Source organism: Paenibacillus swuensis, assembly GCF_001644605.1.
GTDB classification, from domain to species: Bacteria; Bacillota; Bacilli; order Paenibacillales; family DY6; genus Paenibacillus_N; species Paenibacillus_N swuensis.
The window spans coordinates 1472501-1529759 of record NZ_CP011388.1; the positions used below are offsets into that span (position 1 = coordinate 1472501).

At 48.8% G+C, this 57259-nt stretch carries 62 protein-coding genes, 1 rRNA gene and 1 riboswitch (1 of these 64 only partly in view); of the genes, 3 read left to right on the forward strand and 60 right to left on the reverse strand.

The window, feature by feature from the left end:
* The 35 genes from greA to pth form a co-directional block, all read right to left on the reverse strand.
* Positions 1–226: the 5' end (the start) of a transcription elongation factor GreA gene (greA, locus tag SY83_RS06320; RefSeq protein ID WP_068605271.1), read on the reverse strand. 251 nt of this gene lie to the left of the window's left edge; only the first 226 of its 477 coding nucleotides appear in the window; it begins with the start codon at positions 224–226; its stop codon lies off the left edge, out of view.
* 220 nt (positions 227–446) lie between these two features.
* Positions 447–1472, reverse strand: coding sequence for a tRNA dihydrouridine synthase DusB (dusB, locus tag SY83_RS06325; RefSeq protein ID WP_068605274.1), 1026 nt, complete (start codon positions 1470–1472; stop codon positions 447–449).
* Positions 1473–1522: 50 nt separating this feature from the next.
* Positions 1523–1726: a helix-turn-helix domain-containing protein gene (locus SY83_RS22625; protein ID WP_082882364.1), complete on the reverse strand. Its 204-nt coding sequence runs from the start codon at positions 1724–1726 to the stop codon at positions 1523–1525.
* Positions 1678–2196 carry a 2-amino-4-hydroxy-6-hydroxymethyldihydropteridine diphosphokinase gene (gene folK / locus SY83_RS06330; protein ID WP_068605276.1) on the reverse strand — a complete coding sequence of 173 codons (519 nt, stop codon included), beginning with the start codon at positions 2194–2196 and terminating at the stop codon, positions 1678–1680. Before folK ends, SY83_RS22625 begins: the two co-directional genes overlap by 49 nt.
* Positions 2193–2561, reverse strand: a complete 369-nt coding sequence (gene folB, locus SY83_RS06335; protein WP_068605279.1) for a dihydroneopterin aldolase — start codon at positions 2559–2561, stop codon at positions 2193–2195. The genes folK and folB overlap by 4 nt, the downstream gene beginning before the upstream one ends.
* Positions 2562–2579: 18 nt before the next feature.
* Positions 2580–3440: a dihydropteroate synthase gene (folP, locus tag SY83_RS06340; RefSeq protein WP_068605280.1), complete on the reverse strand. Its 861-nt coding sequence runs from the start codon at positions 3438–3440 to the stop codon at positions 2580–2582.
* 1 nt (position 3441) lies between these two features.
* Positions 3442–4341, reverse strand: a complete 900-nt coding sequence (gene pabC, locus SY83_RS06345) for an aminodeoxychorismate lyase (RefSeq protein WP_068605282.1) — start codon at positions 4339–4341, stop codon at positions 3442–3444.
* Positions 4338–4931, reverse strand: coding sequence for an aminodeoxychorismate/anthranilate synthase component II (gene pabA, locus SY83_RS06350; protein ID WP_068605284.1), 594 nt, complete (start codon positions 4929–4931; stop codon positions 4338–4340). The genes pabC and pabA overlap by 4 nt, the downstream gene beginning before the upstream one ends.
* Before the next feature lie 45 nt (positions 4932–4976).
* The gene (locus SY83_RS06355; RefSeq protein ID WP_068605286.1) at positions 4977–6506 is read right to left on the reverse strand and encodes an anthranilate synthase component I family protein; all 1530 of its coding nucleotides are present in this window, start codon (positions 6504–6506) and stop codon (positions 4977–4979) included.
* A gap of 131 nt (positions 6507–6637) precedes the next feature.
* On the reverse strand, positions 6638–7576 hold the full coding sequence (cysK, locus tag SY83_RS06360) for a cysteine synthase A (protein WP_068605289.1): 939 nt from the start codon (positions 7574–7576) through the stop codon (positions 6638–6640).
* Between the two features lie 184 nt (positions 7577–7760).
* Positions 7761–8639 carry an Hsp33 family molecular chaperone HslO gene (gene hslO, locus SY83_RS06365; RefSeq protein WP_068605291.1) on the reverse strand — a complete coding sequence of 293 codons (879 nt, stop codon included), beginning with the start codon at positions 8637–8639 and terminating at the stop codon, positions 7761–7763.
* 25 nt (positions 8640–8664) lie between these two features.
* Complete coding sequence (locus SY83_RS06370; protein WP_068605293.1) at positions 8665–9435, reverse strand: type III pantothenate kinase; 771 nt, start codon at positions 9433–9435, stop codon at positions 8665–8667.
* 3 nt (positions 9436–9438) lie between these two features.
* Entirely contained in the window at positions 9439–10302 is an 864-nt protein-coding gene (gene nadC / locus SY83_RS06375; protein WP_068605295.1) for a carboxylating nicotinate-nucleotide diphosphorylase, read from the reverse strand.
* The gene (gene nadB / locus SY83_RS06380) at positions 10286–11908 is read right to left on the reverse strand and encodes an L-aspartate oxidase (protein ID WP_068605296.1); all 1623 of its coding nucleotides are present in this window, start codon (positions 11906–11908) and stop codon (positions 10286–10288) included. The genes nadC and nadB overlap by 17 nt, the downstream gene beginning before the upstream one ends.
* 125 nt (positions 11909–12033) lie before the next feature.
* Entirely contained in the window at positions 12034–12972 is a 939-nt protein-coding gene (gene nadA, locus SY83_RS06385) for a quinolinate synthase NadA (protein WP_068605298.1), read from the reverse strand.
* A 198-nt stretch (positions 12973–13170) separates the two neighbouring features.
* Positions 13171–15135, reverse strand: coding sequence for an ATP-dependent zinc metalloprotease FtsH (gene ftsH, locus SY83_RS06390; RefSeq protein WP_068605300.1), 1965 nt, complete (start codon positions 15133–15135; stop codon positions 13171–13173).
* Positions 15136–15229: 94 nt separating this feature from the next.
* Positions 15230–15769, reverse strand: a complete 540-nt coding sequence (gene hpt, locus SY83_RS06395) for a hypoxanthine phosphoribosyltransferase (RefSeq protein ID WP_068605302.1) — start codon at positions 15767–15769, stop codon at positions 15230–15232.
* A 34-nt stretch (positions 15770–15803) separates the two neighbouring features.
* Positions 15804–17234: a tRNA lysidine(34) synthetase TilS gene (tilS, locus tag SY83_RS06400; RefSeq protein ID WP_068605304.1), complete on the reverse strand. Its 1431-nt coding sequence runs from the start codon at positions 17232–17234 to the stop codon at positions 15804–15806.
* Positions 17235–17279: 45 nt separating this feature from the next.
* The gene (locus SY83_RS06405) at positions 17280–18221 is read right to left on the reverse strand and encodes a protein kinase domain-containing protein (protein ID WP_068605306.1); all 942 of its coding nucleotides are present in this window, start codon (positions 18219–18221) and stop codon (positions 17280–17282) included.
* Positions 18205–18966, reverse strand: coding sequence for a vWA domain-containing protein (locus tag SY83_RS06410; RefSeq protein WP_068605308.1), 762 nt, complete (start codon positions 18964–18966; stop codon positions 18205–18207). The genes SY83_RS06405 and SY83_RS06410 overlap by 17 nt, the downstream gene beginning before the upstream one ends.
* A 175-nt stretch (positions 18967–19141) precedes the next feature.
* A complete protein-coding gene (gene spoIIE, locus SY83_RS06415) occupies positions 19142–21634 on the reverse strand; it encodes a stage II sporulation protein E (protein WP_068605310.1) in 2493 nt (830 codons plus the stop codon).
* A gap of 332 nt (positions 21635–21966) precedes the next feature.
* Positions 21967–22839, reverse strand: coding sequence for a CPBP family intramembrane glutamic endopeptidase (locus tag SY83_RS06420; RefSeq protein WP_068605312.1), 873 nt, complete (start codon positions 22837–22839; stop codon positions 21967–21969).
* 77 nt (positions 22840–22916) lie between these two features.
* A complete protein-coding gene (locus tag SY83_RS06425; protein ID WP_068605314.1) occupies positions 22917–23429 on the reverse strand; it encodes a S1 domain-containing RNA-binding protein in 513 nt (170 codons plus the stop codon).
* A 141-nt stretch (positions 23430–23570) separates the two neighbouring features.
* A complete protein-coding gene (locus SY83_RS06430; RefSeq protein ID WP_068605317.1) occupies positions 23571–23891 on the reverse strand; it encodes an FtsB family cell division protein in 321 nt (106 codons plus the stop codon).
* Positions 23892–23906: 15 nt separating this feature from the next.
* Positions 23907–24476: a spore cortex biosynthesis protein YabQ gene (gene yabQ, locus SY83_RS06435; protein ID WP_068605319.1), complete on the reverse strand. Its 570-nt coding sequence runs from the start codon at positions 24474–24476 to the stop codon at positions 23907–23909.
* Positions 24473–24754, reverse strand: coding sequence for a sporulation protein YabP (gene yabP / locus SY83_RS06440; protein ID WP_068610952.1), 282 nt, complete (start codon positions 24752–24754; stop codon positions 24473–24475). The genes yabQ and yabP overlap by 4 nt, the downstream gene beginning before the upstream one ends.
* A gap of 181 nt (positions 24755–24935) precedes the next feature.
* Complete coding sequence (locus SY83_RS06445) at positions 24936–25208, reverse strand: RNA-binding S4 domain-containing protein (RefSeq protein ID WP_068605321.1); 273 nt, start codon at positions 25206–25208, stop codon at positions 24936–24938.
* On the reverse strand, positions 25208–25480 hold the full coding sequence (locus tag SY83_RS06450) for an HU family DNA-binding protein (RefSeq protein ID WP_068605323.1): 273 nt from the start codon (positions 25478–25480) through the stop codon (positions 25208–25210). Before SY83_RS06450 ends, SY83_RS06445 begins: the two co-directional genes overlap by 1 nt.
* A gap of 116 nt (positions 25481–25596) precedes the next feature.
* Positions 25597–27084: a bifunctional methyltransferase/pyrophosphohydrolase YabN gene (yabN, locus tag SY83_RS06455; RefSeq protein WP_231891389.1), complete on the reverse strand. Its 1488-nt coding sequence runs from the start codon at positions 27082–27084 to the stop codon at positions 25597–25599.
* A 90-nt stretch (positions 27085–27174) separates the two neighbouring features.
* Positions 27175–28839: a putative polysaccharide biosynthesis protein gene (locus SY83_RS06460; protein WP_068605325.1), complete on the reverse strand. Its 1665-nt coding sequence runs from the start codon at positions 28837–28839 to the stop codon at positions 27175–27177.
* A gap of 130 nt (positions 28840–28969) precedes the next feature.
* On the reverse strand, positions 28970–29512 hold the full coding sequence (gene spoVT, locus SY83_RS06465; RefSeq protein ID WP_068605327.1) for a stage V sporulation protein T: 543 nt from the start codon (positions 29510–29512) through the stop codon (positions 28970–28972).
* A gap of 336 nt (positions 29513–29848) precedes the next feature.
* Positions 29849–30919 (reverse strand): peptidylprolyl isomerase, encoded by a 1071-nt coding sequence (locus SY83_RS06470; RefSeq protein ID WP_068605329.1) that lies wholly within the window; start codon positions 30917–30919, stop codon positions 29849–29851.
* Positions 30906–34427, reverse strand: coding sequence for a transcription-repair coupling factor (gene mfd / locus SY83_RS06475; RefSeq protein ID WP_068605331.1), 3522 nt, complete (start codon positions 34425–34427; stop codon positions 30906–30908). Before mfd ends, SY83_RS06470 begins: the two co-directional genes overlap by 14 nt.
* 111 nt (positions 34428–34538) lie before the next feature.
* Positions 34539–34769 carry an anti-sigma-F factor Fin gene (locus tag SY83_RS06480; protein ID WP_068605333.1) on the reverse strand — a complete coding sequence of 77 codons (231 nt, stop codon included), beginning with the start codon at positions 34767–34769 and terminating at the stop codon, positions 34539–34541.
* Between the two features lie 113 nt (positions 34770–34882).
* Complete coding sequence (gene pth, locus SY83_RS06485) at positions 34883–35443, reverse strand: aminoacyl-tRNA hydrolase (protein WP_068605335.1); 561 nt, start codon at positions 35441–35443, stop codon at positions 34883–34885.
* Positions 35444–35523: 80 nt separating this feature from the next.
* Between pth and SY83_RS06490 the strand changes: the two genes are divergently transcribed.
* Positions 35524–35724: a hypothetical protein gene (locus tag SY83_RS06490; RefSeq protein WP_068605338.1), complete on the forward strand. Its 201-nt coding sequence runs from the start codon at positions 35524–35526 to the stop codon at positions 35722–35724.
* Positions 35725–35823: 99 nt separating this feature from the next.
* On the opposite strand, the gene SY83_RS06495 is transcribed toward SY83_RS06490, so the two are convergent.
* The 14 genes from SY83_RS06495 to SY83_RS06560 form a co-directional block, all read right to left on the reverse strand.
* Positions 35824–36468: a 50S ribosomal protein L25 gene (locus SY83_RS06495; protein WP_068605339.1), complete on the reverse strand. Its 645-nt coding sequence runs from the start codon at positions 36466–36468 to the stop codon at positions 35824–35826.
* A 71-nt stretch (positions 36469–36539) separates the two neighbouring features.
* Entirely contained in the window at positions 36540–37934 is a 1395-nt protein-coding gene (gene glmU / locus SY83_RS06500; RefSeq protein WP_068605341.1) for a bifunctional UDP-N-acetylglucosamine diphosphorylase/glucosamine-1-phosphate N-acetyltransferase GlmU, read from the reverse strand.
* 96 nt (positions 37935–38030) lie between these two features.
* Positions 38031–38315: a septation regulator SpoVG gene (spoVG, locus tag SY83_RS06505; protein WP_068605342.1), complete on the reverse strand. Its 285-nt coding sequence runs from the start codon at positions 38313–38315 to the stop codon at positions 38031–38033.
* A 113-nt stretch (positions 38316–38428) separates the two neighbouring features.
* Positions 38429–38824: a RidA family protein gene (locus SY83_RS06510; RefSeq protein ID WP_068605344.1), complete on the reverse strand. Its 396-nt coding sequence runs from the start codon at positions 38822–38824 to the stop codon at positions 38429–38431.
* Entirely contained in the window at positions 38824–39669 is an 846-nt protein-coding gene (gene purR, locus SY83_RS06515; RefSeq protein WP_068610956.1) for a pur operon repressor, read from the reverse strand. Before purR ends, SY83_RS06510 begins: the two co-directional genes overlap by 1 nt.
* A 146-nt stretch (positions 39670–39815) precedes the next feature.
* Positions 39816–40670 (reverse strand): 4-(cytidine 5'-diphospho)-2-C-methyl-D-erythritol kinase, encoded by an 855-nt coding sequence (gene ispE / locus SY83_RS06520; protein ID WP_068605346.1) that lies wholly within the window; start codon positions 40668–40670, stop codon positions 39816–39818.
* Between the two features lie 130 nt (positions 40671–40800).
* Positions 40801–40980 (reverse strand): small, acid-soluble spore protein, alpha/beta type, encoded by a 180-nt coding sequence (locus SY83_RS06525; protein WP_068605348.1) that lies wholly within the window; start codon positions 40978–40980, stop codon positions 40801–40803.
* Between the two features lie 135 nt (positions 40981–41115).
* The gene (gene veg / locus SY83_RS06530) at positions 41116–41391 is read right to left on the reverse strand and encodes a biofilm formation stimulator Veg (RefSeq protein WP_068605351.1); all 276 of its coding nucleotides are present in this window, start codon (positions 41389–41391) and stop codon (positions 41116–41118) included.
* A 208-nt stretch (positions 41392–41599) separates the two neighbouring features.
* Entirely contained in the window at positions 41600–42520 is a 921-nt protein-coding gene (gene yabG, locus SY83_RS06535) for a sporulation peptidase YabG (RefSeq protein WP_068605353.1), read from the reverse strand.
* Positions 42521–42607: 87 nt separating this feature from the next.
* Positions 42608–43507, reverse strand: a complete 900-nt coding sequence (gene rsmA / locus SY83_RS06540; RefSeq protein WP_068605354.1) for a 16S rRNA (adenine(1518)-N(6)/adenine(1519)-N(6))-dimethyltransferase RsmA — start codon at positions 43505–43507, stop codon at positions 42608–42610.
* Positions 43504–44061 carry a ribonuclease M5 gene (gene rnmV, locus SY83_RS06545; protein ID WP_068610958.1) on the reverse strand — a complete coding sequence of 186 codons (558 nt, stop codon included), beginning with the start codon at positions 44059–44061 and terminating at the stop codon, positions 43504–43506. The genes rsmA and rnmV overlap by 4 nt, the downstream gene beginning before the upstream one ends.
* Positions 44062–44220: 159 nt before the next feature.
* Positions 44221–45366, reverse strand: coding sequence for a resuscitation-promoting factor (locus tag SY83_RS06550; protein WP_068605356.1), 1146 nt, complete (start codon positions 45364–45366; stop codon positions 44221–44223).
* 255 nt (positions 45367–45621) lie between these two features.
* Positions 45622–45818: riboswitch (cyclic di-AMP (ydaO/yuaA leader) on the reverse strand.
* A 179-nt stretch (positions 45819–45997) separates the two neighbouring features.
* Entirely contained in the window at positions 45998–46768 is a 771-nt protein-coding gene (locus SY83_RS06555; protein WP_068605361.1) for a TatD family hydrolase, read from the reverse strand.
* Between the two features lie 26 nt (positions 46769–46794).
* Positions 46795–48075 (reverse strand): HD domain-containing protein, encoded by a 1281-nt coding sequence (locus SY83_RS06560; protein WP_068605363.1) that lies wholly within the window; start codon positions 48073–48075, stop codon positions 46795–46797.
* Between the two features lie 285 nt (positions 48076–48360).
* Here SY83_RS06560 and SY83_RS06565 point away from each other — a divergent pair, with 285 nt between their 5' ends.
* A complete protein-coding gene (locus SY83_RS06565; RefSeq protein WP_068605365.1) occupies positions 48361–48615 on the forward strand; it encodes an AbrB/MazE/SpoVT family DNA-binding domain-containing protein in 255 nt (84 codons plus the stop codon).
* 109 nt (positions 48616–48724) lie between these two features.
* On the opposite strand, the gene rsmI is transcribed toward SY83_RS06565, so the two are convergent.
* The 10 genes from rsmI to SY83_RS06615 all read right to left on the reverse strand — a co-directional run bounded on the left by rsmI (position 48725) and on the right by SY83_RS06615 (position 56094).
* The gene (gene rsmI / locus SY83_RS06570) at positions 48725–49597 is read right to left on the reverse strand and encodes a 16S rRNA (cytidine(1402)-2'-O)-methyltransferase (protein ID WP_068605368.1); all 873 of its coding nucleotides are present in this window, start codon (positions 49595–49597) and stop codon (positions 48725–48727) included.
* Positions 49594–50352, reverse strand: a complete 759-nt coding sequence (locus SY83_RS06575; protein ID WP_068605370.1) for a tRNA1(Val) (adenine(37)-N6)-methyltransferase — start codon at positions 50350–50352, stop codon at positions 49594–49596. Before SY83_RS06575 ends, rsmI begins: the two co-directional genes overlap by 4 nt.
* 67 nt (positions 50353–50419) lie before the next feature.
* Positions 50420–50794 (reverse strand): DNA replication initiation control protein YabA, encoded by a 375-nt coding sequence (gene yabA, locus SY83_RS06580; RefSeq protein WP_068605371.1) that lies wholly within the window; start codon positions 50792–50794, stop codon positions 50420–50422.
* 64 nt (positions 50795–50858) lie between these two features.
* The gene (locus SY83_RS06585) at positions 50859–51659 is read right to left on the reverse strand and encodes a PSP1 domain-containing protein (RefSeq protein WP_068605373.1); all 801 of its coding nucleotides are present in this window, start codon (positions 51657–51659) and stop codon (positions 50859–50861) included.
* A gap of 3 nt (positions 51660–51662) precedes the next feature.
* Entirely contained in the window at positions 51663–52640 is a 978-nt protein-coding gene (gene holB / locus SY83_RS06590; protein ID WP_068605374.1) for a DNA polymerase III subunit delta', read from the reverse strand.
* A 16-nt stretch (positions 52641–52656) separates the two neighbouring features.
* Entirely contained in the window at positions 52657–53103 is a 447-nt protein-coding gene (locus SY83_RS06595; RefSeq protein ID WP_068605376.1) for a YaaR family protein, read from the reverse strand.
* A gap of 33 nt (positions 53104–53136) precedes the next feature.
* Positions 53137–53466 (reverse strand): cyclic-di-AMP receptor, encoded by a 330-nt coding sequence (locus SY83_RS06600; RefSeq protein WP_068605377.1) that lies wholly within the window; start codon positions 53464–53466, stop codon positions 53137–53139.
* Between the two features lie 115 nt (positions 53467–53581).
* Complete coding sequence (gene tmk / locus SY83_RS06605; protein WP_068605379.1) at positions 53582–54223, reverse strand: dTMP kinase; 642 nt, start codon at positions 54221–54223, stop codon at positions 53582–53584.
* 72 nt (positions 54224–54295) lie between these two features.
* Positions 54296–55780, reverse strand: a complete 1485-nt coding sequence (locus tag SY83_RS06610; protein WP_068605381.1) for an aminotransferase class I/II-fold pyridoxal phosphate-dependent enzyme — start codon at positions 55778–55780, stop codon at positions 54296–54298.
* A gap of 122 nt (positions 55781–55902) precedes the next feature.
* Positions 55903–56094 carry a sigma factor G inhibitor Gin gene (locus SY83_RS06615; protein ID WP_068605383.1) on the reverse strand — a complete coding sequence of 64 codons (192 nt, stop codon included), beginning with the start codon at positions 56092–56094 and terminating at the stop codon, positions 55903–55905.
* A 470-nt stretch (positions 56095–56564) separates the two neighbouring features.
* Here SY83_RS06615 and SY83_RS23260 point away from each other — a divergent pair, with 470 nt between their 5' ends.
* On the forward strand, positions 56565–56786 hold the full coding sequence (locus tag SY83_RS23260; protein WP_197479986.1) for a hypothetical protein: 222 nt from the start codon (positions 56565–56567) through the stop codon (positions 56784–56786).
* A 342-nt stretch (positions 56787–57128) separates the two neighbouring features.
* Here the strand turns inward: SY83_RS23260 and rrf are convergent.
* Positions 57129–57245 (reverse strand): 5S ribosomal RNA (gene rrf / locus SY83_RS06625).
* Positions 57246–57259 lie beyond the last annotated feature (14 nt).

Below are 57259 nucleotides of genomic sequence, written 5' to 3' on the forward strand. Positions count from 1 at the left end.
TTCGCGCGTTACGAAGCATCTTCTCAAGCGTAATAACTCGGCCTTCTATAAAAGCCTGTTCGTTCTTCGCATCTTCATATTCGGAGTTTTCACTGATATCCCCGTAGCCAATGGCGACTTTAATCCGCTCAGCGACCTCGCGACGCTTTACAGATTTAAGGGTCTCCAATTCTTCTTCAAGCTTCTTAAGGCCTTCCGGAGTAAGAATGACTTGTTTTTCGCTCATTTCGAAAAATCTCCCGTCGCGTGAACAATTTTCATATGGAATATGAATTCACTATCATAATATGATATCGCCTTGAGAACTTGAAAATTTCTCCAATCGGCATTTATATTGCAAGATTATATTGCACTCCTGACTAAATGTCAATGAGCATCAAGACTGAGGAAAAGGTCGAAAGCGGCGTGGGATGATACCGTTTTCTCCAGCGTCCCTGCTGCGGTCTCTAGTGAACGGATGAATGCTCTGAAACGACCGATTCAACCGGCTGATCCGCCAGTTCCTCAAGCCCAGTGATAAAGTTCTCGAAAGTCTCCACCATCTGCTCCCGCTTCGTAGCTTCCATAATCGCATCCTTGATCCGGGCCGAACCTTTCATGCCCTTGAGGTACCAGGACATATGCTTGCGCATTTCCTTTACCGCGATATTCTCGCCTTTCAGGGCAACCAGACGGTCCAGATGCAACGTGGCAATAGCCAGCTTATCTCTTGGCGTAGGCTCTGTCGGCAACTGTCCTGTTGTTAGATACTCGATTGTACGATAAAGCATCCACGGGTTACCTAGCGCTGCACGTCCGATCATGACACCGTCCACACCGGTCGTATCCAGCATACGGCGCGCGTCTTCAGGCGTCAGTACGTCCCCGTTCCCGATGACCGGAATGGATACGGCTTCCTTAACTTCTTTTATAATTTCCCAGTTGGCTGTCCCGGTATACAATTGCTCCCGGGTACGTCCGTGCACGGAAACAGCTTTCCCGCCCGCACGTTCCACTGCTTGAGCATTTCTTACCGCGTAGATGTGTTCCGAATCCCAGCCTATTCTCATTTTGACTGTAACCGGCTTTTCAACCGCATCCACAACCGCTGACACCATCTCGTAAATTTTGTCGGGATCCAATAACCATCGCGCACCCGCGTCGCACTTCGTAATTTTCGGTACGGGACAGCCCATGTTAATGTCGATAATATCCGCATTGGTCTGTTGGTCGACGACTTTCGCCGCTTCCACTAAGGAATCGCGGTCTCCGCCGAATATTTGCAAGCTTAACGGTTTCTCGCGGTCATCCACATAAAGCATCTCAATCGTCCGCTTGTTCCCGTGCAGAATCGCCTTGTCGCTAACCATCTCCGCGCATACGAGCCCAGTACCGAACTCTTTGGCAATCAGTCGAAACGCGGGGTTGCACACACCGGCCATGGGCGCAAGAACGACTTGATTCTTCATTTCTATATCACCGATCTTTAACATTTAAATTCCCTCCTTCATCAGCACTTTCCACTCTGGTTGTGTATCGGGTTCTACTCAGGTGACAGCTCTGATACTTCAATATTTAAAGCTTTCGCTATGGTGTTCAATAACTTTCCTTCGGGCCTGCGGGTACCTCGTTCCACTGAACCCAGCACGGCGACGGAGATCCCCAGGATATCGGCAAGCTCTTGCTGAGTATGACCTTTCAGTTTACGAAATGCCCGGATTCGCTGTGCCAATACGTTCGCTTCCATAACTGTATGCCTTCCCTTCCTGTTGCCTCGCTAGCCATAAGTTGCACGGTTTCTAGGCCCGGTGTCGTATCTTCCTGTATGACATCCAGCAACGGCACAAGCACGAACTGCCTTTCATGCATTCGCGGATGCGGCAAAGTCAGCTCTGAATCCTCACTGGTACCGTTATCGTAGATGAGCAGATCCAGGTCAACCGTACGCGGTCCCCACCGAACATCTCTTGTTCGGCCCAGCTGTTGTTCCACGTGGAGCATTAATCGCAATAATTCGACAGCGGATAATGACGTATTCACGCCAATAACCATATTCAGAAAAGAAGCTTGATCCACAAATCCTACAGGGTCTGTTTCATATATAGACGAACAACGGATAACTTCTAGGTTCTCCTGGAGGTGCAGGGTTACAATAGCTTGCTTTAGATAAGCTTCCCGATCGCCGATATTCGAGCCTAGTCCGATATACGCCGTCATCCGCTTGCCCGCTTTCTCTGGATTTCTACAGTGACGCCTTCAAAATGAATATCAAACGGCGGGTGCGGTTTCGTCACCCTAATCTGAATTTCATTTATAATAGTATAAGTGTCCAGCAATGAGGTTGCAATATGCTCAGCCAAGGCTTCAATGAGTTTAAACGGCTTTTCTTCAACAATCTTTCGGATCGTGTAGTAGGCTTCGGCATAGTTCACGGTTTTCTCCAGATTATCGCTAACTCCCGCAGGTTGAATGTTGAACATAAGCGTCGCATCCACATAGAATCGCTGACCCAGTTTATTTTCTTCCGGAAACACCCCGTGGTAACCGAAGAATTCCATACGTTGCAGAATGATCTTATCCATTTCCTAAATTCCTCCCCGTTATACAGTCGGTATCGAACGCACCATCGCATCCGTCATGGTTGCCGCGCGTTTGTTCGCCTTTACATCATGCACCCGGATAATCTCGCAGCCCTGCATGATTCCCAGGACCGTTGTAGCAACCGTGCCCTCCAAGGCATCATTAGCGGTTGTCTGTAAAACCCTCTGAATGAATCGCTTACGTGAAGTCCCCAGCAACACAGGAAATCCCAGGTCCGTAATTCGCTGAAGTTGGTTCAAGAGGTATAAATTTTGATCAAATGTTTTGGCAAAACCGATGCCCGGATCCAGCACAATGCTCTCCTTCGCCACACCCGCTTGCTTCGCAATCCGAACACTCTCCGACAAGTCCATTATCACATCTTCTATAAAATCAACGTAATTCATATCATTACGATTGTGCATCAGGATGACAGGACAGCCGAACTCCGCAGCCACTTTCGCCATCTCAGGATCTTTCTTGAAGCCCCATACATCATTGATGATATGAGCGCCTGCTGCTAAAGCCTGACGCGCCACCTCAGCCTTGTAGGTGTCAATAGATATGGGGATATGTGCGCCGTATGTCGCCTGAATAGCCTTGATTGCAGGAATGACGCGTTCCAGCTCCTGCTTAAGCGCCACAGGCTCGGCCCCCGGCCTTGTGGATTCGCCCCCGATATCCAGGATGTCCGCACCTTGCTCCAGCATCCGCCCCGCCTGGTCTACCGCATGCTGCACATCAACATAATGACCGCCGTCGGAGAATGAATCCGGCGTGGTGTTGAGGATGCCCATGATCAAAGTGCGGCTGCCCATCTCAAGCTTCATATCTCTATAATGTATCGTCCTATGTGCACGATGTGGTGATTGTATTTGCATCTTACACTCCTGCTTTACGTTTGTATTGTACGATCAATCGGTCTGTTAGCCGCCCGGTCCTGCCTTGGTTGATTAACACCGACTGAGACTGGGTATCGAGCAGTACGGATATCGGAACGATTTCTTGGATAGAGTTCGTTATAAATACCTCATCCGCTTGAAGCAAGTCCTCCCATCGGAATAAGCCTTCCCGGACGGAACATCCTGCTTCAGCCGCGAGCTCCTCGATGACCAACCCTCGGGTAATGCCGGGCAGAATGCCGGTTTCCAACGAGGGGGTGAACAGGATCTGATCGCGGACATAGAAGATATTGCTGACGATCCCCTCCGCCAAGTAGCCTTCAGCCGTCAACATCAATCCCTCTGAACCGTGAGCAAATTGCTGCGGGATTTGAGGTTGTGCAGGATAAGTGGATAATTCCCGCTTGGCCAGAATGTTATTCATATAGTGAAGCGACTTCAAACGAACCGGTCCCTCCGGTGTATTGCGCGGAATTCGCAAGAGCTGCAACGCCTTGCCTTCCCGGCGTAATGCCGGGTGTTCGACAGGAACCGCCTTCGTATAGATGACCACAGTAGGCTTCCTATAATCGGACGAAGGTAATCCCAGCGCTTCCTCTCCGGCCGTGACTGTATAGCGCACATAAGCGTCCCTTAGTCCGCTTGCTTGTAACATTTCCGTGATTTGATGTCTTATCGCATCCGGATCCGCATCCCACTGAATACCCAGCGAAGAGCAGCCGCTGCGCAGCCGCTCCATGTGCTGCTCCAACAGAAACGGGGTTCCGTTATAGGTTCTGAATGTCTCGAACAAACCAAGTCCATAAAGAAAACCGTGATCCAAAGCGGAGATCACGGTATCTTGTCCGTTATGCAGCTTGCCGTTTACACTGATGATCATGCTTGCTGTTCCTGCTTTATAGGTACACTACGATTCAGGAAGTTAAGCAGCAACCGTTTCCCGTGCTCCGTAATAATGGACTCCGGGTGGAACTGTACCCCTTCAATCGGGTATTCCTTATGCCGTAGAGCCATAATTTCACCGTCAGCCGTCTCCGCGCTGATTTCCAGACAATCCGGAAGCGTCTCGCGTCTCACGATTAAAGAATGGTATCGCGTCGCTGTGTACGGGGAAGGAATGCCCTCGAACAAAGTTTGGCCGTCATGGTGAATTTCAGAAGTCTTGCCGTGCATTAATTTCTCGGCCCGAATTACTTCGCCGCCAAAAGCTTGTCCGATGGACTGATGACCAAGGCACACGCCCAGAATCGGAATCCGTCCTTTGAAATGATCAATTAGTGATAAGCTGATACCCGCCTCGTTCGGGGAACAAGGACCGGGTGAAATCAGAATATGATCCGGATTTAACGCCTCAATGCCGGGCAAATCAATCTCATCATTCCGGCGGACCTCAATGTTCTCGCCAAGCTCACCTAAATACTGCACCAAGTTGTACGTGAAAGAATCATAATTATCGATTACCAGTATCATATGCCGTGCCTCCCGTCCATCGTCTGTAATTCCGCACTTCTTGCCTTACTGTTGTTCACTGTATTGAATGGCCTTCCACAGCGCTTTGGCTTTATTCAAGGATTCATAGTACTCCCGCTCCGGATCCGAATCAATGACGATCCCTGCACCGGCTTGAATATGACCGATGCCCTCGGCTACTGCCAGGGTTCTTATAATAATATTAAATTCCATATTCCCGTTATAGTCAATCCATCCCATAGAACCGGTGTAAGGACCGCGTCTTGTGGGCTCTAATTCTTCAATGATTTCCATGGTGCGAATTTTGGGCGCCCCGGTAATGGTGCCTCCGGGGAAGGAAGCCGCGATTACATCATATGCGTCTTTCCCCTCAGCCAACCGCCCTTCCACACCGGTAACCAGATGCATGACATGGGAATAATATTCAACGACCATCAAGTCTTTAACCCGGACGCTGCCGTAAGCGGCAATTCTCCCCAAGTCATTACGTTCCAGGTCCACCAACATAATATGCTCAGCCCGTTCTTTCTCGCTGGCAAGCAATTCTTCAGCCATAGCCTGATCCTCTGCTTCATTCCGCCCCCGCCTGCGTGTGCCGGCGATCGGCCTGGTGGATACGGTGTCCCCATCGGTTTCCACCAACAACTCCGGCGACGCGGACACCAGATGTAGACCGCCAAAGCGCATATATCCCATGTAAGGGGACGGGTTAAACAATCGCAGCCACTCGTAAATTTCCTCGGGACGGCTTGCGACGGGGCGGCTTTGACGAACCGAGAGATTCACCTGAAACACATCGCCTTGCGCAATGTACTCCTGGATCCGCCCGACCGCTGCCATGAACTGATCTTTGGTAAACACCTTCGTAACCTGATCTATCTGTTCCACATCAATGGCGAGACTTGTTGAAGCAAGAGCGGCTTTCCTTGCCTCCGTCCGCTCTGCTACCTCCGCGCCGACTTCCACCCAGCCGTCCCATTGATGCTTCATGGTAAGGATCCGGTCCTCCGCCTCCCGGTAAAGCCTTTCTAAGGGTATCTCGGGATGGACGCCTGTGTGAACGGCGCAATAAAGGGCGCCCTCTTGTTGATCCACGATCCACAGCTCTTCCGCCATCATGAAATAATAATCCGGGAAGGGCAGATCGTCCGCCGCTTCAACCGGCAAACGTTCCACAGAGCGAATTACATCATAGCTCCAATATCCGATGCACCCGCCGGTGAACTTTGGAGCGCCTTCCACCTTAGGTGTGCGGAACGGCTCCATCCATTCCTTAACTGCCGTCAGAGGCTTCGCCTTCTTCTCTGTCTTGAAGGCATCACCAGATGGGTCCGGAGCGGAAATTACCGCGATATCCCCATTGCCCCGAATGGTGCGTTTCGCTTGAATCGCCAAATAGGTGTACCGGCCATCCTTGCCGCTCTCCAGAACAACAGCGTCCTCACCCGCCTCCGCCCATACCTGTTCCCAAGACACGGGCAGCCGCAGATTTCGGATTTCAAATTTAGCCACATAAGGCAGGCATGTATAATTTTCGGCCCACTGTTCCCAATGAGCATATGTAGTTAATCGCAACACACGGTTCCTCCCATTTCAGCAAAAAGACAGCTCTTCCTGCTACCAAAGCAATGATAATGACCAAAGTATACTGCATTCCCGGGCAAAACAAAACTCCCGCCGAAATCGGCAGGAGTTCGTGAAGATGATTAATCTTCGAATTGGTATAAAGGCGTGCTGAGGTAACGCTCACCGTTACTCGGGATTACAGCAACGACGCGCTTGCCTTTACCCAGCTTCTTCGCTACTTGAAGAGCGGCGTGGATGGCTGCGCCAGAGGAGATGCCTCCCAGAATTCCCTCTTCTTTAGCTACGCGGCGAGCAGTTGCGAAAGCGTCCTCGTTCTCAACTTGAATAATTTCGTCGTAAATTTCGGTGTTAAGGATATCCGGCACGAAACCTGCGCCGATGCCCTGAATTTTATGCGGGCCCGGTTTGCCGCCCGATAGTACCGGGGAAGCAGCAGGTTCAACCGCGATGATCTGAATGCCAGGAAAGTTTTCTTTCAAGACGCTGCCCGCACCGGTAATGGTTCCGCCTGTACCGATTCCGGAAATGAACGCGTCTAATTGGCTGTCATGCGCTTTAATAGCTTCGACAATTTCAGGACCTGTTGTCTTAATATGAATTTCCACATTGGCCTGATTCTTGAATTGTTGAGGGATGAAATAAGAAGGATTCTCCGCTTGCAGCTCTTCCGCTTTGCGAATAGCGCCTTTCATGCCTTCAGCTCCAGGCGTCAAAACAAGCTCAGCTCCGTATGCGCGCAGCAAGTTGCGGCGTTCCATACTCATCGTTTCCGGCATAACCAGAATCGCTTTATATCCTTTAGCCGCAGCTACCATTGCAAGACCGATTCCTGTGTTACCGCTGGTAGGCTCAATAATGGTGGCGCCCGGCTTCAACGTGCCGTCCTTCTCTGCCGATTCAATCATATTGATGGCGATCCGGTCTTTAACACTCGCTCCCGGGTTCTGGAATTCCAATTTCAGATAAATTTCCGCGCTGTCCTCCGGCACCACCCGATTTAAGCGTACAAGGGGTGTATCTCCGATTAAATCCGTAATGCTTTGCACTAATTTAGCCATGAATAAAGCCTCCCAGGGAATGAATAAATTATAATCCGAGTAATTCAGTAGGTTTTGTACCTTAATGATATCAACCTGCCAAATTGTTGTCAACAGCAAAGATCAACATTCTCAGATGCCTGACAAAATAAAAACCACTCCTTATGAACAATAAGAAGCGGCTAGTTGATCTTGAACTATAGTGCTATTTTTGGATGGCTCTTTCCAAGATGACAGTTAGCTCTTCACGGTTGAACACGTAGGCTTCATTACAGAAATGGCACACGACCTCAGCCTTTCCGTCCTCTTCAATAATGCCTTCCAACTCGTCTTTGCCCAAACTCACCAACGTCTGCTCCACACGGTCTCGTGAACACTTGCAACGGAAATGAAGATCCATCCGATCCAGAATCTCTACCGGCTCAATGACCCAGTTCAGAATTTCCTCCAGGCTTTCCCCCTGATCCAACAGTGCCGTAATCGGAGGCAGCGAGGCAAGTTTGTGCTCAATCGCGTCAATCTCATCATCCGTCACACCCGGCATCAACTGAATGATAAAACCGCCGGATGCCCGCACTGATGCGTCTGCATCGACTAGTACGCCTAAGGAAACAACGGATGGCGTTTGCTCTGATTTGGCAAAATAGTACGTGAAATCTTCCGCCAACTCGCCGGAAACGATAGGTGTGCTTCCGCGGTAAGGTTCTTTCATACCTAGATCTTTAATGATATGGATAAAGCCTTCGCGACCCACAGCGCCGGCTACATCCAGCTTGCCCTGATCGTTGCTCGCCAGATGAACTTGCGGATGATCGACATAACCGCGAACCTCGCCTTTGGCGTTGGCATCCACAACAATTTGCCCGATCGGACCATCGCCTTTCACTTGAATGGTCAGCTTTTCTTCACCTTTCAGCATAGCACCCATCATGGCGCCGGCGGACAATGTGCGACCGAAAGCGGCTGTCGCCGTCGGGTAAGTTCCATGTCTGCGGCTGAGCTCTTCTACAATGTTCCTGGTATCTACGGCGAAAGCGCGAACTTTTCCATTAAGCGCTGTACCGCGAATTAAATAATCTTGCATTGCTGTACCTCCTGTTATGTCTGCCCTACTGTATGTTGCGTTCATAAATCATCTGTAAACCTTGCAGCGTTAAGAGCGGGTTCGTTAATTCAATCGTTCTCGATTCTCCGCTGATTAACTCGGCTAGGCCGCCTGTGGCGATTACCCTGGCTTCTTGGCTGAACTCCTCGCGGATTCGGTCTACAATCCCGTCCACCTGACCGGCATACCCGTAAATAATGCCCGCTTGCATGGAAGCGATAGAATTCCGGCCGACCACACTTTTGGGCTTGGTCAGCTCAATCCGGGGAAGCTTCGCGGCCCGTTGATACAGCGCCTCCGTGGAAATTCCGATGCCCGGCGCGATGGCTCCGCCTAAGTAGTTTCCTTGTTCATCTATATAATCGAACGTTGTAGCCGTTCCGAAATCCACAACAATGAGAGGGAGCGGTCCATACAACTCAATGGCAGCCACGGCGTTCACGATGCGGTCCGCACCTACTTCGCGAGGATTTTCATAACGTATATTTAATCCGGTTTTGATACCTGGACCGACGATTAGCGGTGTTTTGCCAATATATTTTTCACATAGATTCTCAAGGGTATGCATCAACGGCGGTACCACCGAGGAAATCATAATGCCTTCCACATCGGAGAAGCGAATCTTCGCATGTTGAAACAGGCCGTATATGGCCATGCCGTACTCGTCCACCGTGGTGGATCGATTGGTGCTTAGTCTCCAGTGATGCAGCAGTTCCTTGTCCTGATACACACCGAGCACTATGTTCGTATTTCCTACATCGATAACCAGAATCACGGTTTAACCCCTCTTCTTGTCATTTAAATCCAGACTGATGTCAAGCGCGTTGAAAGAATAAGTTAAACCCCCGACAGAAATCACATCTACACCGGTATCCGCGATCTCTTTGACGGTTTCGAGCGATACGCCTCCGGAAGCTTCTATTGTAATATGAGGGGCCGCTTCGCGTATATAGGTGACCGCTTGCCTCATCAGCTCATAATCCATATTATCCAGCATAATGATATCCGCTTGCGCTTCAAGGGCTTCCCGAACCTGAACCATATTTTCGGTTTCCACTTCGATCTTCATCGTATGCGGAATCACGGACCTGGCGTTCGCGACCGCTTGCGTGATCCCCCCGGAGCCCTTGATATGATTGTCCTTAATCATAACGGCATCGTACAGACCGAATCTGTGATTTGCGCCTCCGCCGACACGAACCGCGTACTTCTCAAGAATGCGATGTCCCGGCGTTGTCTTTCGGGTATCGACCAACCGAACCGGAGCTCCGTCCAATGCTTCCACAAAACGCTGTGTTTTGGTGGCGATGCCGGATAAGCGCTGCATTAAATTGAGAGCAAGCCTTTCACCTGTAAGTATACTATGTGTGGATCCGGTCACTTCCATAATGACGGTGCCTTTGGCAACACGCTCTCCGTCTTCACTTAACATGCTCACTTTCAGGTCGGCATCCACTTCAAGAAACACGGCCTGCGCAATCGGAAGTCCCGCCAGGATGCCGTCCTCTTTCACGTGGATGATCCCTTTGGACTGATGCTCACGCTGGATGGTGGCCATGGTGGTCACATCGCCCGACCCAATGTCTTCCGCCAACCAATCCCGGATCATCGTCTGCAGCTGCCGCTCATTTATATTCAACATCTTCAATTCGCTCCTCTACCGTACCCTGTTCGCGATTTAACACAATGTGCTTGCGCCATAACAAGTCGTCCCGCTCGGGGAAGTCCTCGCGGAAATGCCCTCCGCGGCTTTCTTCCCGCATCAACGCGGCATCGCTCGTCAGCAACGCGCAAGTCAATAAGTTCACGAACTCGAATTCTTCCCGTTTCGTGAGCACAGACTGATAGATCGGCATCTGGCGCTTCAGCTCCTCAATGCCTTTCTCCAGCCCTTTTAGGTTACGCCGCACGCCCACATAGCGAACCATAATCTTCTGCAGCTTCAACCGCTTCTCTACGATGGCCTGCATCGGGGGCTCAGTCCGGTCCGTGGCGGATGCGACACTCGTGACGACCGTAACCGGCGTCAGCTCGTTAATCCGCTGCACGATCCGGCGCCCGAACACGATCGCTTCCGACAGCGAGTTGCTCGCCAGTCGGTTGGCTCCGTGTACGCCGGTCGCCGAGACCTCGCCGCAGGCGAAGAGACGCTTCACGTTGGTTTCGCCGTTCAAATCCGTCTTGACGCCGCCCATCATGTAGTGGGCGGCCGGAGCTACAGGCATCCAGTCGCTCGTTAAATCCAGCCCGAACTGCATGCAGAACTCATAGATGGTCGGAAAGCGGTGCTTGACCATCTCCGAAGATTCGTGCGTAATATCCAGGTAAACGAACGTGGATCTCGTTTCCTCCATCTCGCTGACGATGGCCCGCGCCACGATGTCGCGCGGGGCAAGCTCCAGCTGGTGATGGTACTTCTCCATGAATCGTTCGCCGCGGATATTCCGCAGCACGGCCCCTTCGCCGCGTACAGCTTCGGATATCAGGAACCGCGGTGCGCCGGGATAGCACAAAGAAGTGGGGTGAAATTGAACAAATTCCACATCCTGAATGTGGGCGCCGGCGCGATAAGCCATGGCGATGCCGTCCCCGGTCGCGATGTCGGGGTTCGTTGTATACCGGTAGAGTTGACCTGTGCCCCCGCTGCACAGCACTGTCGCTTTTCCTTCAACGAAGACACGTTGTCCATCCGGACGCTCCGTCAGCACACCCCGGCACTCGCCGTCGACCGTAATCAAGTCCAGAATGAAGTGATCGTTCCACACTTCAATATTAGGGTGATTCGCTGCCTTTTCGGAGAGGGCGCGTACAATCTCATATCCCGTAGCGTCCCCGTTGGCGTGAAGAATACGACGTTGGCTGTGCGCGCCTTCCTTCGTCAGAGCCAAGACGCCGTCCTCATAGTCGAATTGGGTGCCCATCTGAATCAAATCCCGTACACCATCGGGTCCTTCATGCACCAGCACATCCACCGCATCATGCGAGCACAAGCCTGCGCCGGCGATAAGCGTGTCTTGCCGATGGAATGCGGGGGAATCATCTTCCGATATGACGGCCGCTATACCGCCCTGCGCGTAACGCGTGTTGCTGTCCATCAGGGATTTCTTCGTGATCATGATGACTTTATTCGTAGCGCTCGCCTTAATGGCAGCAAACAGACCGGCAATGCCCGCGCCGATGACAATAACGTCCGTTTCTGTTCTGGGGAGCTTGTCCAAATTGAAATCAACCAAATACCGTGGGATCATCTCGTTATAGCACCTTCCTTCGGCCCTATTACAATGGAATAGTCCCCAAAAAGTCACAGCAAAGCTCTGCAGCTTAGTCCGAACCTTTCTGGGGACTTCGATATCCATTACCTAACAAATTATTTCTATTTCACAAGAAGCATGCGCTCTAAGGAAAGTCTGGCTTTCTCCGCGATGTCTTCCGGAACGTAAATTTCAGGTTGCATCGTCTCGAGGCATTTCACAAGCTTCTTCAAATTATTAACCTTCATGTTCGGACAGACCAGGAATTTCGTTGCAAAGTGGAACTGCTTACCCGGACTATCCAACCGCAGCTGGTATCCTGTTCCGTCTTCCGTGCCAACAATGAATTCCTGACAGTCAGATTCTTTGCAGTATTTAATGATGGCGGTTGTGCTTCCCACAAAGTCACCGAGTTTGACAACTTCTGGCCGGCACTCTGGGTGAACTACGAATTGCGCGTTAGGATGCTTCGCTTTCATTTCTTCCACATCTTTAACCGTTAGCATATCGTGCGTGTTACAGTAGCCTTCCCAAATAATCATTTTCTTGTCTGTGAATTTTGACACATAGTCACCCAAATTTTTGTCCGGAACCCAGATGATCTCATCTGTATCCAACGATTGAATGACTTTCACCGCATTGGCGGATGTGCAGCAAATGTCGGTCTCGGCTTTAATATCGGCTGAAGAGTTGATATAAGTGACTACAGTGGCATTCGGATGTTCAGCTTTCAGCTTGCGTAATCCGTCAACGTTGACCATATCGGCCATCGGGCATCCCGCGCGTTCGTCAGGAATGATCACCGTCTTGTTGGGCGCCAAAATCTTCGCGCTTTCCCCCATGAAATGCACGCCGCAAAATACGATAACATCCGCATCCGTCTCGGCGGCTTTCTGAGCCAGCAAGAAAGAATCTCCCCGGAAATCGGCTACTTCCTGAATCTCATCCCTCTGATAATAGTGGGCCAAAATAATGGCATTTCGCTCTTTCTTCAACTGCAGCAGACGTTCTTTCAATTCCTTGTTCTGCTGCTCTTTGCGTTCTAAGGCCAGCGCTTCCACTGTGCACTCATCTCCCCTGTTTCTATATTAAATAAACCCCCGAAAGTTTGACCATACACTTAATGATTTACACCTAATTTACACAACCTCGCATAGCGTGTCAATGACAGATGCACTTCTCATTGTATCAAAATACGCGGTTATGTTCATAAAAAAATCCGGCGAGCACAATCGTGCTGCTGCCGGATTATCAAAGAACTATTCTTTATTGATATCGTCGTCCGCGGCTTTATCGATTTTCTTCTCGAATTTAAACCGGTTCTCGTCGTTTTCTTGATCTTGCTTCTGAATGTTTACTTTCACGTCTTCCGCCTTAGCGGCATCGGACAATGGAATGATTTCACCAGTTTCCAACAATTGAGTAATTTGATCCACATCCAACGATTCTTTCTCAAGGAGCGTATTGGCAATCAAATGCATCTTATCTTCGTGTTGTTTCAGAAGCTCGCGACAACGGTCATAACAGCCGCGAATAATGCTCTGAATTTCCTGGTCAATCTCATGCGCAATCGCGTCACTGTAGTTCTGTTCATGTCCGATATCCCGACCCAGGAAGACCTGGCCTTGCGAATTACCGAATTGAAGAGGTCCAAGACGCTCGCTCATACCGTATTCCATAACCATGGAACGGGCGATGCCTGTGGCTTTCTTAAAGTCGTCGTATGCGCCTGTACCGATCTCGCCGATAAACAGTTCCTCAGCTACACGGCCGCCTAACAAGCCGGTAATACGGTCAAGCAATTCGTTCTTGGTCATCAGCATACGGTCTTCCTTCGGCAACATCATCAGGTACCCTCCGGCACGGCCGCGCGGAATGATTGTTACCTTGTGGACACGGTCAGCATGCTCCAGATAGTACCCGGAAATGGTATGTCCCGCTTCATGATAAGCCACAATGCGCTTCTCCCGAGGACTGATGACACGGCTTTTCTTCTGTGTACCGACGATAACCCGGTCAATCGCTTCTTCAACTTCTTCCATGGAAATATCCTTACGATTGCGGCGTGCCGCAATCAAGGCGGATTCGTTCAGAAGGTTCTCGAGATCGGCTCCGGTAAAACCGGTAGTATATTTCGCGATGACATCCAACTTCACGTCGGTTGCCAACGGCTTGTTGCGCGCATGCACTTTCAGAACTTCTTCGCGGCCTTTCAAATCCGGACGGTCGACTGTAATCTGACGGTCGAAGCGTCCCGGACGAAGCAACGCCGGATCGAGGATGTCAGGACGGTTGGTTGCGGCTACGATGATGATGCCTTCGTTCGCGCCAAAACCATCCATCTCAACAAGCAACTGGTTCAGGGTTTGCTCACGCTCATCGTGACCTCCGCCCAGACCCGCGCCACGTTGGCGGCCTACAGCGTCGATTTCATCAATGAAGATGATACAAGGAGCATTCTTCTTCGCGTTCTCGAACAAGTCACGAACACGAGACGCGCCGACACCGACAAACATCTCAACGAAATCGGAACCGGAGATGGAGAAGAACGGTACGCCCGCTTCGCCAGCAACAGCGCGAGCCAGCAACGTCTTACCGGTACCCGGAGGACCCACTAACAAGACGCCTTTCGGAATTCTTGCGCCAACGGCTGCAAATTTCCGTGGATCTTTCAGGAATTCAACGACTTCGACAAGCTCTTGCTTCTCTTCGTCCGCACCCGCTACATCCTCGAATGTAACGCGTTTCTTCTCTTCGTTATACAAACGGGCTTTGCTCTTGCCAAAGTTCATCACTTTGCCGCCGCCGCCTTGCGCTTGATTCAATAAGAAGAAGAATAAGACAAACATGATCACGAAAGGAATGATTGAAGTCAGCAATGTAAGCCAACCGCTCTGACCTTCCATCTTCTTCACATTAACCGTTGCACCCGATTTGATGATCTTGTCTAGCTCGGGAGTGTCGGGAAAATCTTCAAAGGCGCGTGTATCAAAAGTTGCACTCTCTGGATTCGGGGATTTCTTGTACTCTCCTGAGATGTAGTACGTAAAACCGTCCCATTGGGCTTCTATACTCTTGATGTTGTCCGATTCAACAGCTTTCACAAATTGATCGTATTTGATCGTCTTGGTTTGGTCATTTTGATTACTGATGAAGTGAACAATTCCGACCGTTACAAGAAAAATAAGCAAATAAAATCCAGTATTCCGGATGATTCGATTCATCCCCAACCTCCTCTCGGGCGACACACTTTCATTATTTTACCACAGCATGTCTTGCCATCACAATAGAACTAAAATCAAGTAAAGCTGACTCCGACTATTCGGAATACACCTCGGGTTTGAGAACGCCGATGTAAGGAAGGTTGCGGTATTTCTCCGCGTAATCCAATCCGTATCCGACAATGAATTTGTCCGGAAGCGTGAAGCCGGTATAATCTGCTTCCATTTCCACTCTTCGGCCGGACGGTTTATCGAAAAGGGTCACGACTTTAATCGATTGCGCATTGCGTCTTTCCAATACGTCAATCAAGTAGCTTAAGGTTAAGCCGCTGTCGATGATATCCTCTACAATCAGAATGTTACGGCCTTCAATCGGTGTATCCAGATCTTTAATAATCTTGACAACGCCTGAAGACTTGGTGGATGCGCCATAGCTGGATACAGCCATAAAGTCTATTTCCAGCGGAATTTCGATGCGTTTCACTAAATCGGACATAAAAACAAACGCGCCCTTCAGCACGCAAATCACAAGCGGATTGCGCCCGCCGTATTCCTTACTCAGGAGTTCCCCGAGTTCTCTTACCTTCTCTTGCAGCTGTTCTTCACTATAAAGAACTTCTTGAATGTCATTATGCAACGATGGGTCCTCCTAAGGTGAACTATGTGTTAAGTTATGCTTCTTCCGTACCTTGGTTGTACTTCTTAAACGAGATCCGGATCGTTCTTCCGCAAGAAAAATCTTGGGCGAAAACAGACCGGCGAATACCCGGTATCCATAATATATTATGGTTTCCATCAAGTATGATGGGAATTTGATCCCGCAAGGCAGGAAAAACCTTGTCGTCAATGAAGATATCTTTCACTTTTTTGCTTCCGTTTAACCCTGCGATTTGCATTCTGTCACCGTTACGGCGATTTCTGACTATTAGGGGAAAAAGAAGCAAGTCCGCGTCAAATCGTGCTTCGTTGGCGGAATTCATGCTCGTCTCCGTTGATCCGGTCGTCCAATCTCCGCTGAGGATGCCTGAAGCTTCAGGCATATCGATAAGAAACGGAACCTCATGCACCATGTATTCGAACTTGGCGCTCGGAGCGTATTCTGCCTTCACGACGAATTGGCAGCGATCATATTCTCTTATAAACGCAATTCGCCGCTCTAAATCTAGACGGATTGAAGAAGTACGGTTGTACAAAGCCGCGTTCCTTATCGTTTCAATCTTCTGAAAGTCAAAGGCGTCGCTACCGGGAGCAAGATAACTTAATATTAGTAGAATCACTCTCCTTTGTAAAGCGACATGCACAGGCGCCAGATCGGCCCTGTTAAAATAAAAACGGTCCCCTTCAGACCGGACGATGCGTTCATAAATCAGCTTCGTTTCCTGATGCATGAAATCATCTTCCGCAGCTACGGTTTCCGCCAAACGGTTAAGTGTTTGGGGCAGGTTCTCGTTCTCACGGGCCAAATACGGCATAACTTCAAGCCGGATCCGGTTGCGTAAGTACTTCAGTTTACCGTTGCTGCTGTCTTTACAATATGGGATTCGTTCGGTATGGAGATAGGATAAGATCTCTGACTTGTATATACGGAGAAGAGGGCGTATGAGTTCCACTTTTTTTTCGCGTCTTCGAATGGAAATCCCCGATAAGCCGTGAACGCCGGTACCGCGAAGGATACGCATCAATACCGTCTCGGCCTGATCGTCCGCATGATGACCTAAAGCGATGACATTGGCTTCCGTGCGCGCGGCGCTTTCATGAAGAAATGCATAGCGCTTCTCTCTTGCCGCCGCTTGTGCATTCATTCCTGTCTCCCTTATATAGGCGGGAATATCAAGAACTCCTACCTCCAAAGGGATATTTAGCCCCTCCGCTAAACCACGGACAAACCTCTCCTCTTCATCGGATTCCTCTCCGCGAAACTGATGGTTTACATGCGCCGCCGACACCGTGAATCCGAGAGGCTCTGCCAACGCAAGCAGAAGGTTCAGCAGCGCCACGGAATCAGGACCGCCCGATAAAGCGACCAGCACCTTGTCCCCGCTTATCAGCAGCTGTTCCCGCCGGATCGTCTCCGCGATCTTTGATGTCAGGCCATCGTGCATGGTAATTCCCCTTTGTGTATATTCAAAATAATAGACGATTGTAAGCTATTGCTGCCAAACCATATAAACCGCACCGCACAAAAGCATCACCGAAACGGCAAACATGCCTTTAACCGCTGTCCCTGACATAGTCTGATTACCAGAAACAAACCTCTCATCGGGATGGTTTGCGGAACCCCGGAGCAACCGTTGCCACGCTGCGCATTCCTCCCTTGTCGAATACGCCTTGCCGTTAATCATACGAGTTAAACTTGGTTCGTAAGGAGATAATCTCCGGTTTGTCCTCAACTGTTGAATTAACCACTCGGTGGTACGGTTCTGGGGAAGAAGTTTCGATGCTTGCGCCTCAAGGGATTCCTTCTGCATCATCTGCAGCCAGAGGACCGCAAAGGAAAAGAGATCATATCCTTCATCAGCCAATCGTTCCCCGCCTCGCCAATAACCCCTGTCGTAAATTTCTGTGAACTGCTTAACTGATTTGCCTTGAAGAGTGGCTCCGCCGTAATCCACCAAATGAACTTGTCCGTATCCGGTTACGAGCACATTGTCCGCCTTAAGATCCCCGAAGATCCAACCGGACCGGTGCAACTGCCCCAGCTTGCATAACAGATTATAGGCTACCAGCGGGAACCAGTCCAATCCCTTAGCTCCTAAATACTGATGCAGCCTCTCCCCTTCCACGAATCGCATCACATAAAAAGGGAGACGGTGTCCCCCCAGCTCGGCATCATCCACATCCAGTAAGTAGCTTTCCTGTTTAGGTTCCGCAGCCGAAATGGCCTTTAAAGCATTGACTTCCGATTGAAGCTCCGCCGCGGAAAACCCGAATTTCAAGGCCCTTGCCCGACTTCCTTCATATACAAGGTAAACCTTTCCGTTAGAACCTTGTCCCAGCAGACGTTCGACCCTGTAACGCACTCCGTTCCATTTCCCGCGTATGAGATCCCCCCGGTTAAAGTTACTGGAGTTGTCAGACGATGTAATCACTCAGCATTCCGCCTTTACTTGCACCCGGTAACAACTTCCCGGCGCCCCTGTCTTCGGCAACCGTTCTGGAAGATTCGCCCTGATTGATATACTCGGCGGCTTTCAACAACGCTGGGCCGGTCGGTGTTGTTCCCCTTGCGTTGAGCTTCTGAAACAGATGCTTTATTCTATGTATTTCATGGGTCCACGGCAGATCCAGCTGATACTCAGCGCCGCTGCCCGCAGGACCCGGGAAGTGAAGCACAGCAATCTCGCTGTGTCCTTCCCGCGATTGCAAGCTGAGCGCCAGATCGCGGATCGCCTCTTCCACCGCCGGCAGCTTCGGCTTCATCGAAGCGCTGGCGTCCACCAGCAGCGCGACCTGCAGCGCTGCCGTCTCGCCCAAGTCGTCCATCGCCTGGACGACTTGTCCCCGTTGCTCAGGCGGGAGCGCCGCAATCGTGCTCTCGCCGAGAATATGTTGCAGCTGTCGATTCACCGCCTGCTGGATGGTGTGCGCCACTGTGTGGCGCGTCACCATCTGCACAGTCTGAGACAGCTGCCCGGTGCCCACGATCCGGCTCATGCCGCCGCCGGCACGGGCAATCTCTTCGATCTCAGCGGCGCCAAGCTCGCCGATCTCGCCGTGGTCAATGACGCCGATGACATTGACCGAAATGCCCTGGGTGAGCGCTTGCGCGGCCGCAACCACCGGACTTACCCCGACGTTGGAACAACCGTCTGTAATTAATATAATCTGCTTCATCATCAAGCCTCCTAGTAAAAATGATATCTATCATCCATTTTTACCAAATAAGCGAGACTTTAACCTGCAATTTACTAGATTCTGCCTTTTACGTCAGATCTTCTACCATAATAGCACATCAACGCGATAAAAGGCTGCCTGTTGATCCGGCAGCCCCGCAGGCGATTCTATAGATTCAGCTAACCGTCCTCGGCCGCTCCATACGGCTCATGCCGGGCCAACGCAGGGATGCCCATTCCGGCTTATGCTTCTGCACTTTTGCCACGACTACCGTCATATCGTCATAGATGGATCCTTCATGATAACGCACCGCGACATCTATCAGCCGATCGGCCATCTCCTGCGGATCATCCGTATTCAGCTCCAAGATCATACGCTTCATCCAAAGCTCCTTATTCACCGTATGTCCGGGCGCATCGTAAATGCCGTCGGTCATCATCACCAACACATCGCCCGGTTCCAGCTGCGCGGTAATCAGGTCTACATCAATATCCTGGATAATGCCGACCGGTAAATTGTTGGCATGCACCGGAATGACCAAATCCCCCCTTTTGATAAAGCTTGGCGTCGATCCAATTTTCACGAATGTTGTCAATGCGCTGTACTGATCAATAATGGCAACATCCACTGTGGCGTACATTTCGTCAGAGGATCGCAGCAATAGCACGGAATTCACGGACTTAACCGCTAGTTTCTCATCCATCCCCGAGTCCAGCAGTTGCTGCAAGATGCTCAGAGCCGTACTGCTCTCCGCACGGGCTCGCTCCCCATTCCCCATCCCGTCGCTGATGGCTACGGCAAACTTCCCGTTGCTCAACTCCACAATGCTGAAGCTGTCTCCCGACAGCAAGTCTCCTCCCTTGGCTGCGCAAGCGATTCCAGTTTCGACCTCATACTCCTTAGCCGACCCGAACACTACCGTGTAATACCCCGTTCCTTTGGCGGAGTATTGTTCTGATTTCACGGCAATATGCTCGCCTAAGATGTCGGTTAATAACGGCGCGATAATTTTGCGGCACTCATCAAACCCTTTCGTATATTGATGGATAATTTCAATTTCCACATTGCCCTCATCGAGAGAAATCACATCAATGCTGTGTATCGATAGCCCCAGCTCCTCCAGTGTTTGTCGTATTTGTTCTTCTTGCATGAACAGCTCCTGTCCTTCCCGGCGGATTTCTTTGGCCAAGTCCTCCATCACCTGGGATACACCGAATAACTGATCCGCCACAATCTGCCTGGAATCCTGAATCTGTTTCTTCCAATGCTGGTCATGCTGGTGCATCTGATATTGCATCCGCATCACATCCAGAACATGATCCGTTCGCTGGCAAGCATCCTTCCATTCCTTTGGAATTTTTTTGAGCGGCTTCGCTTCATGCTTGTCCACTTCCGTCATAGCATCCGTCATGAAAGAATACGTGCGTTGAAATTTATCATTCCAGCAATATCGTTGCTTATGGCATGAATCACAGGACTGTGCGGCAACCGCATTCATGAAATGACCTTTCTCATCCCTCATCTCGTCAGCCGCGCCCGCCATTGAGGTCATGGGTATAAAGCTTTTGGACAACTGACGGAATACCTCGGAGAACTGCTGCACCCTCCCCGCGGTCAGATCACGGATTCGCTTCGCGTAATCATTCTGGGAATTCAGATGCTCCTGGGTCCCCGGCACATATTTCGCAATCGTCTGAATGACGCTGCGCGGTGTGAGCAAGAACAAGGCAACCGCAACGACCGATTCCCATGTGGAGCTCATCACATCCGTTTGGTTTCCCATATACACCGAAAGAATCGAAGAACCCAGCAGCATGCCTAGGCCGACCGCCATTCGCCTCCCTTCACGCAACAATCCCGCCAACATGCCGGCAAAAGCCAGCAGACTCATCTGATAGATGGCGTCTACTCTGGCCAGACTGAGAATCAGACCCGTCACCACCCCCACCGAGGCGCCCATCGGCGATCCCCCGACCAGTGCGAACAGGAGAATCAGATAGCGGGACATGATATGGTCCAGAGACAGAGATCCCGCGCTCCATCCCACCAGTCCCGTCATCACCGAAGCCAGAAGAATGATAAGACAGATGATTTCCTCATTCTTCAGATTGTAATTTTTACGCGACAGTGTAAACACCGGTATAGCCTGGATAAAAATCAGCGTCAGCACGAAGGAGAGGATGGCCTCGACCACCGCCATGAGCATGGAATACCAGGTCAATCCGTCGGTTACGATCAGGTAGAAGGTATGGGTGAGGAACGAGGAGGTGAAGACCAGGACCGGCGCGAATGAAATTCCCGCTCGCTCGAACCTCTCCAAACCTTTGAGCATGAAGAGAAAAACAACTAGCTCCGCGATCAATATCCCTGTTTGCGCCCCTTGCGCCAGAATACTCCCCGCGATCAGCGTTGCCCCCGTTAACAGCAGCAAGTCCTTTCGCAAAAAATAGATCACGGCGAAGTATGCAATGGCAAATGGCGCGAGCTCTTCCAGAATCATGGCCCTTCCTAACAAAAAAGCCATGGCCAGCATAATAATCGACCACTTTTTGGCCACCACCGCTTGCACGACCCGATTTTCCATCAGAAGCCCTTTTCCGCTTGCTTTGAGCTTGTCCGTCGCCTTTGTCCATTTCTCATCCATCCCCGCCGTCATCATCTTTGCCATTAGAGAACACCGCCTTATCGAATTTGGTCTCTCTATTATAAAAACCCTCTATCATAAAGTTTGTCAGAATGAGGTAGCAGCGCAAAAGTTTTTTCCGACAAAAATGGACGCGAAATATCGGTGACCGTGATCCCATAGCCTGTATGAGATCATGCTAGAATAAACTCTTCCAAATCGAACCAACGGTTCCGAATGCTGTCGTAGAATTGATGAGCACCGCCTCGAAATGCAACCTCATTTTGACAACATCCGCTGTCGACTTTACTGAATCCGCTTACAAATATTCAAAAAAAATAGACCTGAATGATTCAAGTCTAGTATTTCGGGTTATACTATTTTTTCTTTTTGTAGCCGAGCCGATAAATACCTATGACCGCAATCATCAAAATTAGAGTTGTAACGTAACTTCCTTCCGCGCCGAAAGTGCCTCCCGCCGTCAAACCGGTTTGGACATCCAACTCTATAAGCGATGGGCCCTTGGTACCTGACACAGCAAAGCCATAGACATTTCCCTGAAACAGATTCCATGTGAAATGAAGCCCGATCGGCGCCCACAATCCGCCCGTCAGCTCCCGGCTTAACGCAAAGAGAACGCCTACGACAATCAGGTTAATGAACGGGAACGGCTGCTCGAACATCCCCGGATTCATACTGTGTAAGCCGGCAAAGACCAGGGATGATCCCGCGATTGCCCAGTTTGATGAGAAATGATGCTTGATAAGACCGTACACGTAACCACGGGAGAAGAGCTCCTCACTGACCGCCACAAACGCGAATAACACAAGACAAGAACCGAAATGCCCCGCTATTTTGCCAAAAGGATTCACACCCGCAACATCGACGCCGCCCTGCGCCATAATGATCAGGAATGAAGCGGTAATCAGGACGATACCCGCTGCTGAGCCCACTACGAAGTGACGCGCCGGAGAAGGGTCTTTCCACCCCAGCGGCCAACCCGCTTTCTTCTCAAAAAACTTATACATGAGGAGCGTCCCCAGGATAAAAGCCGTCGCTTGCACGATGCCGAACACAATATTGATTGGATTTAATTCATCGGAACTCACAAGCAGCTGCTCCGCATCGCCTCCGTTCAGGAACGCCAAAATTACAAAAGCCGGAATCATCAGGATGATTGCAATCACGAAGGATACAGCCAACCCTAATGCAATTTTCCCCGCCGTTAAACCTATGTTGCGTGCTGTCATTGCCAATCCTCCTGTCCCAATTCGCATAAAAAAAAGAACTGCTACGCGTAACGCGTTGCAGTTCTCTTGATGGATGATTAAACGCGCTTGGCTCCGCGTCCGCCGCGTTTACCTTCCGTGTTCTTCTTGAGCGATGAAATGCGCTCCTCGCTATCTTTCAAAAAGCGGGACACTTTATCCTCGAAGCTCGGTTTACCAAAGCTGGGCTTGCTTGCGAATCGGCCGCCACGGTCGCCGCCGCCTCTTCCTTCACGGTTGAACCCTCCGCCGCCCGGCGGTCTGTCCGGACGAGGTGCTCCGCCACCCGGTCTGTCAGGACGGGATGGCCTCTGTTGTTGCTGCTGCTCCACAGGTTTGTCTACGGCTTGTTTAATGGATAAGCCGATCTTGCCGTCCTTGTCTACGTTGATGACCTTCACTGTAACCATGTCTTCCATCTTAAGGTGATCCTTGACGTCCTTAACATAGTTATCCGCGATTTCGGAGATGTGTACCAGACCGGTTACGCCTCCGGGCAATTCAACGAATGCTCCGAAGTGGGTTATCCCCGTGACTTTGCCCTCTAACTTGGTGCCTACTTCAATTGACATAGAATAAAATGTTCCTCCCTTAAGAATATACAAACTCTATTGTGCCTCTATTATGCTAATCTAACGCAAAAAAGCCGACTATGTTGATTATACCGCACCCTTGAGGGAATATCAACCGAACGCGCCTTTAATAGCATATGCTTAAGGCTGCGGTCTGGTCACTCGAATCGACGTTTCCCCGGGAAGGGACATCCCCAAATCCTTACGCGCAATCTGGCCGATATATTCCGGATCATTCAGTCGTTTCAGTTGCAGGTTCAACTCTTCGCTCTGCACCTTAATCTCTTCTTGCTTCTTCAGCAGAGATTGAAGCTGCGAATGCGTTTCATTCACTTTGGAAGTTTGTCCGATGAGAATCGAACCCGCCCATCCCATAAAGCACACGAGAACGAACAGGTACAGGCGAAGTCGTCTGCGTACGCCCTTGTTGGATTGTTTCGAATCCTTCGTTTGTCCAGCCATTCCGGTTTAAGCCTCCTAAGACGGTCGCTTCCATATTCTTTGTAACCATTGTACGCCTTTCTGAATCCAGGAAGGGAGCACCGCGTATTTATGTAAAGGTTTCGTTAGTCGCCAAAACAATGTTCCGAAAGGTCTCAACAATTGTAGCACAATTCGGGAAATGAATATAGTGACTGCGGCCGCAAACCCGAAAAGAATGACCAACAGCCTGTACAACAACCGCAGAGGCGCCAGAATCAATATTCGAAAGGCCTTGACGGCAAAGCGAATTAACGCTCTGACAACTCCAATCAACCATAACATAATTCGTACCGTAATAGAACCGATCAGCCAAAAATAGAACAAAATCCCTAAAATCAGACCTAAAAAGACAAAGAGTCGAATCTCACCTTGATTACTGTAATACAGAACCCGGAATACAAACAATGTAGCAAACAGCCAATAGACCAAATCCATGACGGAGAGGATCCAGCGGGGCGCGCGGAGCTCGCTGCACAGTACCCGGTAGGCGTCATATACAACGCCCAGCGCCACACCGCTTAAGGACATCATGGCTAAGGTGAAAAACTGTTCTTGAAGGGTCACTTAAATAGTTTCCCCAGGAAGCCCTTGGATTTGTCTTGCGCATTGGCGTCGATGTAGCCCAGGGAGTGCACGTACCCTTCAATCGCCACAAGCCCTTGCTCCAAGCTCAGGTTCTTGATGTGCAGATTCTGCCCTTTGATGGCCATAAAGCCGCATTCCGTCTCCAGCAGGAATTCCTCGCTATCGAAGCTCTCCACATTCAGCACGCCGGAAACCTCCAGGAGCTTGCGGTTGAGCATTTTCACTTCCTGCCGTTTGTTCTTCCCGTGGTCCATCATGTTCATAGCATGTACCCCTCCTTCTATTGTAGATTATGGGGGCAAGCTGTTGTTTAGAACTTAAAAGTTTACGCAGTAAACTCGCTTCGGAAGCATACGCTTTGCGTAGCAAACTTTCTTCGAGAGCATACGAATGAAAAAAGAACCCGCAGCGGAATTCCGCTACAGGTTCTTGTTCGGATTAGAGGTCCGATTCCTCTTTATGCGATTCTTCTTTCAATAAAGTATACATATTGGCGGCCTCTTCCTTGCGGGTCGTCTCAACAAGCTGCTCCACCCGTACGGTCACACTCTTCTGACCGAAGCGAATCTTGAGCTCGTCGCCGGGTTTGACGGTGCTGCTTGCTTTCGCATCCCTGCCGTTAATCCAAACCCTGCCTTGATCGGAAACGTCCTTGGCAACGGTACGCCGTTTAATCAATCTGGATACTTTAAGAAACTTATCAAGACGCATTATTTTACGGCTTCTTTAAGTTTGTTTCCGGCTTTGAAAGCAGGAACTACAGATTCAGGGATGCTGATTTCTTTGCCTGTTTGCGGGTTGCGGCCTGTGCGTCCGGAACGCTTGCGAGTTTCGAAAGTTCCGAAACCGATCAGTTGCACTTTGTCGCCTTCAGCAAGAGCATCTGTGATTTCGCCAAGGAAACCGTTCAGTACGGCTTCTACATCTTTCTTGGTAAGACCGCTTTTTGTAGAGATATTGTTGATCAGATCTGTTTTGTTCATATTACATTCTCCTCCTAATTGCATCCATAAATATTGGTTGGTTAGAAACCTTGCACGCCTATGTATTCTTGATCCTTGTAGAAATTCCTGCTAGAAAACGAGAAATTGTAAAAATATTATGTGCGGGTCTTGGCTTCCGTCCACCAGCGATCCATCTCTAGTAAGTCAGTTTGGTCAAAAGATTTACCGGATATACGCAATTGTTCCTCAATATACTCGAATCTACGCAAAAATTTACGGTTTGTCGAGCTAAGCGCCTCTTCCGGATCCAACTTCAGGTATCGGGCCACATTAACGACAGCAAAGAGGACATCTCCCAGTTCTTCCAAGGTGTGATCGGCGTCTCCGGAACCGACAGCTTCTTTCAACTCGGTTAATTCCTCGTCGATTTTGTCATACACGTCCTCAATTTTTTCCCAGTCAAAACCGACCTTCGCTGCCTTCTTCTGTATCTTGTACGCCTTCATCAAACCTGGCAAATCACGCGGCACGCCGGAAAGAATGGATTGTTGTTCAGGCTTAATGCCCTTGCGGCGCTTTTCTTCCGCCTTCATCTGTTCCCAATTCTGCAGCGCCTCTTCCGAATTATCGGCCTGATTGGAACCAAAAACATGCGGGTGACGGAACAGTAATTTCTCGTTTAATTTCTGAATCACATCATAGACGGTGAAAGCTCCTGTTTCTTCTTCCATCTGAGAATGAAGCATGACTTGCAGCATCACATCCCCGAGCTCTTCGCACATCGCGTCGGGATCATCGTCATCAATCGTTTCCAGCACCTCGTACATTTCTTCGATGAGATTTTTGCGGATGCTTTGATGCGTCTGCTCCCGATCCCAAGGACAGCCTTCCGGACTTCGCAGGATCTGAACGATTTCATGGAGGCGGTTAAAGGTACGGTTGCGTACATCCTCACGCTCTGTCCGAGGAACCCAGATCAAGGATAAGTTGCCGAACCCTTCGGCGTGATCCAACTCATGAAGCGGAACGCTCACGATGGACTCCTGATCTCTTACCCCAAGCGCATGACCTATAACCACTTCATAATCGTCAGGATACATTTCCATCAGACTTAGCTTCACATCCGAAGCGGTATGTACGTCATAAACCTGCGCGATGATTGTGTGCATTTGCGGTTGGAGTGATGCGGTCGTCATTGAGGTTGCGTCCAACAATTGAAAACCGTCAATCGGGTCAAATCCGAACCGGGTGAACGCTTCATCCAGGAAGCTTTCGCCCCCGAGAATGGTTAGCTCTATGCCATGCGCCGGACATTGTTCCCGCAGAATTTGCACCGTCGATTCAGCGACCATGGGGTGTCCGGGCACTGCGTAAAGAACCTCCCCTTGCTCCGCCAAGGCCAGACGGATGAGATCCGCCGCAATGCCTTCGTACACTTCGGGGAAAGAAGCTTTGGCTTCATACAGATTGTCGTAGGTTGTATAGGCGATTCCGTGATCTTGAAGCATATGTACCATAGGATGATCTTCAGTACGCAGGTACAAGCGTTCTGCCCCCTGCAATCTGCGCCAGATGCCGAGAGTCAGTTGATCCGGATCGCCGGTTCCCAGTCCGATAATCGTAATGCTTGCCGTTATGGTCATGATCGAACCTCCTCGAAAGTAGTTATAGATTGCGGAGTGCGTGTAGCTCGGTCGCTGCTTTACTTGGCCCTAAGCGAAGCACGCCAGCCTCTACAGCAGTCTCAGCTTCCTCAGCAACGGAAGCAGCTTGCCGCTCAGCGCGGGGAACCGCGCCAGCTCCGCTTCCGTAACGGCGCGCGTGCCGAACACCGCCGCGCCGTAAACCAAGGCGCCCAGCGCGATGCTCAGCAGCGCAAGCGCCGTCATCTCCAGCCGCGGCGGCATCGCCAGCGCGGCGGGAAACGCGTTCCACGTGGAACGGAACGCGAACAGGGCTGCCGCCATGGCCAGCGCAGCTGCGCCCGGGCGGAGCAGGTACCGGCGCGGGGAGAACCGCGCGCCGGTGTGTTTGGCCAGCGCGCGCAGGTTCAGCGCGGCGGCCAGGGCGAAGGCGGCGACAGCCGCGATGGCAGCGCCCTCAATCCCCCACAGGGGGATGAGGACGATGTTCAGGCTGATCTTGGCCGCCGCCGCCAAGCCCAGATGCACCGCGGGCGCTTTCACATTGCCGGCGCCTTGCAGGAGCGCGCCGGATATGATGTTCAGCGAGCTGAACACCGCGGTGAAGGCCAGGATCGCCAGCGTGCGGGAGCCCGCCGCGTTCGTGTACAGCATGACGTTGATGGGCTCCGCCAAGACGGCTAGTCCTACGGAAGCCGCCAAGGTGACGAGCCACGTCAAGCGCAGAGCAGTCTCGGCGCGATCCTTCACCAGCGCCTCGTCCCGGATCAGCTTCGCTGCGGCGATGGCGGGTACCACCGCCACGGAGACGGAGCTGACCAGCATGGCGACCAGCTGGGTCAGCGGAAGGCCGCGGTTATAGACGCCGAACGCGTCCATGGCCGCCAGCTCGCTCATGCCTTGCATAGCGAATAACCGCGGCAAGGTGAATGTATCCGCGATGCTGAGAATCGGCAAAGCGATGGATCCTAGACAGATCGGGATCGCGTAAGCCAGAATCTGCTTCGCCAACGGCATCCGTCTGCCGAGCGCCCTGGCTGCCAACGGCCGCCGTCCCTCCACCGTCCAAGCGCCTATACCCTTCAACTGGTCAAGCCGCCGATGCTGGTGCCAATAATACAGCATGACCGCCAGCCCCGCCGCGCCCCCGGTTACCGAACCGAATGTTGCACCGGCCGCAATGGAGGCGTCGCCATATCCAGCATGAATAAACCAGAACATCAGAGCCACCATAGTGCCCACACGAATGAATTGTTCCGCCACTTGTGAAACGGCTGTAGGCACCATGTCGTTCAGTCCTTGGAAATATCCCCTCAGTACCGACATGAGCGGTACAAGCAGCAGCGCGAAGGATACACTGCGGATTGCCGGTGCCGTTTGACTGTTACCGATCAGGAGCGCGATCCCGTCTGCCCCGAAATATAACATACCAAACACTAGTACTCCGGTTATCGTCAATATGGCGGCCGATACTCGAATCACGTCAAGGGCACCTTCACGATCCCCGAGCGCGCGCCGCTCTGTCACCATTTTGGAAACCGCAATTGGAACGCCCGCCGTAGAAATAAACAAGAGTAGGACATAGAACGGGTAAACCGTATTATAAATCCCAAAAACGGTATCTCCGGCCACATTCTGCAGGGGAATCTTCTGAAGCGTGCCGATCAACTTGGAAATGAGAGCAGCCGCTCCTAATATAGCCGCGCCTTTAACGATATTTCCGCGCCGCAGTTCCGTAACTTTATCTGTTTTCATCCAGGTTCCTCGCTTTTAATCCCTACGCATCCCCTATAGTATACCGATTTTCCATATAAAAAGCTTCCCTCGCCGTCAGCATGCTGTGAGCGGAGGAAGCCATCCAAAATTAATTCTTATAAATTCTCTGTTATTGCTCCATTTGCTTAGCCAGAAAACCTGCTGCGGTTTCCGCCATTTTCACTTCCATCGTGCCCATATTCGTATTTTCATCCTTGTTAATCAAGATGACTGTCCCGATCGGGTCGCCGCCTGCAACAATCGGCGCAATGACGAAGGAACCGTAATTTTCTGTTCCGCCTTTAACAATTTCATATTCGCCCGCATTGGTTTCTTGCACACTTCTGCGGCCTTCCATACAGCTTTCTACGATAGAGCCGACTTGCTTCTCCAAATAATCTTTCTTTGAAGCTCCGGCTACCGCAATCATCGTATCCCGGTCGGATATCATCGTCATGTGGCCTGTGCTTTCTGCAAGAGATTCCGCATATTCCTTGGCGAAATCGCCCAGCTCTCCAATCGGGGAGTACTTCTTAAGAATAACCTCTCCGTCGCGGTCCACAAAGATTTCAAGAGGATCACCCTCACGGATCCTTAACGTTCTGCGGATTTCTTTAGGGATAACGACCCGTCCGAGGTCGTCAATCCGACGTACGATTCCAGTTGCTTTCATAACTCATGTTGCCTCACTTTCCTTGAAGGTTTGGATACGACTGGGATCCATAATAAAGTTCTATACGTAAGGAGTCAGGTGTCAGATATTGATTATCTGTCCATAGTATTCAACTGCTCCCAATGGCTTATGCACAACACCGCATTTTTCCACTTATGTACTCGGATGTTGACTTGCGGTGATGTCTTTACATTATGTCCATAATAATCAAATACAATTTATACTTTACACGACGAAGCTTAAAATAACATGAATGCTTAAATAGACCGGAAAAACCCTTGTTTCTACAGTGTCTGTTCAAAAGAAAAATGCCCCCGCAGGGGCACTCTCCAACGACTATTTAGTTTCCGCTGTATCCTTGGTAGGATTGTCTGTCTTAGCGCCTGTGTCGGCTTTATCCTTCTCGGTTCCGTTCGTAGCGCCGTCGGTTTCCGTTTTGGCTTCTTCCTTCTTAGGCAAGTTGGTTTCGGTGATGAGACCCGGAAGCTCTTTATCCATGAACTCCGTCATCTTACCGCCCGCAAGATTGTCGCGCAGCTGTTGTTTCACATCTTCGTACTTACCCTCTGTGCGTTTCTCAACTTTCATCACATGGTAACCATAAGAAGTTTCCACCGGATCGCTGACTTTGTTTAGAGGCAGCTCCAGAGCAGCTTTCTTAAACTCAGGAACCCACTGGGAAACTTGCGCGTCCGGGTAAAGACCGCCGTTTTCCTTGGAACCCGGGTCTTCGGACAATTCCTTAGCTAACGCGGCGAAGTCTCCGCCTTCATTCAACTTCTTCTGCACATCCTTGGCTTTCTTGAGTGCTTCTTCTTTCGTAATTTCCTTGCCCGTTTCATTGTTCTTGAAAGCGATCAGGATATGCCGAACCGAAGCTTTATCGTAATAGTTCTTGTCCGATTCCAGATTACGGTCGTACTCTTTCTTCATTTCGTCTTCCGTAACTTGTGTGGACATATAGGTTCTAGTTGTAATATCCAGCTTCAAGAAGTCTTCAAGGTCTTCTTTCGTCACGTTCTTGGATTTAAGCAATTCGTCAAAGGTTTGCCCTTGCGCCGCCGCTGAACCAAAGTAAGCCTCGATTTCTTTCATCTGTTCCTTGGCTTTCGTTTCGCCCGTCTCCTTGGAAGGCTTGTCCGCTCTGTCGTTCAGAACACGGTAGGCGATAAGCTGCTTCAGCAGACTCTCCTGAACCTCGGGCTGGTCAATCATTTGACCATAACTCGGATTAAAAATAGACACAACACCTTTGAATTTATCGAAGTCCTTCTGGGTTACTTGGCCGTCTTTATACTTAGCGACAACCGGGACCGCCGCCTCTTCTTTGGACTTTCCGCAGGCACTGATCAAAGCCGCGATGACCAGAAAGATCAGGGCCATGCTAAACGCTTTATTTCGCAACATTGTGTAAGACTCCCTTCGTTTTTAGCACTTCTTCATATCGTTCCAGGAACGTTTCCAGCAGCTCCAGCGATTCGTCAGGCTTCAGTCCCTTGCATTTCAAGATAATCTCGATATGCGGACCGGAAACCAGCTTGACCCGACCATCGAATTCCGTGCCGATTTCGAATAACTTCTGGCCGTCGATCTGATCGTTCATGCCGTTACTTATTCGCAATATGATGTCGTCGCCCTTGTGGGAAACGGTCTCAATGGCGTAACGGTTGCCGTATACTTTGAACCGGGCTACCGCAAGTAAACGGGTTACGGCCTTAGGCAGGTCGCCAAAGCGGTCCACCAGCTCTTCATGCAGGTCGGACGCCTCTTCCATACTGCGTATATTCGCCACTTTCTTGTAAATCTCAATCTTCTGAATACTATCATAAATATAGTCGGATGGTAAATAGGCGTCGATGGTCATGTCGATCTGGGTTGTCCATTCCTTCTTCTCTGCCGCGGCCTCTCCGTGCATTTGCGCTTTACGTTCGGCAATCTCGTCGGTCAGCATTTGCGAATACATATCGAAGCCGACGGACGCGATGAACCCGTGCTGCTCCGCGCCTAACAGATTGCCCGCGCCTCTTATGGAGAGGTCGCGCATCGCGATTTTGAACCCGGAACCCAGCTCCGTAAATTCTTTAATCGCTTGCAGACGTTTCTCAGCCACCTCGGTGAGCACTTTGTCCCGCTGATAGGTGAAATAGGCATAGGCCACTCGATTCGAACGCCCGACCCGTCCTCTCAATTGGTAGAGCTGCGAGAGTCCCATCTTATCGGCGTCGTGCACTATCAACGTATTTACGTTCGGGATATCCACACCGGTTTCAATGATGGAGGTGCTGACAAGCACATCATACTCTCCGTCCAGGAAGTCCAGAATGGTGCGCTCCAGTTCCTGCTCGGACATTTGGCCATGCCCCACGCCAACCTTCGCATCAGGCACCAGCGCCGAAATCTGGTCCGCCATCTGCTGAATGCCCTGAACCCGGTTGTAGAGGTAGTACACTTGTCCCCCTCTGGCAAGCTCGCGTTCAATAGCCTCCCGAGTCAACGCCGTACTGTGTTCGACCACATAGGTTTGCACGGGAAATCTATTTTCCGGCGGTGTCTCAATTACGGAGAGGTCGCGTACACCCAGCATGGACATGTGAAGCGTTCTCGGGATCGGTGTGGCCGTTAATGTCAGTACGTCCACGTTCGTCTTCAGACGCTTCATCTTTTCCTTATGGGTTACACCAAAGCGCTGTTCTTCATCAATAATGAGAAGCCCCAGCTCTTTAAACTGCACATCGGCCGAAAGCAATCGGTGCGTCCCGATCAGAACGTCGACGGTACCTGCTTTCACACCCTTAATGGTCTCATTCTGTTCCTTCTTCGAGCGGAACCGCGAAATGACCTGAACGTTGAACGGATAGCCCGAGAATCTCTCCCGGAACGTCTCATAATGCTGTTGCGCCAGAATCGTGGTAGGCACCAGCACAGCGACTTGTTTACCGTCAATAGCGGCTTTAAACGCTGCGCGTATGGCCACTTCCGTCTTCCCGTAACCCACGTCCCCGCATAACAAGCGATCCATCGGCCTGGATTTCTCCATGTCTTCCTTAATTTCACCGATAGCGCGGATCTGATCCCGGGTTTCATCATATGGAAACATGTCTTCGAACTCCTGCTGATAAGGCGTATCCTTGTTGAAGGCATAGCCGGGAGCGGCCTCCCGGTCGGCGTAAAGCTTGATTAGATCATCCGCAATGTCTTTAACGGATGCCCGCGCTTTACTCTTCACCCGGTTCCATTCGCTGCCCCCGAGCTTGAATACCTTCGGATCCTTATCTTCAGAGCCTACATATTTCTGCACCATATCAATTTGTTCAATCGGTACGGAAAGCTTATCCCCGCCCGCATAAACAATGTGCATATAATCTTTATGAATTCCGTTGATTTCAAGCGTGCCGATCCCAACATACTTCCCGATGCCGTGGTTTACGTGAACAACATAATCCCCAACCTTCAGTTCCGTATAACTCTTGATTCTTTCGGCATTCTCTATTTTCTTGTCCGCTTTTCTTACTTTGCGCTGTTTCTGGGAGAACATTTCGCCTTCCGTCACAACCACAAGATGAATCGAAGGAATTTCAAACCCCGACTGTAGATTTCCATTCAGGATTTCTGGCTCTTCAATATGGTAGTCGCTCAATACTCTGCGTACTCTGTCTATCCGCTCTTCGCCGTTGGCCAGCACAATAACACGGGTTCCGCTCTTCTTCCAGCGATCCATCTCGGCCTTAAACAAATTCATCTGACCGTGAAAGTCCTGCATCGCCCTAGCCATGAAGTTCACGATATTCTGGGGCTGGGTATGCGGTACTTGTCTCAAAAATAAGGAAAGGAATAAGGTCGGATGCGAACGTGTATAGAGAATACTGTCCGCATTCTTGGAGATGACATAGCCAGGCAAGGATTTTCCGTCCTGCAATAACTGCGTGAACCACTCGGCTTCGTCCTTCTCAAGCTGCTTGGCGGTCTCCAGCAACCGGGCGGGCTCATCCATCAAGACGAGGGCGTCTTTCGGCAGATAATCAATTAACGTTTGTCGTTCGGGATATAAGAGTGATGCATATTTGTAAATCCCGGGAAAATAGATGCCTTCCCGCAGCATTTCAATATCCTGCTTGATGCCTTCGTTCAGTTTCTGTTTAGCGGTCCTGTCCGTCATCTTGCCAAGTTGTTGCTCCAGGAGGTCGCCTGCATGCTGCGCCGCATTCTGAAAGCGCTTGCTATCCGCAATCAACTCTTGTGCCGGCAAAATCGTTAAAGCATCCATCTTATCAATCGAACGCTGATCGGAAATATCGAAGGAGCGGATGGAATCGATGTCTTCGTCGAACAGTTCAATGCGGAAAGGTGTCTCCGATGTGAGGGGGTAGACGTCCACGATGCCTCCGCGCACACTGAATTCTCCCTTAACTTCGACGCGCTCCGAACGCACATAGCCCATATCGGCCAGGGTTCGAATGAGTGTCTCCAATTGGATGGTCTGCCCTACTTGAAGCCGGATTCTCGCTTGAGCGAAACTCTCTTTGGCCGGAAGAAAGCGCCTTGCTCCCGCATATGGGACAATGACCACGCCGCGAAAACCCTGCGACAGAGCCGAGAGGGCGTCAATGCGCTGGGCGAGTGTTTCCGGACTGGAAATGGCGGCTTCCGTGGCCATTAATTCATTGGCCGGGTAAAGAAGCACTTGTTGCTCTTCCAGACATTCGTATAAGTCCTCCGCGATTTTCTGTGCGGAGAACATGTTGTGCGTTATGATATAGAGAGGCTGATCCATCTCCTTAAGCAAGGAGGCGATCATAATCTGTCTGGACGAGCCCACCAGCCCGGAAATGAGCTGTTCTTTCATTCCTTTGCGCACACCGGCTGCAATGGATTGGAAGTCGGCATCTTTCCTAAAGGCTTCAATTAAAGTTTTCAAATGCTTCTGCACCCCGTTCGTTATTCTCAAAAAAGTTTGAGAGTCGGTATATCCTTTATACACTAAAGAAGCCTTAGGCGCAAAGCCAAGGCCCCGTTGTAGTGTAGTGCTCTACTGCAAGGGATTGTTGATCAGCGACAGCTCCGGATGTTGATCCAAAGCTTCTTTACAGTAATCGCATGTCACATTAACCTGTACGTCGCCTTCAGAAGTATACGATATTATATCGCTGCGTTCCTCCGGGGTCAAGAAATGGAAGCCGAGTTGAAATTCACTGACTTCAGATCCCTGAATGGTACCCAAAGAGGTTTGACAATGACGACAAATATATTTTACAGCCATATCTATGCCTCCTGACTCTACTATATACCTTTCAGTATGCACCAATAATTCCTTTTTTAGCCCTTTAGGATGCACTGTATATGTAGAATCAATCCGCTTATTATGACTTTCGGTTACCGATTATATCTGGCCATCGTTTTCTCAAATGGTTCCTTAAGAAAATCTTCCGCCGCATGTACGGTTTGCTTTAAAGCGTCCTGCAACGGTTCGGCCTCCGCCTTCGCGAAATCGGATAAGACGTAATCGGCGATATTTTTCCCAGGCAGGGGTCTCGAAATTCCGATTCGAATTCGGTTGAACACTTGGGTGCCACTATGTTGTATAATGGATTTAATACCGTTGTGCCCGCCTGGGCTTCCTTGATAACGGAGCCTGATCTTTCCGAGTTCCGTATCCAGATCATCATAAATGACCAAGAGGTCCTCCAGATCTGCTTTATAGAAATCCATAAAGGCGCGCAGGGATTCTCCCGACAGATTCATATACGTCATCGGTTTAATCAATACTACTTTGCAACCGCTTACGTTGCCCTCCCCGATTTGCGCTTTGAATTTATTCTGACTCACAGGTATACCGAATCGTTCGGCAAGCATATCAATGGCCATGAAACCTACATTGTGCCTTGTATATTGGTACGGAGTGCCCGGATTGCCCAGACCGACGATCCATCTCATGCTTCTCTCTCCTTAATTCATTTCATGTAACTGCAATGCAATCTGACTTCATCATTCTACATTGTTCTGGAGGTGAATTTATGTACTTTAACGGCCAAGTGCTGAACGCGGACCGGCAATTTACCGATCACTGCGAGCATGAGGTTCCTGTACAAGTGTACTACGATAAACAGCATTATGATATCGGCTATGTCCAAAAGGTGAATCCTGCGTTTATTAAGATAAATAACATATTCTATAACCGAAATCAATTCACTTTCATTTCACGGCCAGGCTTCTGAAACACAACTAAATAACAGAATCAGCAACAAAAAGCCGGGGCTGTCTCCTTTTTGAAGGAAACAACCCCTGACCTTTGCCGTATGGTAGCAGACGATGGATTAAGCTTCGTCTTTCGTTTCTGCTGCTTCATCAGTCTCTGCAACATCTGAACCCTCTTCACCTGTCGGCTCCGCGGTCTCAGTGTCTTCCGTTTCAACGGTAGGCGCCAGAACAGTCGCCAGGATTTCACCCGGATCTGTAATCAGCTCAACGCCTTTAGGCAATTGAATGCTGTCTACATTGAGGTTTTCCCCGACAGCCAGATTGCTGATGTCCACTTCCAGCGTTTCCGGTAGAACGGAAGGCATACATTTCACATCGACTTCGTAGCGAACCACTTGAAGGACACCGCCTTCTTTAACGCCTTGCGGTTCTCCTGTCAGTTCAACACGAACTTGAGCCTTCACTTCGCTCTTCATATTAATCTGGTGGAAATCCACGTGAATAATATTGCCGCGAAGCGAATCTTTCTGCGTATCGGTTAACATCACCGAATGTTTGCCGTGTGTGGGTACTTCCAGCGTAATAATTCCGTTCGCGTTACCGCGAAGGAGTTGTTGCAACTCTTTCTCGTTGATGGCGATGGATGCCTGCACTTTCTCACCGTATAGAACGCCTGGGACCATGCCCTGTTGACGTAAACTTCTCAGTTCGGATTGTTTCTTTGTTTCGCGAAGATCTGCTTTAAGGTTGTTAGTTACCATGGTTCAAACCTCCTGAGTGGAATAAGATATCTCCTTATTTACCATTATAGTTTGAACATGAAACACCCAGTTTAATCCTTTTGCTCTTTTTTGGCCTTAAAACGCGCCTTGATCTTGTTTGCATATCCCGCTTTATTCACCTGACGCTCACGGGCGATCGCGAGATCACCTTCCGGCACTTCATGCGTGATGGTGGAGCCCGCAACGACATATGCGCCTTTACCTACCTTAACCGGCGCGATCAGGTTCACATTGCTGCCGACGAAGGCATCGTCTTCAATTTCGGTTAGCGCCTTGTTAAAACCGTCATAGTTTACGGTAATCGCGCCGCAGCCGATATTTACATTCGTACCTACTACCGCATCGCCTACATAGCTCAGGTGAGAAACTTTACTGTGATCTCCCAAAGTGGCGTTCTTGATTTCTACAAAATCACCGATTTTTACGTGGGACCCTAACTTCGCGCCAGGACGCAAGTAGGCGTAAGGTCCGATAGTACTCGCCTCACCTACTTCAGCCTCAGTCAGTACGGCGTACTTGACGCAAACTTTGTTCGCAAGGGCGGAATCTGTGATGTCGGCCCCGGGACCAATCAGGCAATTCTCGCCGATAACCGTGTTGCCCCTTAGATGGCTTCCCGGGTATATAATCGTATCCGACCCAATCGTAACATGGGCATCGATATAAGTAGAAGAAGGATCAATAAGGGTAACGCCGTTCACCATATGCTGACGTAAAATGCGCTCACGCATCATCCGCTCGGCTTCAGCTAAAGCAAGCCGGTCATTGACGCCTATAGCTTCAGCCGGATCTTCCGTGCAGAAAGCTTCAACGCCTTCTCCTTCCCCTTTCAAGATGCCTATGACATCGGTTAAGTAGTATTCGTTCTGAGCATTGTTATTGGACACCTTGCTTAGTGCGGCGAAGAGCTTCCGGTTATCAAAACAGTACGTGCCCGTATTGATCTCTCTAACCTGATTCTCTTCCGGTGTGCAGTCTTTCTGCTCCACAATCTTGCTCACAGAGCCATCTGCGGACCGGATGATGCGTCCATATCCTTGCGGAACGGCCATGTCGGCGGTAAGGATTGTTGCAGCCGCGTTCCGTTCCTGATGAAGCTCAATCATCTTCGACAACGTCGATTGTTGAACCAGAGGTGTATCACCGCATACAACAACCGTAATGCCGTCTTCTTGGCCAAGCAATGGCTGTGCTTGCAGCACGGCATGACCTGTGCCCAGTTGCTCCGCTTGCAGCGTGTATTCCGCACGGTCTCCCAGGTAGGCTTGCACCGCTTCAGCGCCATGACCTACGATGACAACATTGCGGTCCGTTTTCAATTGTTCCAGCACATCCGCCATATGCCCCACCATCGGTTTGCCGCACACCGGATGCAACACTTTATATAATTTGGATTTCATTCTTTTCCCTTGGCCTGCCGCCAAAATGAGCCCCATGACTTTCATTCTGATCTAACCCCCAACAAGTAATATTAAGTTAAAGCATATCTGATTATGGGCCAAAAGAAAAGAGAGCCCTCAGGCTCTCTTTCTATACCCTTATTAAGCTCCTTCTTCAATAACCTCTTCTTCAGTAGCCGCACGGTCGTACTCCGCTAATACCGCAGCTTGAATCTTCTCGCGGGTTGTCGAAGAAATCGGATGAGCGATGTCTCGGAACTCCCCGTCCGGAGTTCTCTTGCTTGGCATTGCGACGAACATACCGTTGTTACCGTCGATGACACGAATATCGTGAACCACGAATTCGTTGTCAATAGTTATGGAAGCGATAGCTTTCATTCTCCCCTCGGAATTGACACGGCGGAGTCTTACATCAGTAATTTGCACCTTGTGTTCACCACCTTTATCTACGAAAGACTTGGTGTATACTTCCACAAATGCGTGCAAATTCCTTCTTTATTTTGGTAAAAATTTTAAATATTCTAAAACTTTCTCACAATTTAATCTGTTTCGACAGAAAGCGCCGCAATCAGCTCTATTTCGACAAGCACGTCTTTAGGTAATCGCGCCACCTCCACAGTAGAACGCGCTGGTTTATGATCTCCGAAATAGGAGGCATAAATTTCGTTAATCGCCGCAAACTGATTCATATCTTTAATGAATACAGTAGCTTTAATCACATGGGCTAAGTTCGTGCCCGCTTCCAGAAGGACCGCTTGTAAATTGCGGAACACTTGGTGAGTCTGTTCTTCCACGCCTCCGGCCACAACAGCGCCGTTTAAGTCCAGTGGAATCTGACCTGACGTAAATAACAGGTTACCGAATTTCATCGCCTGGGAGTATGGTCCGATGGCAGCAGGTGCCCCCTGGCTAGATACAACATGAAGCGTCGTCATTAGTTATCCTCCAAGTCCTCTTCTTCAAAAAAATTACCCGGCGAGACGGTGATGTGCTTCGTTTTCTCATCCACTCCGGTAAGCTTTGCAAGAGATATGTAATCTTCGACCAAATGTTCTTCCTGATTCACTTCGCCGGATTCCACGAATACGCCGACGCCCTTAACGGTTGCTTTAAACTCTTGCAGCAAGTTCATCATCCCGTGCACGGTCCCTCCGGCGCGCATGAAATCGTCAATGATCAGCACCTTCGATTCTTCCTTTAGCGCTCTGCGCGCCAAGGACATCGTCTGAATACGCTTGCTTGAACCAGACACGTAGTTGATGCTTACAGCGGAACCTTCCGTCACTTTATTATCCCGACGCACGATAACTACAGGCAGGTTTAGAAAACTGGCTGTGGCGTAAGCCAACGGGATTCCCTTGGTTTCCACGGTCATAACAACATCGATATCCCGTCCTGCAAAATGGGTCGCGAACATCTTTCCGATTTCATTGATGATGAAAGGTTGACCCAGAATGTCCGTCATATATAGATAGCCGCCAGGCAGAACACGTTCCCGTTGCTCTAATTGCTTGCAAATGCCCCGGACAATTTCAAGTGAACTATGCTTAGGGATGCGCGGAATAAATTTCACGCCGCCTGCCGCTCCTGCTAACGTCTGTAAGTCGCCTAATCCTTCAGTTTCAAATACTTCCTTGATGATCGCCAAGTCTTCACTTATAGAGGATTTGGCGGAGCTGTATCGTTCAGCGAAAGTAGTCAACGGAATGAGTCTGTGAGGACGGAATAAAAGGTATTGTGTCATCTCTACAAGTCTGGAGCTGCGTTTTAACTTTTTCACGTACACATCTAACCCCCTTCCGTTTAAGTTTCGAACAAAAATCCGAATAATATATAGTGAATATACCATTTATATACGCTTTTTATCAAGAGAAGTCTCATGATGAAGTTAAATCAATGTTACCTTTAGCTTATATAAGTCGTATTCTATGTTAGCATTCTTACCACATACACCTCTTTACAGAACCCTCGAAGGCCATTGTAAACACGAGCTACCTTCGACTCCTTCGAAACCAATCCGAATACCGTCGGTCCGCTGCCGGACATCATGACGCCATCCGCCCCTAACCGTTGCATACTTTCCTTCAGTTGCCGCACTTCCGGATAGGCGCCGACTGTAACATCTTCAAGCATATTCCCCATACTGGAGCAGAGTCTATGAAAGTCTTGAGATTCAATCGACTCGATAACATCCTTCGAGGAGATTCGCCGTTGCCCTTTCGCCGCATTAAACCGTCCATACACATCCGCCGTTGAAACGTTAATCGGTGGCTTTGCCAAGACGACCCAACATTGAGGCGGGTTATCGATCATTTCGAGCTTCTCTCCCCGACCGCGAGCCACCGCGGTGCCTCCGGTTACACAGAAGGGTACATCCGATCCAAGCTCAGCCCCTAGCCGCTGAAGTTCCTCTGTCGGTATATTTAATTTCCATAGACGGTTCAATCCGCGCAGGGCCGCTGCCGCATCGCTGCTGCCCCCGGCCAGACCCGCCGCCACAGGAATTTTTTTGTCCAGGTGAATATAAACGCCTTGCTTGACTTGATAACGGTCCTTGATTAATCTGGCCGCCTGAAACGCAAGGTTCTTCTCGTCCAGGGGAATGTATCCCGCTTGACTTGAGATAATGATGGTGTCTCTCGGCAACTCCGACATCTCTAGTCGATCGGCTAGATCCACCATGGTCATGACCATTTCCACTTCGTGATAGCCGTCTGCTCGCTTATATAAAACATCTAAGGATAAATTAATTTTGGCTGGAGCTTTCTCATACACTTTCATAAGGAGAACACCTACTTTCAATTGCTTGGACGTGCAGAAAATCAGACAACTTAACATATTATAGCAAATGAAAAAAAGAAAAGCTAAAGCGTTATCACGCCTTAGCTTGATTCATTATTATGAGAGCTGACTATTGCTTCTTAACCGCCGCTTTCTCCGCCAGCTGAATCGCTCGCTTGACCATGTTCCCGGCATCTTTGGCTTTAATGCCGCCCCAGCCTTCGCGTTCCACCGTCTCATAAAAACCCAGATCTTTAGCCAATTCGTATTTCAATTCCTCAGACATCACACCGCGGCGCCTTCTGCTCATGTTAACACTCCTTTATTCGTTCGGATGTGCTGTTAGTATGCGATGGGCGCCGGATATTCATGCGAGATAAACAAAAAAACAACGACAGCCCGAAAGCATCCGTTGTTTGTTTAAAGCGGTTCAATGGCTAACGGGTCAGTTCTGAATGTAAGTAATTCGGACTTGACCCTCTTCGTTACACACGGTAACTTGCACGGAATCCGTCAGAATGTCCGCATAGCTATAGGAAACCCTCTTAAAAGCATGCTGCTCTTCGTCTAACTTAACAATAAAAACAGAAGGGTAGGTTTCTTCCAATACACCAGATCTTTCAATGGTCTTACGGCGACCGCCGTTTGCCTTTAACATGATCTTCCGCCCGACATGGGCTTCTAAACTGCGTTTGATTTCCAATAGCGCGTTTTTAGCCATTGTCTACCACCTCTTTCCTTGTCCAATTATAACCTAATGACAAGGGCATGTCAAATTGAGTCAATTATTATAACAGCCCCATAAACTTGTTGTCAACGGGATTTTTCCCTATTATCGCAAAATTATGTATGGCAGTAAAAACACTTTGTTCACATATTGTTCACAACCTGTTTATAACTTCTCATGCCAAAAAAATTCCGAACGTAGATTACGCGTTCGGAATTAATTTGTTCTGGTATTCCATCAGATTGGGTAATCCGATTCGGTAGCTTCCTCTGGTTTCAATTCCTCCCACACCTTCCATCCCGCTGATGGTGTGATTGATAACATCCACAATGTTAATGGTGTCTTTAATGGATGTGAAGGAAGCTTTGGCCGCGATGTACACGGGATCCAGGGCATGAATCAAGATTCTGCCGGGGGAGCTGGCGAAATTGGCCCCCGCCTGCAACAAAGCTTCGAAGTGAGATTGGCAGGCCCCCGCAATAATGGTTAATGAATCTCTGTTTTTCTCATATTGCCGCGCAATCATGACAGCACTGGCGAAATGCGCCGAGTTCTTGTAACTGCTGAGATTATACAGGTTGGAGTCCCTTTGTTGCTTGATTACACTGTCATGCCCCGTGATAACGACAATGTCGGGTTTAGCCTGAGGCAACAGAACGCGAAGGGCTTCCGGCATATTGGACTCCTGAATATAATGTCCTTCCACAGGCACACGGAGCTTTTCATAAAGTGCCATACTTTTCTGCAGATAATTCGGATCTCCATCCAGATGCAGCACTTTTCCCGGCACTTCAAAATATAACTGCTGTGAAGAATCAGCGGTTTGGACTTGCTGCTCTTGAGGTTCCGCGGTAGTATATCCGCGGTATGAGCGCACCTTGCGCACCTGCTCATATCGATGCCATTCCAATGACCGCATCGATTGTTGCACCCGCTCCTGATCTTGTTTACGCGCTTTAAAGCTGGCTACATCCGCTATTTCCTCAAGATCGCTGACTGGCGCATCCGCAATAAGGCGGAAATCGAATCCCTTGATAATGGCCATATGTGTATCCAATGCTTCTATAATAAACAGAATATCCTTGCCATACGATATCCGAACGACCAGGTCGCCTTGCTTCATGCCGTATCACCTCTCGTTATCGTATGGCTGTGATAGGCGTATGGTGTATAGATTGGGCTAATCCACAACGAAGAAAGCTTAGCTCCCCTATGCGCCTCCCAGTGCTTCTTGCAACGCGTCTGAGAGCTTCGCGTATTCTTCTAGCGATAGTGTCTCTCCGCGACGTGAAGGCTCAATGCCGCATCCTGTCAAAATACCTTCCAGAGCAGGCTTCGTCTCTTTGTTAAAGAACCGGCTGGCCAGATTATTATAAAGCGTCTTCCGGCGTTGTGCGAATGAAGATCGGATGACCTCGAAGAAGAAGGATTCGTCCTTCACCTGAACCGGCGGTTCTTTACGAACACGAAGCCGGATAACTGCGGAATCCACATTCGGTTGCGGGATAAATACGGTCTGCGGTACGATCGTCACCATCTCAGGTTCACAATAATATTGGACAGCGATACTCAGGCTTCCGTATTCCTTGCCTCCCGGCTTGGCCGCCATTCGTTCCGCCACTTCCTTCTGGATCATGATAACGATGTTATCCAGAGGCAGTTTCTCCTCCAGAAACCGCATAACAATCGGCGTTGTAATGTAATAAGGCAGATTAGCTACAACACTTACACCTTCTACTCCGGCAAAATGTTCAGCAAATAAGCCCTGCAAATCCACCTTCAGCACGTCACTATGAACAACGTCCACATTATCGTACGGTTCCAGCACTTCTTCCAGGATGGGGATTAATCGCTGATCAATTTCAACCGCGACCACTTTTCCTGCCGTTTGGGCCAATTGCTCTGTCAGCGCGCCGATCCCCGGGCCAATTTCCAGCGCACCCTTTCCCGAATCCAGTTCGGCCGCGCCGACAATTTTATTCAGGATGTTGCGATCAATCAAGAAATTCTGCCCTAAACTTTTCTTCAAAGCGAAGCCATGTTTCTGTATTATATCCTTCGTTCTTCTAGGGGAGCCGATATCGGCCAATGTAATCCCTTTATCCATCATTCTGATCCTGCCTTCTGTTCGAGTTCCATTCGGCTGAACGCCGCGACAAACTCTTCTATAGTAATTTGAAAAGCATTACACCGTTTGAAGAACTGCTTACCGTTACAATAACCGATGCCTAGCAGCTTCCCCATCTTCATACGTCGGTTCGCAGCATCGGCATGCACAATCAGTCCCGCATCCATGAGATGCTCCCAAGTAATTTGAGCCGCAACCCCGCCGAATTCCGTCTTCACATTATCCAGCGCTTTACGTATGGCTGCAGGGGATGCATTCTCAACACCAATATCTCCGCGTTTATGCGCGTCTTCTTGGGTAATGAAAGCGTGTTTACACCCTTTCACGCGCGAAGAGATGATCTTGCGTATGCGCTCTCCCGCGTGATCGGGATCCGTAAATATAATGACGCCGCGGCGTTCCTGCGCTAGCGAAATCCGTTTAATAATATCGCTGTTGATGGCGGAGCCTCCGGTTTCAATGGTTTCCGCATCAACAGCCCTTTTAATAGCCGTAGTATCATCCTTGCCTTCGACTACAATAATTTCTTTAATCATATTGGTGAAATACCCTTCCTTGGTTACGCTGCCGTTCTTAGCTTCAGGCTTGTTTCTCATTAGTATACATGAAAAAAAGAAGAGGTTCTAACACCCCTTCTTCTCCGTATAAAAATTTATTGTGTACTTGCAACTATTTAAAGGCGATATGCGTATATTTTAATAAGAAGCCGGTTTATTTGGGCCGATTACATATACGGTGTATCCGGATTTTCTTCCGAATCGGTTAGCGTAGGATTCACTGTCGAAGTAAACATCGATTTTCTTGCCTTTGACCGCTCCGCCCTTATCCTCGGCACGACGGTAACCGATGCCCTCGATATAAACCCAGTACCCGATTGGAATTACTTTCGGATCTACTGCAATGGTGCGTCCTTCCTTCACTCGAGCACCCGATGCGGTAATTCCGTATTGCGGGTGACCTTTGCTCTTGCCTGTGGAGGCGACTCCGGCAGCATAAGCAGTGAGGGTAACATTGTTCAGAACTTTCTTTGGTTTAAAGGTTGCCCCTTTGCGGGTAATAGTATTCATGGAAGAACTTGTCGTCTTAGCAGCCAATGCCACTACGGGAGCAGGTTTCTTTGTACCCACAGCTATTACCTTCGGAACAACATTCGCCCCAATCGTCTTACTTGTCAGGACCGTCGAAACTAATTTTCCGTCTTCATACGTTTTTTCGAAGTTTTTGTAGACTACGCCGTCTTTACCATTCTGTACAACGGCTGTCTTGCCCTTAAGTAAAGATGCGTCTGCCGTCTTCACGGTTGTGTATGGCAGAGAATACTTATGTTGGGTTGAAGCCTTACTTACTCGGACAATCTTAATCCCCATATATTTCTTAACAGGTGTGTTAAGCGGAGGCCAGATCCGGTCTTTAACGCCCAACTTTACTTTATTATCCGCCAGAGCGCTTTGAATCGTCTTACTGGTCGTATAGAGTGTTACAGTCTTTCCGTCCGCAATGAGCTTGAACGGCACCGCGGTTTGGATCACTACTTTATCCCCGCTCTTAATCGGAGCGCTGAGCGGCATAGAAATCTTATCGTAAGATCCGATCTGAATTGCTTGTTCATCCAACAGGTTGTGTAATACGGATTCCTTGGTTTTCACCACTTGCTCTTGTCCGTTGACCACTACCGATACACTCTTCGTCGCCGAAGCGTTTAACAACATTAAACCCATGAAAGCAGCGATTGTAACAAAGGTAATCAAGATTACCAAACGCAAGTTTTCATGCTTCCATCGCATTGCGAAACACATGCTGGATGATCGTTTAACATGGGTTTCGTTAGTACTGTTTCCCACTTATTTCGGTCCTCCTTCAAAGCCCCGCCGCCAACATTAAGCATTACAATTTGACGTGACTAATCAGTTTATTTTTTTGCATTTCTGCGATAAATCCGGTTGTTCTGATGACGAAAAAAGTCAGAATCACCCCCAATATATACCAAGCTATGAGCCTTATTCGAATTTTATTCAAATAAAAAGAAGCCTTAGGTAGAGGTCGTCTTCCAATGGGCTTCTGAATGCGCATAAATAGGGGATGGTAGGCACCAGGACGTTACCTCTCTCTGCACGCTTACGAGGTTAGCTGACGGATTCGGACGTGAGAGTCGCCCTAACAGATACTTACGCATGAAATATGCTGCAAGCCCCGTATTCACCCCATGGAACAACATAACCGGATGGATTTCTCCATTCCCGGGTACATTTGGTTCCCCCGCTCTCCATTACTGAAGACTCAGCGATACAAGAAATGTAAAACTTTATTTAATTAAGTTACATGTATAATACTCTGTTTGAAACGATGTTGTAAAGCATTAGTAAAAGTTGTTTTCAGTCTTATTTGGCCTAAATTAGGTTAAATACATGAAATTTATGGATACTTTCCACTTTTCTATCTCAATTATCTGCTATTTTCTTTAATTTACTTCAATTATCGTGTTATCGAGAATAATTTGCATGCGTTTTCCATGGTGATTCGGGCTATTTCATCCATACTTATTTCCTTAATCTGGGAAGCGGCTTCTGCGACTAAAGTCACATATCCGGTTTCATTTCGTTTACCCCGATGCGGGTGCGGCGTTAAATATGGAGCATCCGTCTCGATTAATAATCGGTCCAGCGGAACTCTTGCTAACACCTCTTTCGGTTGTTTGGCATTCTTGAACGTAACCGGGCCTCCGAATGATATATAGAAATTCATGTCCAGACAAGCTTGCGCGATCTCCCAGCTGCCCGAATAACAATGCATCACCCCGCCGACCTCTTCCGCCTTCTCCTCTCGAAGAATTTGTACAACATCTTGATGGGCATCCCGATTATGGATAACAATCGGTTTGTTGACTTTACGGGCAAGGCGAATCTGTTCGCGGAACACCCGTTGCTGAACGTCTTTAGGTGAGGTATCCCAATAGTAATCCAATCCAATTTCACCGATGGCCACAACTTTAGGGTGGTTACACAGTTCCTCGATCCAATCGAGATCTTCCGCTTTCATTGTAACTGCATCTTGAGGGTGCCAGCCAACAGCGGCGTAAATGAAATCATAGGATTCGGCCAATTTCATTGTTGTGGGTATGGTCTCGCGGTTAAAGCCCACATTTATTATTTTGGAAACACCATTAGCTCTCGCTCTTTCAATCACCTCTTCCCGATCCTCGTCGAAAGCTTTCGCATCCAGATGGGTATGTGTATCAAATAACATAGGTGCAAGTTCCTCTCTTTATCTGTTTATAGTCCAAAAAACCGCCTAACCTCCGGATCCAGCATGGAAGCTGAAGCTTTTAGCAAATCCTCCGGATAATAGATCTGGTTCTGCCCCATATGGATACCGCTGATGGAGCGAATAATCTCGGATTTCCTCGATATTTCCGTGTATTTGTCTTTTCCTTCTAATAATAAGATGGGCATCTTCTCACCCGCTTCGCCCGGACGATAAACATCATAGGGCAGATCTGAAGGAAAATCCAACTCCATATGGTAATCCGGCTGTAGTCCGACTCGAATCAAATTCGCTTTAATCTGCTCTAACAAGTTTCCGTCGACCTGTTGCAGAGGAATATATTTATATAATTTACGATATAAGAACCGGTTACACAAATCGCTTAGCAACCCGTCGGATTCTCGAGTCCATTGCATGAATATGGTCTGAATAAACGCTTCATCCAATAACAGATACTGTTCTACCGTTAGCGTGTTCTCAAACAAACCTGATAACGGATGCGGCATAAATCCAAAGTTATATTCTTGTGCGTAAAGTTCTTTGGCGCGGCGAAAGATTTGTCGAAGTATGATTTCTGAGCTACGGGTAACGGGGTGGAAATAAACCTGCCAATACATCTGATATCTGGACATCAGGTAGTCCTCAACGGCATGCATCCCGGATTCCTTAACGACAATCCTTCCATTATGCGGACGCAATACTCTTAGGATGCGGTCCAGATCAAACGTGCCATAGTTAACTCCGGTAAAGTACGCATCACGGAGCAAGTAGTCCATCCGGTCCGCGTCCAGTTGACTGGAAACTAAACTGACAACGATGGGCTTGGCATAGTTTTTGCAAATGACTGAAGCTACTTGATCCGGAAATTCAGGCGATATTCGGGATAATACGGCATGAACCTCCGTATCCCCCTGTATGATTCGACAAGACCAATCTTCATGATGCATATGGAAAGCCTGTTCAATAGAATGGGAGAAGGGTCCGTGACCGATATCATGCAGCAAAGCGGCGCACAAGCTAAGCAACTTTTCTTCCCGCGGCCAATCCGGATACCCGCTCCGCTCAAATTGGGAAATAATTTTACGTGTAACCTCGTACACCCCGAGAGAATGAGAAAATCGGCTATGTTCGGCTCCGTGAAACGTCAAATAAGAAGTACCCAGCTGGCGGATTCTCCGCAGCCGTTGAAACTCCTTGGTATTGATTAAGTCCCAGATTACAGGGTCCTGAACGTAAATGTATTTATGTATGGGATCCTTAAACACTTTCTCTTCCATCAATCCGGCCATCTGTTGCTTCACACTCCATTCTCGTATAACTTTAAATCTTTTACTATATTCGACATGTTTCCTCAGTAGATATGTTGTATTTTGTCGAATCATGTCATAAATGATTTCCAGTAAAATTTGCGCGTTTATATTTATATGTAGAGCAAAAACCGCTATTTACCTAGGATTAGCAGAGATTTTTAACAGAACGGTCGAATTTGGAAGGTTGACTGTTTTGGGAATGCTTGGTATCATTATTACTATATAAATGTCGAAACATGACGATTATGAGAGGGGAAATACATAATGATGAAATCTACCGGTATTGTAAGAAAAGTAGACGAGCTAGGACGGGTGGTTATTCCGATTGAGCTGCGTCGCACATTGGGCATTGGCGAGAAAGACGCATTGGAAATTTACGTAGACGGCGAGCGGATCATGCTGAAGAAATATGAGCCTGCCTGCATTTTCTGCGGTAACGCCGAGAACGTTACTTACTTTAAAGGCAAGATCGTTTGCAACGAATGTGTATCCGAAATGCCTACCCCTGTGACAAAATAAGAAATCTAGTATATAATACTAATAGACATAATGAAATTGTTAATTCTAACCTTTATATATCTCCTTTATTGCCCTTCTAGTCTCTTGATTAGAAGGGCCTTTTTTTTGTTTATTTGGTCAGAAGGCTGTTATATAGCTCTCTCTTTGGAATCTTTCGATCCAGTGCAGCTAATTTGATAGCGTCCTTACGGCTGTGTGACTGCCCCTCATAGTAAGTGACATGCTCCTCTTCCGTCAGTTCCGTCCACCATTTTCCTTCTTCTTGTAACGCTCCGCTGCCCTGACTGCCTTCCACAACAATGCAATACTCCCCTTGAGCCGGATGTTCTTCCAAATAAGCAATACACTCACTGATCGTACCTCTCATCGCTTCTTCGTACCGCTTGGTCAACTCTCTTACAAGAGCAATACGACGATCGCCCAGCTTGTCCTGCATGAAAGTAAGCGTCTTGTGAACCCGATGCGGGGATTCATAGAAGAGAAGCGAGCCCTTAAGCGTTTTTACCTGATCCAGCTGTTCATGAATCGTCTTGCGTTCTCTCGGCAGAAAGCCCACGAAATGAAAGGACTCTGTCGGTAACCCCGATATAATTAACGCGGAGAGCGCCGCGTTGGCGCCGGGTACGGGAACAACGGCAATCTGCTGCTCCACGGCAAGCACGACCAGATCGTAGCCTGGATCGGAGATGGCCGGCAGACCGGCATCACTCACAATAGCCACGGATTGACCTTCGAGCAGCATCCGGATGATTTCCGGTCCGCTCCCGTGTTTATTATGCTCATGGTAACTGATAAGTCGTGTAGAAATTTCGTAATGATTCATTAACTTCCGGGTTTGCCGCGTGTCCTCTGCGGCGATTAAGTCAACTTCTTTAAGCGTGCGTATCGCCCGAAAGGTCATATCCTCCAGATTGCCTATAGGGGTGGCTACCAAGTATAGTGTACCCGTGAGCTGGTTGTGAAAGCTCTTCTGCAGTTTCATCTATCTTTTAACTCCTTGCTCCGTCCATAGTATATTTCCATGATTTCCCGGCAGTATTCACCTTGCTCATTATAGACCAAGAGCGGCGGCAACAACCGAACCTCCGGCTTACTGTCGCGCACAGACTCAATTAACACCATATTGGCTTCCGAACCCGCTCGCGGATGTACAAAGCGGATGCGCTTGGGCTCCAATCGATATTTGCGCATTAAGATTAATATATCCGTTAATCTCGACGGACGATGTACCATTGCCACCTTGCCGCCTGTACGGGATTGTCTGCTGCACGAAGCGATAACATCTTCCAAGGTACAATGGATTTCATGTCTCGCGATGGCGTAATGCTCATTCTCATTAGGCACACTGGTATGCGCAGCCATGTATGGCGGATTCACCGTAACCAAATCATATTGACCGTAACCGGCAACCTCATGATAGTTACGCAAATCCCCTTGGCTGATATGAATCTGCTCCTCCAGCTTATTCATGCCCACACTTCGGGAAGCCATACCATGCAGACGCTCCTGGATTTCCAATCCCTCAATCCGGGCTTTTGTCCGGGTAGAAAGCAGTAAAGGAACCACTCCGTTCCCCGTACAGAGGTCGAGAATCCTACCCTTTATAGGTACACTGCAGAAACGCGCTAACAGAACGGCATCCATTGAGAAACTGAACACTTCGTCACTTTGAATTATTTTTAGATTTTCGGCCAACAAGTCGTCAACCCGCTCGTCAGGTAACAGAGCGATTGTCATGTTCAACACGTTCCTTTAGTTTATTAGGGTATTAAAAAAACCGTAGGTGCACGACCCCTACGGTGGATTATTTATTCAAAAAGGAAAGGCAGAATAAGCAATCACCTTCCGTGCGAAGATGACCGTAATAGACATTGCAGATGTGAAACCCTTCATTGTAGATGCGGGCCAGATTGTCATAGCCTTCTCCTACCACCGCATCCTCCACCACAAGCTCCGGAACCGCCGGTCGTTGATCTTGCGCCCGTTGCTCGGAAGGAGCGCCTTCAGGCAACTCCTCTAATCGAAGCAACTTGCGAAGATGCTGATTTTCAAGGCTTAATCGCTTGTTCTCTTCCAGCAGGTGAATAACTTGTTTCTTCAAAGAGCCTAACTCTGCATGTACATTGCCCATTTGCCCTTCGATTTCATCAATCGCAGCAAAAACGTCTCTTTTTTCCACTTTCCCACCTCAGAATCCGAAAATCGAATGCACCCGTTACGTTCGGTTGACAGGCATGTCCCCGCTATAAAATAACAACGTCATCCAGAGCCATCTCCAGAACTTTACCCAAATCGAACATTTGGACATGCACTTTACGTTGTCCGGCATTCAATGCAACCACTTTGCCGTTCCCCATGGAGGAAGCAATGAGTGAGCCTACGCTCGGCATCTCTTCTTTGGCACTTTCATAGTTATCATGCTCAAATTTAAGACAACACATGAGTCGACCGCATAAACCCGATATTTTCGTTGGATTTAGAGACAGACTCTGATCTTTGGCCATCTTGATGGATACCGGGTCAAAGTCCCCTAACCAAGAAGAACAGCATAACACACGCCCGCAGGGACCGATGCCGCCTAACATCTTAGCCTCATCCCGTACGCCGATCTGGCGCAGTTCTATACGTGTGCGGAATATACTTGCCAAATCCTTCACAAGCTCGCGGAAATCAATGCGTCCCTCCGCCGTGAAGTAGAATATGATCTTGTTACGGTCAAATGTATATTCAACATCAACCAGCTTCATCTTGAGCTGATGTTCTTTAATCTTATCGAAACAGGTTGCAAATGCGTCCTTCGCAGCCTTCTTATTCTCTTCCACGATCTTAGCATCGCTCTCGCTGGCGACCCGGATCACTTTCTTTAATGGAAGCACAACATCGGATTCACCGACGGTCTTCTTGTTAATGACAACCTTACCATATTCCACGCCTCTTGCCGTTTCTACGATAACACTTTGCTCTGTATCAACGGGAAGCTCCATAGGATCGAAATAATAAATCTTGCCGGCTTTCTTAAAACGTACGCCTACAACGCTATACAAATGCTACCCTCCCTGTATATCAATAACGAACTGCTCAAATGCTAGCTGCGGATTTACGTGGAATTTCAGTCTCTTGGTTAGCTCCAGCGCTTTCTCCATGCATCCGACCCAATAGGAAAGTTCGCGGCTGAAGGCATGCTTGGCCATCCACTCAGACTGATCCACGAATACAATGCTGTCCTGACGGCCAGATTGAATATGGACCATATCCTTAAACCACAAAACGAACAATTGGAGCAACGTATCTATATGTTCGGCCAGATTGGTCTTGAAGACCTTCTGCTGCGCCGTAATCAGTGCTGCGGCAAATCTTGTAATGCACTCTTTCACTAATTGTATCATTACATTTCTAATTTCTGCAAACCAATTTAATTGGATAATTTCCCTACAGGCGTCAATTCCTGCCGCAAGATGTACTGCGGAACGAACCAGAACTTGGGAATGACCTTCTTTCTCAAGCAGATCCGCCATCATCTGGGGAGGCAGCGGTTGGAACGGAATCCACTGTGCCCTGGACTGGATTGTAGGCAGGAGAGCGTGTCCATTCTCGGAGATTAAGATCGCAACAACCGCCGATTGCGGTTCTTCGAGAAATTTAAGTAAAGAGTTGGCGGCTTGCACCGTCATCTTCTCCGCCTCGGTAAGGATATAAATCTTACTTTGTGAAGCCGTGGCGCGATAAGCGAATTCTTTCTGCAAATTTCGAATCTGCTCAATTTTAATACTTGTGCCATCCGGTTGTACATAATGGAGATCGGGGTGATTTCCATGTTCGACTTTCCGGCATTCCAGGCAGTGTCCGCATGCATCATCCGTACGTTCGGTACAAAAAATGGCCTTTGCAAGCGCAAACGCCATCTCCCGCCGACCCGTGCCGGACGGCCCGCTGAATATATATGCGTGAGAAGTGCGTCCCAGCCGAAGCCCGTTCTGAAGCATCTTCTTCGCTCTTTCTTGTCCGATAATAGATCCAAATGACATAAATCAGTACACTCCGTTAAAAAAATAAATTAATCAGCATACCTCGAATCTCGCCGATTTTCTCCAGTAGCTCAATACGTCCCTGTTCGTGTTCCAACATATCATCGCCCAAGCTCAACAAGACACCGTCTACTTCATCAAGAAGCTTATACCGCTTCCCACGACCGCGTCGATCCCAACCTTTGGTGTCTTTAAGCCCTACACCGCGCCGGACCGTTTCTTCGAGAAACTGCTTTACCATTTGTTTATACGTTCTCAGTTCACGGACAGTCATTGATTTGGCTAAACGCTGTCCTTGTTGCTCTATTAGCTGCATCCGTTGGTTGAGTTGTTCCTGGGACACCTGTTCATGCTGTCGGTGCATCACATCTGAGAAAGTCTTCGGTTGGATTTGCTGTGATCCTGCGTTATCATTCATGCGAAGATCTTTGCCGAAAGGACGCAAACCCGGATTAATTTTCATAAGACCGATCGACCCTTTGCGTTAAATTGAATTTCAGAAATGTTCAAAGCGTTCAACCGGCATGACGAAAACCGCTGCGCCGCCCACTTGCACTTCCACAGGAAACGGGATATAAGAATCCGTTGTACCGCCCATCGGGGATACCGGTGTTACGACCTGTTCACGAATCTTGCAATTCGCCTTAATGACTTGGAGCACTTCGGTAACACGCTCGTCCTCGGTACCAATCATAAACGTGGTATTCCCGGCACGGAGAAAACCTCCTGTGCTGGCAAGCTTCGTAGCTCTAAAGCCCGTCTTGATTAACGCGTTGGATAAACGGTTGCTATCTTTATCTTGTACCACAGCTACAACTAATTTCATACAATCTCCTCCTCAGACTTCAATTACCCGAAAAAAATATATAAGGAAACGTTTACAATGTTGTAGAATTACTGTTTTCTGTGCATCTTCTATTATACACTATGAGTTCCATGGTTCATAGGTTCCTTTGCCCGACCCGATCAAGTAACGTTTTCAGACAGTCCTGATAAATGGCCTCCGGCTCCCGGTTTGCGTCAATCGTAACTATTCGTTCGGAGAACTTATGAGCCAGCATCAGGTAACCTTCCCTGACTTTCTCATGAAACGCCAGCTTTTCCAGATCAAGCCGGTTAATCTCTCTTTGTTGATTAGCATATACCCGATCCAAACCGATTTGTGGTTCCACATCCATGTACAATGTGAGCTGCGGCATGGACCCTTCCGTCGCGAATCGGTTGATCTCATATACTGCTTCCATGCCTAAACCTCTTGCATGTCCCTGATAAGCCAAGGAGCTGTCGATAAACCGGTCGCATAACACAATTTGACCTTGCTTTAAGGCTGGTAACACCTTTTCCACCAGATGCTGTCTTCTGGCCGCGGCGTATAGAAGTGCTTCCGTTCGACGATCCATTGCTGTATTAACCGGATCCAGGATCACCGAGCGAATTTGCTCCGCAATATCAATGCCTCCCGGTTCTCTTGTTAACATCACATCGTATCCCAGCGACTCCAGCTCCTGTTGCAAACGTTCCGTCAGTGTGGATTTACCGGCCCCTTCGCCGCCCTCTACTGTAACAAACCAACCATTATTCATGTTCTACCCCAATTCTGTTGGACGAATCCATTTAACTACTATAATCTATGGCACAACAATGTTCAATTCCATCTAATTTGGCTCATTCTTGACCAATATTGTTCTCAGTTCCGTGTCCGAGCTGCCTTGAAACCGTGCGCCTGCTTGTCTTAATGCAATCAACCTAGATACCGTTTCCCGAGATATCTTTTCCCCCGGATATAGCAACGGTATGCCTGGCGGGTAGGGAGTAATCATTTCCGCACTGCGTTTACCCACCGCTTCTTCAAGCGTTATGGAATTCTTACATGTATTTCTCTCATCTATTCCAAAATATACTTTATCCGAAATCCCTTCATTTAAAGGGCTTTGCGTTGTCTGATTTATTTTTTGGAGAGGCTTATGCCGTAATTCATGTTCTTCAGCAACTTGCTCTAACGCGATAAATAATCGGTTTGCATCGTCTGGAGTTGTCGCGTAAGAAAATACGAGCAACATTCTAACAGGATCTGCCATTTCAGCATAACAGTTGTGGGCTTCCAGTGCTTTAGCCAATTCGAAACCGGAGAGAGTCCCTGTTCTGTCTGACACCGTAATTTTGAATGGATCCTGTAACAACTCTCCATCGGGTTCATGAAGCTTTTCTGTTCGGGTTTCTATCTGGTAGCAAGGGAATACCCGCATTTTCTCACAAAATAAGTCACTTGCCGCCAACCCTTGATCGAATAGCTCGTGACTTCGGGTATGTACCATTCTACGAGCCATGTCCAGAGACGCCATGATCGGATAAGAGGGGCTGGAACTTTGCAACATTGCCAACCTTTCTTTCAAAATCTCACTCGGATAACGCTCACCCTGGACGTGTAGCATAGCTCCCATCGTCATCGCTCCAAGCATCTTGTGTGTGGACTGGATGACAAGGTCAGCACCGCTTGCAAGCGCACCTTGGGGCAACCGAGGATGAAATCCATAATGCGCGCCGTGTGCTTCATCTACAATAAGGGGAATACCGCGCTTATGCGCCGCCTCGGCATACGGAACCATGGACTTGCCCATACCATAATAATTCGGATTCGTTAACAACACACCTTTAGCTTCCGGAGTTTGTTCCAAGGCTGCTTCCAGTGTCAGAAGAGAGGGTATTGTCGCCAAACCTGTCCTGGCATCAATGTCAGGTTGCAGAATGACCGCATGCGCTCCTGCAAGCCTTAAACCGTTGATGACAGATTTATGCGCATTCCTTTGCACAATTAGGGTTTCCCCACGCCCGCATAGCGTTAGTATAGCGGCTATGTTCCCCACCGTGCTGCCACCGATCAGAAAGTACGTCTGCTCTGCACCGAAACAGTCAGCAGCGAGCTGTTGCGCTTCTTGAATGATACCTTCCGGATGATGCAAGTCATCCAATCCGGATATTTCGGTGGAGTCCAAGCTTAATATCTTGTTATAATAATCGGATTCACCATTGGTATAACCTTTGCCATATTTATGTCCGGGCACATGGAAGCTTATGGTGTTCTGTTCAGCATGCTGTATTAATTTTGTATATAAAGGTGCGTCGCGGGAATCTAATCTCATCTGGATCCTCTTTCTGCATTTACTTTCTTATGCACATAAACTTATTGTACCATGGAGGTTATACAGCCAACAAAAAAGCCCATCTATTTAGATATAGACGAGCCTAGTAAATTTTGTGTAATTTAAGCATTTTTCTTATACCATATTCGTTTCATCTGATGAATGAAGAAGGGATATTTCTCATCCTTTACGTCGGTACGCACCATCTCGGACTCACATGTATCGCATATAAACTCAGACACAATGTGGATGCCTTCTTCTTTTTTTAAGCCACAGATGATACAGGTGCAATCTTCCTGAAGATTCACAGCCATCGCCACCTTATTTACCGTTTTCTTTACAGTATGTCACTTTTGCTACACTCTTAAACTATAAGCTAGTCTATTTTCTCTTACTTCCGTGGGGTGAGTTGATGTCGGTTTATTGTATGGGCAGCAAGGAAATTAAGTGTCTGTACGCTTCAAAAATATTTCAGGAATGCCCTCCCTCGGCCGATATACACTATAGAAGTTGAATAAAAACATACCGGGGTGCTTATGAAGGCAGTTGCGGATTCAAAAGAAACGACAATCTACCAATACCAGCTTATCCAAAAAATACACTATTCTCCCTTATCCAAGAGCCTGCTCCATTCGATATTTGGAGTTTACTGTTTGTATATGGTTATGCTTTTGGGTTGGATGTCTTTAATATGGATTATGTTCAGTTTCATCTTCATATGGATGGTCCATGGCGCAGGATTGTTTTTGATATGCTGGAGAGGAGGCATTCCCTTTCTTGAGCATTGGAGATTCACGTGGTACCCGATGCATTATGGGTTTATCCCGAATGTGGATTTCTACCCATTGAAGAGTTACCGAATCATGATTGGCAATATGGCGCTTATCGGATTCATTGCGGCGGCGGCAGCCTATCCATGGATTCCCGTGCAGGGGCTTGGGGTACACATAATCGTCATTCACATATGGATGATATTATTCCGCCTTACAATTCTCCTTCGGTTTAGTCGATATCCGGGTCATTATTTAATCAAATTTGGGCAAAAGGATACATTCTTATACAAGCAATAACGTCTAACTGACTCCCTAGACTATTTCTAACGAATCGTAGCAATGCTTAGACACTTAATAACACTTGTATTCTTTCTAACGCATCTTCGTTGCTCTTACAGATTCAATATGGAGCTGATCAGCCCTAAATCACCCGCTAAGTTGCGTGTACGTTCGTTAGAATTCCACTATGTGCAAAAGGTCTCCTAAGCGTTGCTACGATTCGTCAGAGCATTCTTAATGCTGCAGATAGAAAAAAAACCTGATTTGTCTTAGAGACAAATCAGGTTTTTCCTGTTGCTTGGCAACGTCCTACTCTTCCAGGACCCTGCGGTCCAAGTACCATCGGCGCTGAAGGGCTTAACGGTCGTGTTCGAGATGGGTACGCGTGGTTCCCCTTCGCCATTGTTACCAAACTGAGAGTTTTGCT

What these genes read in the sequence shown, in the direction of transcription:
- SY83_RS06430 (WP_068605317.1), bottom strand. Translation starts at nt 23,891, where the DNA reads ATGGCTGGACAAACGAAGGATTCGAAACAATCCAACAAGGGCGTACGC.
- rsmA (WP_068605354.1), bottom strand. Translation starts at nt 43,507, where the DNA reads ATGATGGATAAAGGGATTACATTGGCCGATATCGGCTCCCCTAGAAGA.
- nadB (WP_068605296.1), bottom strand. Translation starts at nt 11,908, where the DNA reads ATGATCCCACGGTATTTGGTTGATTTCAATTTGGACAAGCTCCCCAGA.
- rnmV (WP_068610958.1), bottom strand. Translation starts at nt 44,061, where the DNA reads ATGATTAAAGAAATTATTGTAGTCGAAGGCAAGGATGATACTACGGCT.
- ispE (WP_068605346.1), bottom strand. Translation starts at nt 40,670, where the DNA reads ATGAAAGTGTATGAGAAAGCTCCAGCCAAAATTAATTTATCCTTAGAT.
- SY83_RS06555 (WP_068605361.1), bottom strand. Translation starts at nt 46,768, where the DNA reads ATGTTATTTGATACACATACCCATCTGGATGCGAAAGCTTTCGACGAG.
- SY83_RS06480 (WP_068605333.1), bottom strand. Translation starts at nt 34,769, where the DNA reads ATGGCTGTAAAATATATTTGTCGTCATTGTCAAACCTCTTTGGGTACC.
- SY83_RS06445 (WP_068605321.1), bottom strand. Translation starts at nt 25,208, where the DNA reads ATGCGTCTTGATAAGTTTCTTAAAGTATCCAGATTGATTAAACGGCGT.
- cysK (WP_068605289.1), bottom strand. Translation starts at nt 7,576, where the DNA reads ATGGCTAAATTAGTGCAAAGCATTACGGATTTAATCGGAGATACACCC.
- SY83_RS06525 (WP_068605348.1), bottom strand. Translation starts at nt 40,980, where the DNA reads ATGAGCAGAAGGCGCCGCGGTGTGATGTCTGAGGAATTGAAATACGAA.
- SY83_RS06495 (WP_068605339.1), bottom strand. Translation starts at nt 36,468, where the DNA reads ATGGTAACTAACAACCTTAAAGCAGATCTTCGCGAAACAAAGAAACAA.
- folP (WP_068605280.1), bottom strand. Translation starts at nt 3,440, where the DNA reads ATGCAAATACAATCACCACATCGTGCACATAGGACGATACATTATAGA.
- SY83_RS06450 (WP_068605323.1), bottom strand. Translation starts at nt 25,480, where the DNA reads ATGAACAAAACAGATCTGATCAACAATATCTCTACAAAAAGCGGTCTT.
- SY83_RS06560 (WP_068605363.1), bottom strand. Translation starts at nt 48,075, where the DNA reads ATGGCCGGATTGATGGAAGAGAAAGTGTTTAAGGATCCCATACATAAA.
- folK (WP_068605276.1), bottom strand. Translation starts at nt 2,196, where the DNA reads ATGACGGCGTATATCGGACTAGGCTCGAATATCGGCGATCGGGAAGCT.
- SY83_RS06615 (WP_068605383.1), bottom strand. Translation starts at nt 56,094, where the DNA reads ATGGCTGTGAATCTTCAGGAAGATTGCACCTGTATCATCTGTGGCTTA.
- spoVT (WP_068605327.1), bottom strand. Translation starts at nt 29,512, where the DNA reads ATGAAAGCAACTGGAATCGTACGTCGGATTGACGACCTCGGACGGGTC.
- rsmI (WP_068605368.1), bottom strand. Translation starts at nt 49,597, where the DNA reads ATGAAACTGCAGAAGAGCTTTCACAACCAGCTCACGGGTACACTATAC.
- SY83_RS06460 (WP_068605325.1), bottom strand. Translation starts at nt 28,839, where the DNA reads ATGAAAACAGATAAAGTTACGGAACTGCGGCGCGGAAATATCGTTAAA.
- spoIIE (WP_068605310.1), bottom strand. Translation starts at nt 21,634, where the DNA reads ATGGCAAAGATGATGACGGCGGGGATGGATGAGAAATGGACAAAGGCG.
- yabG (WP_068605353.1), bottom strand. Translation starts at nt 42,520, where the DNA reads ATGAAGCAAGGCGACCTGGTCGTTCGGATATCGTATGGCAAGGATATT.
- SY83_RS06420 (WP_068605312.1), bottom strand. Translation starts at nt 22,839, where the DNA reads ATGACAGCACGCAACATAGGTTTAACGGCGGGGAAAATTGCATTAGGG.
- pabA (WP_068605284.1), bottom strand. Translation starts at nt 4,931, where the DNA reads ATGATACTGGTAATCGATAATTATGATTCTTTCACGTACAACTTGGTG.
- SY83_RS06510 (WP_068605344.1), bottom strand. Translation starts at nt 38,824, where the DNA reads ATGACGACGCTTCATGTTGTATCTAGCCAGGGGGCACCTGCTGCCATC.
- tilS (WP_068605304.1), bottom strand. Translation starts at nt 17,234, where the DNA reads ATGCACGATGGCCTGACATCAAAGATCGCGGAGACGATCCGGCGGGAA.
- SY83_RS06610 (WP_068605381.1), bottom strand. Translation starts at nt 55,780, where the DNA reads ATGAGATTAGATTCCCGCGACGCACCTTTATATACAAAATTAATACAG.
- SY83_RS06425 (WP_068605314.1), bottom strand. Translation starts at nt 23,429, where the DNA reads ATGTCAATTGAAGTAGGCACCAAGTTAGAGGGCAAAGTCACGGGGATA.
- SY83_RS06470 (WP_068605329.1), bottom strand. Translation starts at nt 30,919, where the DNA reads ATGTTGCGAAATAAAGCGTTTAGCATGGCCCTGATCTTTCTGGTCATC.
- pth (WP_068605335.1), bottom strand. Translation starts at nt 35,443, where the DNA reads ATGAGATGGATCGTCGGTCTGGGCAATCCGGGCACTCCGTACCAATAT.
- SY83_RS06490 (WP_068605338.1), top strand. Translation starts at nt 35,524, where the DNA reads ATGTACTTTAACGGCCAAGTGCTGAACGCGGACCGGCAATTTACCGAT.
- nadC (WP_068605295.1), bottom strand. Translation starts at nt 10,302, where the DNA reads ATGTTGAATATAAATGAGCGGCAGCTGCAGACGATGATCCGGGATTGG.
- glmU (WP_068605341.1), bottom strand. Translation starts at nt 37,934, where the DNA reads ATGAAAGTCATGGGGCTCATTTTGGCGGCAGGCCAAGGGAAAAGAATG.
- SY83_RS06600 (WP_068605377.1), bottom strand. Translation starts at nt 53,466, where the DNA reads ATGAAATTAGTTGTAGCTGTGGTACAAGATAAAGATAGCAACCGTTTA.
- holB (WP_068605374.1), bottom strand. Translation starts at nt 52,640, where the DNA reads ATGTCATTTGGATCTATTATCGGACAAGAAAGAGCGAAGAAGATGCTT.
- SY83_RS06575 (WP_068605370.1), bottom strand. Translation starts at nt 50,352, where the DNA reads ATGACAATCGCTCTGTTACCTGACGAGCGGGTTGACGACTTGTTGGCC.
- SY83_RS22625 (WP_082882364.1), bottom strand. Translation starts at nt 1,726, where the DNA reads ATGGAAGCGAACGTATTGGCACAGCGAATCCGGGCATTTCGTAAACTG.
- pabC (WP_068605282.1), bottom strand. Translation starts at nt 4,341, where the DNA reads ATGATCATCAGTGTAAACGGCAAGCTGCATAACGGACAAGATACCGTG.
- SY83_RS06410 (WP_068605308.1), bottom strand. Translation starts at nt 18,966, where the DNA reads ATGAAGCAGATTATATTAATTACAGACGGTTGTTCCAACGTCGGGGTA.
- ftsH (WP_068605300.1), bottom strand. Translation starts at nt 15,135, where the DNA reads ATGAATCGAATCATCCGGAATACTGGATTTTATTTGCTTATTTTTCTT.
- tmk (WP_068605379.1), bottom strand. Translation starts at nt 54,223, where the DNA reads ATGAATAATGGTTGGTTTGTTACAGTAGAGGGCGGCGAAGGGGCCGGT.
- yabP (WP_068610952.1), bottom strand. Translation starts at nt 24,754, where the DNA reads ATGATGGACCACGGGAAGAACAAACGGCAGGAAGTGAAAATGCTCAAC.
- yabN (WP_231891389.1), bottom strand. Translation starts at nt 27,084, where the DNA reads ATGACCATAACGGCAAGCATTACGATTATCGGACTGGGAACCGGCGAT.
- folB (WP_068605279.1), bottom strand. Translation starts at nt 2,561, where the DNA reads ATGGATAAGATCATTCTGCAACGTATGGAATTCTTCGGTTACCACGGG.
- SY83_RS06595 (WP_068605376.1), bottom strand. Translation starts at nt 53,103, where the DNA reads ATGAAAATTAATCCGGGTTTGCGTCCTTTCGGCAAAGATCTTCGCATG.
- veg (WP_068605351.1), bottom strand. Translation starts at nt 41,391, where the DNA reads ATGGCTAAAAACGCGCTATTGGAAATCAAACGCAGTTTAGAAGCCCAT.
- dusB (WP_068605274.1), bottom strand. Translation starts at nt 1,472, where the DNA reads ATGTTAAAGATCGGTGATATAGAAATGAAGAATCAAGTCGTTCTTGCG.
- hslO (WP_068605291.1), bottom strand. Translation starts at nt 8,639, where the DNA reads ATGCAAGATTATTTAATTCGCGGTACAGCGCTTAATGGAAAAGTTCGC.
- SY83_RS06565 (WP_068605365.1), top strand. Translation starts at nt 48,361, where the DNA reads ATGATGAAATCTACCGGTATTGTAAGAAAAGTAGACGAGCTAGGACGG.